Raw genomic sequence first — 57,671 nt, 5'->3', positions numbered from 1 at the left:
GTCGAAGTTCTCCGCCATGCGGTCCGCCCGCACGGACTTGGGGATGGTGACGATGTCGCGCTGGATGAGCCAGCGGAGCACGACCTGGGCGACGGATTTGCCGTGCGCCGCACCGATGCCGCTCAGGACCGGGTGCGTGAAGAGGTTGTTCTTGCCCTCGGCGAATCCGCCCCAGGACTGGATCTGGACACCGTGCTCGCGCATGACGTCCTGGTCGGCGGCGCGCTGGAAGAAGGGGTGGGTCTCGATCTGGTTGACCGCGGGCGTGACCTCGTTGTTGCTGAGGAGGTCGACGAGCCGGTCGGGGTAGAAGTTGGCGACGCCGATCGCCTTGACGCTGCCCTCGTGGTGCAGCCTTTCCATGGCCCGCCACTGTCCGTACGCGTCACCGAAGGGCTGGTGCATGAGATACAGGTCGAGGTAGTCGAGGCCCAGCTTGCGCAGCGACGTACCGAAGGCACGCTCGGTGTTCTTCTCGGCGGGCGCGTCCTGGATCCACAGCTTGGTGGTCACGAACAGTTCCTCGCGCGGGATGCCGCTGCTCTTGATGGCGCGGCCGACGGCTTCCTCGTTGCCGTACGCGGCGGCGGTGTCGAGCAGCCGGTAGCCGGCGGCGAGCGCGTCGGTGACGGTTCGCTCGGTGTCCTCCGGCGGGATCTGGAAGACCCCGAAGCCGAGGATCGGCATCGTGACGCCGTTGTTCAGGGTGACGGTCTGCACGGGTGTCTCCTACGTGTGGTGCGGTGTGTACGTGTGGTGCGGTGTGAGCCGGTCGGCCCCGGGGGTTGTCACGGGTCAGAAGGTGATGAGGGCCTTGAGGACGCGGCGGTCGGCCATGGCCCGGTAGGCGTCGGGGACCTCGTCCAGGGAGATGGACCGGTCGAAGACGCGGCCCGGCCGGATGGTGCCGTCGAGGACGTCGGGCATCAGTTCCTCGATGTAGGCGCGGGCCGGGGAGACACCGCCGGTGAGGGTGATGTTCCGCATGATCATCTCGGGGCCGACGGGGCCTTCCTCGTACTGCGGCACTCCCGCCCAGCCGGACGGTCCGCCCGCACCTGAAGCTGCTCCTGGAGACGATGCGGCCCAACCCCGCCTACATCGTCAGCCGCAGCATGGACCTCCTCGCCTGGAATCCGGCCGGCCTCGCCCTCCACGCAGGTCTCGCCGACTGGCCGGCCAAGCAGCGCAACCTCGCCCGCTACCTCTTCCTCCACCCCACCGCACACGAGCTGTTCCCGGACTGGGACACCCAGGTCCGCACCTGCGTAGCCCGGCTGCGCGCCGAGGCCGGTACCCACCCGGACGCCCCGGACCTCACCAGCATGGTCGGAGAGCTGCTGCTCAAGAGCCCCGACTTCGCCAGGCTCTGGGAGCGTTACGAGGTCATCGGACGCAAGAAGATCCAGAAGACCTTCCACCACCCGCAGGTCGGCGTCCTGACCCTCAGCGGACAGAGCATGAACCTCGAAGGCACGCCCGGCCAGCGCCTCGGCGCCTACACCGCTGAGCCAGGCACCCCCGATCACGACGCCATGCTCCTGCTCGACATGACCGCCCCGCAGCCCACCAGGCCCCCGGGCACGAAAGCGGCCCCGTCACGGCCCATCCAGTCCTGACAGCCTGACCCGACATCAGCTGTTCAGCCGGCGCCCGGAATTCCGAGCCCGCACGCGTTCGCTCCGTCGATGCTGAGATGGCGGACGAGCATGCGTGAGGGTGTGGGCGGTGGCCGCCCCTAGCCGCGCGGAGAGCCGGACGCAGTCGGTGGGGCGGCGGAGGCGCTGGCCAGGCTGAGCACCATGGTGAGGCCGCCGCCGGGGGTGTCCTCGGCGGTGAGCGTCGCGCCGATGACCTCGGTGAAGCCGCGCGCGACCGCCAGGCCGAGGCCGACCCCGTCACCGCGCGGGGCGTCCCCGAGCCGCTGGAACGGCTCAAACATCTGTTCCTTCGCCCCGTCCGTGACGCCGGGGCCCCGGTCGACGACGCGGAGTTCCACCCGGTCGCGGAGGCTGCTCGCGGAGACGAGGACGGGTTGGCCCACCGGGCTGTACTTCACGGCGTTCTCGACGATGTTGGCCACGACCCGTTCCAGCAGACCGCGGTCGACCGCGACCATCGGCAGGGTTTCCGGGATGTCGAGCTCCACTCTGCCCTCGGGAACCCCGCCGAGCGCCATGGGGACGACTTCGTCCAGGTCCGTCTCGCGGATCAGCGGCACCACGGTGCCTGTGGTGAGGCGGGACATGTCCAGGAGGTTGCCGATCAGTGCGGAGAGCCGGTCGGCCCCCTGCTCGATGCCTTCGAGGAAGGCCGTACGGTCGGTCTCGGACCAGTCGACGTCGTTCGCACGCAGCGAGGTGACCGACGCCTTGATGGCGGCCAGGGGCGTGCGCAGGTCGTGGCTGACCGCGGCCAGCAGAGCGGTACGGAAGCGGTCGCTCTCGGCGAGCTTGCGGGCCGCCTCCGCCTCACCGACCAGCCGCTGCCGGTCGAGCACCACGGCCGCCTGCGCGGCGAAGGCGCCGAGGACGCGACGGTCCTCGGCGGGCAGTGCGCGGCCGGTCAGCACCAGGGCGAGGTTCTCGTCGACCGGTATGTCGACGTCGGCGTCCTCGGGTCGGCTGACGGGATGCCCGCCGACCGCTGCCGCGCAGGACCAGGCGTCGGCTTCGTCCGCACGTTCCAGCAGCGCGACGGATTCCACGGCGAACGTCTCCCGGAGCCGCTCCAGCAGGGCGTCGAGGGAGTCCTCGCCCCGCAGGATGCTGCCGGCGAGGAAGGAGAGGATCTCCGACTCGGCGCGCAGCCGCGCCGCCTGGTGGGTGCGACGGGCAGCGAGGTCGACGACCGAGGCGACGGAAACGGCAACGCCGACAAAAATGACGATCGCGACGATGTTCCTGGGGTCGGAGACCGTCAGCCGGTGCAGCGGCGGTGTGAAGAAGTAGTTCAGCAGGAGGGACCCGACGGCCGCGGACGCGAGAGCGGGCGACAGGCCGCCGAGCAGCGCCGCCGCCACCGTGGCGGTGAGGAACAGCAGCATGTCGTTGGCGAGCCCGAGGTCGGGGACGACGTTGTCGAGCAGCAGGGTGAGCAGGACGGGGCCGGCGATGCCGGCCAGCCAGCCCCAGAGGATGCGGGTCCGGCCCAGGCGCGCACCGCGGGCGATCGGCAGTCCGCGGCCCTTGGCCGCGGCGTCGTGGGTGACGATGTGGACATCGAGGTCGGGACCGGACTCCCGGGCCACGGTGGCGCCGACGCCAGGCCCGTAGATGTACTGCCAGGCCTTGCGGCGGCTGGATCCCAGGACGATCTGGGTGGCGTTGACGCCGCGGGCGAATTCGAGGAGGGCCGAGGGGATGTCGTCGCCGATGACGTGGTGGAAGGTGCCTCCGAGGTCTTCGACGAGGGTGCGCTGGACGGCCAGTTCCTTGGGGGACGCGCTCTTGAGGCCGTCGCTGGCGGAGATGTAGACGGCGAGGACCTCGCCACCGGCCCCCTTTTCCGCGAGCCGTACGGCACGGCGGATGAGGGTGCGCCCTTCGGGCCCCCCGGTCAGTCCGACGACGATGCGTTCGCGGGCCTGCCAGGTGGTGCGGATGTTGTGTTCGCCCCGGTACTGCTGGAGGTATTCGTCGACGCGGTCGGCGACCCAGAGCAGTGCCAGTTCGCGCAGCGCGGTGAGATTTCCGGGCCGGAAGTAGTTGGCCAGGGCGGCATCGAGCTTGTCCGGTTTGTAGATGTTCCCGTGGGCCATCCGGCGGCGCAGTGCCTGGGGCGACATGTCGACGAGCTCGATCTGATCGGCCCGGCGGACCACTTCGTCGGGTACGGTCTCGCGCTGCCGGACGCCGGTGATCGACTCGACGACGTCGCCCAGGGACTCCAGGTGCTGGATGTTGACGGTCGACGTGACGTCGATGCCCGCCGCGAGCAGTTCCTCGACGTCCTGCCACCGCTTGGCGTTGCGGGAGCCGGGTACGTTGGTGTGGGCCAGCTCGTCCACGAGGGCGACCTCCGGTCGCCGGGCGAGCAGCGCGTCCAGGTCCATCTCGGTGAACGTCGTTCCCCTGTAATCCCGTTCGCACCGGGGGACGGTTTCCAGACCGTGCATCATCACCTCGGTACGGGGCCGGTCGTGGTGCTCCACGATCCCGACGACCGCGTCGGTGCCCCGCTCGATCCTCCGGTGCGCCTCGGAGAGCATCGCGTACGTCTTGCCGACTCCCGGTGCCGCGCCGAGGTAGATCCGCAGCTTTCCGCGTCCCATGATGGCGTCTTCTCGTTCTTCCGTGGTGGATGTGACTCAGGTTCGAAGCAGCCCGTGCCCCGCGATCACCGGGGCACGGGAAGCTGCGTCGTTCGTCGGTGGTGGACGGGTGGGGAGCCGGTGGGGCAGGGTCCCACCGGCTCCGGTACTCCGGCTCGGCGGTGTCAGCCCTGGAGCAGGTTCCTGAGCGCGGTGTTCAGTTCGAGGACGTTCACCCGGGGCTCGCCCATGAAGCCGAGGAGCCGGCCCGTGGTGTGATCGGCGACGAGCTTCTCGACCTCCTCGACCCCGAGTCCGTTCCTCTCGGCGACCCGGTGGACCTGGAGTTCGGCGTACGCGGGCGAGATGTCGGGGTCCAGGCCGGACCCGGACGAGGTGACGGCGTCGGCGGGGACGTCCGCGGGCTTCACCTTGTAGGAGGCGGTGGAGTTGTCCGCGACCACGGCCTTCTTCGCCTCGGTGACCCAGTCGATCAGCTCCTCGTTGTCTCCGGCACGGTTGGTCGCGCCGGAGAGGATCAGGGAGTACCGCGTGTTGACGCTGTTGCTGCCGAGGCCGTTCGAAGGGCGCGGCTGGAACCACTTCGGATCCGGTCGCGCGGCCTCCTCGGCGTCGTCGGGGTTCCGCTTGGGCAGGTCGTACGTCTGGCCGATGAGGGAGGAGCCGACCACCTGGCCGCCCTCGTCCTTGATCTCGGAACCGTTCGCCTTGCCGCTGAACAGGGCCTGGGCGACACCGGTGACGGCGAGCGGGTAGATGACGCCGCACACCAGCGTGAGGACGAGCAGGGCGCGCAGCCCGGCTCCGAACACGCGCAGGGCGCTGCTGACGGAGTTGTTCATGACGGATCAGCCGATTCCGGGGATGAGGGAGATGAGCAGGTCGATGATCTTGATGCCGATGAACGGGGCGACCAGGCCGCCGAGTCCGTAGATCCCGAGGTTGCGCCGCAGCATCCTGTCCGCGCTCTGCGGCCGGTAGCGGACGCCCCTCAGGGCGAGCGGTACGAGCGCCACGATGATCAGTGCGTTGAAGATGACGGCCGACAGGATCGCGGACTCGGGCGAGGACAGGCCCATGACGTTGAGCTTGTCCAGGCCCGGGTGGACCACGGCGAACATCGCGGGGATGATCGCGAAGTACTTCGCGACGTCGTTGGCGATCGAGAACGTCGTCAGGGCGCCCCGGGTGATGAGCAGTTGCTTGCCGATGCCGACGATCTCGATGAGTTTCGTCGGGTCGGAGTCCAGGTCCACCATGTTCCCGGCCTCCTTGGCGGCCGAGGTGCCGGTGTTCATCGCGACGCCGACATCCGCCTGGGCGAGCGCGGGGGCGTCGTTGGTGCCGTCGCCGGTCATCGCGACGAGTTTGCCGCCGGCCTGCTCCCGCTTGATGAGGGCCATCTTGTCCTCGGGCGTCGCCTCGGCCAGGAAGTCGTCGACTCCCGCCTCTTCGGCGATGGCCTTGGCGGTCAGCGGGTTGTCGCCCGTGATCATGACCGTACGGATGCCCATGCGGCGCAGTTCGTCGAACCGCTCCCGCATGCCCTCCTTCACGACGTCCTTGAGGTGGACGACCCCGAGGACCCGTGCGCCTCCGCCGTCCTCCACCGCCACCAGCAGGGGGGTGCCGCCGGCCTGGGAGATCCGGTCGGTGAGTTCCCGCGCGTCCTCGGAGACGCGCCCGCCCCGCTCCTTCACCCATGCGAGGACGGATCCGGTCGCGCCCTTGCGGACCTTCCGCTTGTCCAGGTCCACTCCCGACATCCGGGTCTGGGCCGTGAACGCGACCCATGTGGCCTGGGCCAGTTCGCCCTGGTGCCGTTCGCGCAGTCCGTACCGTTCCTTGGCGAGGACGACGATCGAGCGGCCCTCCGGGGTCTCGTCGGCGAGCGAGGAGAGTTGTGCCGCGTCGGCGAGTTCGGCCGCGGTCGTGCCCTTCACGGGGACGAACTCGGACGCCTGCCGGTTGCCCAGGGTGATGGTGCCGGTCTTGTCGAGCAGCAGGGTCGACACGTCCCCGGCGGCCTCCACGGCGCGCCCCGACATGGCCAGCACGTTGCGCTGTACGAGGCGGTCCATGCCCGCGATCCCGATGGCGGACAGCAGGGCCCCGATCGTCGTCGGGATGAGGCACACGAGCAGAGCGGCGAGCACGATCATGGACTGCTCGGCGCCCGCGTAGACGGCGAACGGCTGCAGGGTGACCACGGCCAGCAGGAAGACGACGGTGAGGGACGCCAGCAGGATGTTGAGCGCGATCTCGTTGGGGGTCTTCTGCCGGGCGGCACCCTCGACCAGGCTGATCATCCGGTCGATGAACGTTTCGCCGGGCGTGGTGGTGATCTTGATGACGATGCGGTCGGAGAGCACCTTCGTGCCGCCGGTGACGGCGCTGCGGTCGCCGCCCGACTCCCGGATGACGGGCGCCGACTCGCCGGTGATCGCGGACTCGTCGACGGACGCGACGCCCTCGACGACATCACCGTCGCCGGGGACGATGTCACCGGCCTCGCAGACCACGAGGTCACCGATGCGCAGATCGGTGCCCGGCACCCGCTCCTCGTTCGTGCCGATGACCCGGCGGGCGACGCTGTCGGTCTTGGCCTTGCGCAGGGTTTCGGCCTGGGCCTTGCCGCGTCCTTCGGCCACGGCTTCCGCGAGATTGGCGAAGATCGTGGTGAGCCAGAGCCAGGCGGCGATCGCCCAGCCGAACCAGTCCCCCGGGTCGGCGCAGGCGAGGACGGTCGTGACGACCGAGCCGACCAGGACCACGAACATGACGGGCGACTTGATCATCACGCGCGGGTCGAGTTTGCGCACGGCGTCCGGGAAGGATTTCAGCAGCTGCCGGGGGTCGAACAGGCCGCTGCCGACGCGGCCCGGAGCCGGCCGGTGGCCCGAGGGGCTGTCTCCGTGCGGAGCCCGGGTGGGGGTGACGGTGCTCATGAGGCGAGCCCTTCGGCGAGCGGCCCCAGTGCCAGGGCGGGGAAGTAGGTCAGACCGGCGACGACGAGGACGGTGCCGACGAGCAGTCCCGCATAGAGGGGCTTGTCGGTACGCAGGGTTCCGGAGGTCTCGGGTACGGGCGTCTGGGCGGCGAGAGAGCCGGCGAGCGCCAGGACGAACACCATCGGCAGGAAACGTCCGAGGAGCATGGCGATGCCGATGGTGGTGTTGAACCACTGGGTGTCGGCGTTCAGTCCGGCGAAGGCGGAGCCGTTGTTGTTGGCGCCGGAGGTGTAGGCGTACAGGATCTCGGAGAATCCGTGCGCACCTGAGTTGGTCATCGAGTCGGCGGGGGTGGGCAGTGCCATCGCCACGGCGGTGAAGCCGAGCACCAGTGCCGGGGTGATCAGGATGTAGCAGGCGGCGAACTTGATCTCGCGCGTGCCGATCTTCTTGCCCAGGTACTCGGGTGTGCGGCCGACCATCAGTCCGGCGATGAACACCGCGATGACCGCCATGATCAGCATGCCGTAGAGGCCGGAGCCGACACCGCCGGGCGCGATCTCGCCCAGTTGCATGCCGAGCATCGTGATGCCCCCGCCGAATCCCGTGTACGAGGAGTGGAAGGAGTTGACGGCGCCGGTGGAGGTCAGGGTGGTGGCCACGGCGAAGATCGACGAGCCGCCGATCCCGAACCGGGTCTCCTTGCCTTCCATCGCCCCGCCCGCGATGTCGAACGCGGGCCCGTGGTGGGCGAATTCGGTCCACATCATCAGCGCGGTGAACCCGATCCAGATGGTGGCCATCGCCGCCAGGATCGCGTATCCCTGCTTGACCGAGCCGACCATCTTTCCGAAGGTGCGGGTCATCGCGAACGGGATGAGGAGAATCAGGAAGATCTCGAAGAGGTTAGAGAGCGGATTCGGGTTCTCGAAGGGGTGGGAGGAGTTCGCGTTGAAGTATCCACCGCCGTTGGTTCCCAGTTCCTTGATGGCTTCCTGGGAGGCGACAGCACCGCCGTTCCATTCCTGCGTACCACCCATGAACTGGCCGACCTCGTGAATGCCGGAGAAATTCTGGATGGCACCGCAGGCGACCAGGACGATGGCACCGATCACCGAGATCGGGAGCAGAATACGGACGGTTCCGCGCACCAGGTCGGTCCAGAAATTCCCCAGCTCACCGGTACGGGAACGGGCGAAGCCCCGTACGAGCGCCACGGCGACAGCCATGCCGACGGCGGCGGAGACGAAGTTCTGCACCGCGAGGCCGCCGGTCTGCACGACGTGGCCCATGGCCTGTTCGCCGTAGTACGACTGCCAGTTCGTGTTCGCCACGAACGAGGCCGCGGTGTTGAAGGCCTGGTCCGGATCGATCGAGGTGAAGCCCAGGGACCCGGGCAGGCTGCCCTGCAACCGCTGCAGGGCGTAGAGGAAGAGGACGCTCACGGCCGAGAAGGCGAGCACCGCCCGCAGGTAGGCGGGCCAGCGCATCTCGGCGGACGGATTGGCGCCGACGGCCTTGTATATCCACTTCTCCGGCCTGTAGTGCTTCTCGGAGGAGTAGACCCCGGCCATGTAGTCACCCAGCGGGCGATAGGCCAGGGCAAGGGCTGCGATCAGGGCGAGCAGCTGGAGCACGCCCGCAGTCTGGGAACTCATGTCGGCGTTCAGAACCTCTCCGGGTAAAGGAGGGCGAGAACGAGATACCCGAGCAGTGCGACGGCCACGACGAGGCCGACAGTGTTCTCGACGGTCACAGCTTGGTCACCCCTCGGGAAATAAGAGCCACCAGCGCGAACACCGCGACCGTGGTGACGACGAAGGCCAGGTCGGCCATCGTGAGCTCCTGGATGAAGTAAGGAATGGAATCAGCCGTTCGGCCGATACGAGCAAACCTCGCCGGGAGCCGGAAATAGGACTTCTTGACGCCGCCCATACGGATAGTGGCAGACCCTTTACGGCAATCTAACGCGAAGGACGGCCACCACCGGTGAAGGAGCACCACGAGGCACGGTCCCGCCCGGTTCGCCCCGGCCGCCCGCCCCGCCCGTGGCACCCGGATCCTCGAACGCGAGACCCGTGTACCAACTTGCGTCGTTGTGGTGCACACGAGCCTCGGCCCAGGTCACACGGTGCAGCAGGGCGACGACGTCGGTATTGCGGGGGCTCCCATGGGTTTCGACGAGGAGTGGGACCGGCTGCGCACGCGGGCCGCGGAGCAGCGCTGTTCACCCATGCGGCTGAACAGCGCGGACGAGGGTCCTCTGCCCGGTCTCGGCGGGCAGACGGACATGGCGTCCGGTCCGGTGCCAGAAGAAGGCCGCCGACTGGGCGGACGAGTCCTCCGCCACGGCCGTCAAGGAGTTCGGCGGCTGGGACACCGCCGCGGGCCTGAAGAAGGTGACAGAGACCTGGGACGAGCAGGTCAAGGTGCTGATGGGGCGGCTCTCCACGGAGCACTCACGGCCGAGGGTGCCGGACGTCTCGCCGCCGTGCCGGAGGACGCCACCGTGCCTCGCTGACGGCCGGGCCGACGGTGTTCGCCCGGGTCATGGGGACGCTCGACGGGATCGCGGCGCACACGGCGGGCACCTGGGCGGATCTGAAGGACGTACCCGAGGCCGAACGGGAGCCGACGCTGCGGAGTTGCCGAAGCGGCGCCCGGACCACGTCGCAACGGGCGCTCAAGGACCTCGGCGGCTGGATCCCGGGCCCGTACGGCTTCCCCCGGCGGCTACCCGGCCCGGTGACTACCTGGCCCGGCGGCGGTGCATCACGTAGCCGCCGCAGAGCAGACCGGCCACGAACACCCCCAGCAGCGCCGCCCAGAGCGGCATGGTGACCTTCGGGATGATCACGCGGATGGTGACCTCGGCGGTGTTGACGCAGATGAAGACGATCGAGAGGACCGCCAGGAGGGTGACGGCGATCCGGGCGGGGCTGAAGGGGCTCGTGGAACCGCTGGATACGTGCTTGGGGCTCATGTGCGGCCCTTTCCGCTGGGTCCTGGTTCCTGGACCAGGAACGACCGTCCCCGGACCCCAGGATCTCTCCGTCCGGGGCCCGGGGGCAGTGGAGTGCGGCCGTTCGGGTGATGGTCAGCCGACGACGGGGAGCTCCAGAACGCCGGTGTCCTGCGGGGCGCTGACGACCGTGACGGGCTTGACGCCCCGGTTGCCGAAGTACGCCGTGTCGCTCGCCGCGACCACGAACCGCAGCCGGTGCCCCACCTCGTACCGGTGCACGATGCCCGGCAGCTCCACGGTGAAGGGACGGGTGACGTCGGGGACGCGTACCGGGGCGACCAGGCGGTTCACCAGGTGCTGCGTCCCGTCGGGGGCCACGTCGTACACCTTCGCGAACAGGACCAGCTTGTCCGCGGCGTCGCCGCTGTCCTGGACCCGCCCCGCGGCGGGCGACTTCACCTTCAGGGTCGCCTCGGGTGCGCCGACGACGTCCATCGGCGCGGTCAGCGGTGCGCTGGTCCAGCCGAGGTGGGTGCCCTTGGTGTCGTACGGTTCCGGGTCCGTGAGGCCGATGAGGCCGGCCAGGGAGCTCTCGGAGTGGCTGGTCGGCAGGAGCCAGTTGGTGTACCGGCGGCTGCCGGGGGTGACTTGCGCGCGGCTGTCCACCAGGGTGCCGTCGCCGGAGAGGTACATCGTCCGGGAGGGGCCGGGCACGGCCGCCGCGGTGCCGTAGCCGCTCGTCCAGTCGCGGTAGTACGCGAACTCGGGCCCGGTGTCGGCGTCCTCCTCGTGCTGGAGGTAGCGGTCGAACCAGGCGAGGATCCGCTGCCCGACGTAGCTGGTCTCCAGGTTGCCCGTGCCGAGGTCGAGTTCGCCGGGCGCCTGGCCGCCGCTGTGGCCCCAGGCCTGCCAGATCATCTTCGTGGTGGTGCCCTGCGCCCGGAGCGTGCGGTAGGTGGCGGTGGCCTCGTTGAGGTTGAACAGGCTGTCGGCCTGCCCCTGGACGAGCAGGGTGGGTGCGGTGACCCCGGACAGGTAGGCCACGGGGGAGACGCCGCGGGCGTACGCCAGCATCGCGGCCGTCCGGTCGGCGGGATAGCTGCCGGAGTTCAGGAGGCGGATGGTGTCGCAGGCCTTCGGCGCGAAGTGCAGGCAGGTGAGGCTGCCGAACCGGGACGGGTCGAGGGCGGGGACGATGAGCGGCTGCCCCTCGCCCATCAGGTAGAACCCGTTGGTCCACTGCCACTTGAAGACACCGGGCGTGTCGGAGGAGACGCCCCGGGCCGCTCCGGTCGTGTTGGGCGACAGCGCGTACGCCAGGTCGTTCCAGGTGACAAGCGGGACGAGGGCGTCGACCCGCTTGTCCACGGATGCGGTGGCCAGCTGGACGGCGCCGCCGTAGGAGCCGCCGATCATGCCGACGCGCGGGTCGCCCGGGCCGTCGCCCGTGACGAAGTCCGCTTTCGTGCCGTCGTCGGCGGCGCGAGTCCCGGCCAGGAAGTCGACGAGTGCGGAGGCCGCCCTGCCGTCGATCGCGGGGTCGTCGAGCGTGATGAGGCAGCCGGACCCGCCGAAACCCAGGCCGGAGTAGACGAGGCCTACGTAGCCCCGGGCGGCGAAGGCCTTGCCGATGGCATCGGTGGTGCCGTCGGACTTGCTGCCGCCGAAGCCGTTGGTGGCGAGGACCGCGGGGGCGGGGTGCCGCGCGTCGACGCCGGCGGGCCGGTAGAGGTCGGCGTCCACGGTGCACGTACGGTCGCCCGCCCGCACCGTGAACTCCAGTGGGGTGACGGTGAATTCGGCGGCGGCCGACGCGGGCCCCGCGCCGAGCAGCATGAGCGGGGCGATGAGTGCCGCCCCGGCGAGGAAGGTGAGTGGACTGCGGAACCTGGGGACAGCACGCGACACATGGACCTCCACACCGAGGACACCTTACCGACTGGTAAGTACCGAGCCGGGCCCATGCTGTGACACACGTCATACCGCTGTCAACGCACAGGGGCGGAGTTTCTCCGGCGGTTGTTCACTTCCCGGGCGCCGTCCGGGCTTTCGGGACGGATTCAGCGAAGCGCCGGCACGTCCACGGTGAGCGTGCAACGGCCGCCGTCCGCCGGGGCGTCCAGCACCGCGGGCACACCGAGCGGGACGGTGAGCGCCGTGGGGCCGTGGCCGAAGCCCAGCTCCTCGACGACCGGTATCCCGAGGCCGCCGAGCCGGTCGGCGAGCACGGCGCGTACCCGCTCGTACGGTCCGCAGTCCTGCCACGAGCCGCACGCCACCCCCGCGATGCCGTCGAGGGCGCCGATGCGCAGCAGCCGGGTGAGGATGCCGTCGAGCCGGTAGGGGTCCTCGGTGATGTCCTCGATCACCAGCAGCCCGCCCCGGGCGGAGGCCCGGGCGTGCGGGGTCCCCGCGTCGGCGGCGAGCAGGCTCACGCATCCGCCGTAGGTGATCCCCCGGGCCGTGCCGGGCACCAGTGGCGCCGCCGCGTCCAAGCCGAGGGTGCGCACCGAGTCGGGCTCGAACAGGGTGGAGCGCAGCGCTTCCCGGGTGGCCGCGTCCTTGAGGAAGACCTCGGTGGCGACCATCGGCCCGTGCAGCGTCGAGAATCCGGCCCGCAGCGCGAACGCCTCGTGCAGCACGGTGATGTCGCTGTAGCCGACGAACACCTTGGGTCCGGCGGCCCGCAGCCCGGTCCAGTCCAGGAGGTCGACCATGCGGTGCGCGCCGTACCCTCCCCGGGCGCAGAGCACGGCGTCCACGGACGGGTCGCACCAGGCTTCCTGGAGATCCCGGGCGCGGTGCTCGTCGGTACCGGCGAGATGGTCCAGCTCAGGGTGCGTGTCGAGGACGTGGGGGGCGACCACGGGCTCCAGGTCCCAGCCGCGCAGCAGGTCGAGACCCCTTTCGAGGCGGTCGGCGGGTACGGGGCCGCTGGGTGCGACGACCGCGACCCGGGCGCCGGGGCGCAGCCGGGCCGCCCGGGCGAGGGGCTGCAGGGTTCCCCGGGTCACTTCTTCAGCTCCAGGCGCGGTACGTCGGTGCGGTCGATGCCGAACGTCTGTGCGTAGAGGGAAAGTTCGGCCTCCAGAGCGCGGATCACGGTCTCCGCGCGGCGGAATCCGTGGCTCTCCCCCTCGAAGGCGAGGTAGGCGTGCGGTACGCCGCTGCCCTCGATCGCGTCGAGGAACCGCTCGCACTGGGCCGGTGGGCAGATCGGGTCGTCGAGGCCCTGGAACAGCACGAACGGCGCCGTGAGCCGGTCGGTGCGGTTGATGGGGGAGCGCTCCCGGTAGCGTTCGGGCACCTCCGCGAACGGGCCCACGAGCGATTCCAGGTACTGCGACTCGAAGTCGTGCGTCTCCCCGGTGGCCCATCCCTCCAGGTCGAGGATGGGGTAGCTGATGGCTCCGCAGGCGTACACGTCCGTGCCGGTGAGGGAGGCGGCGGCGGTCCAGCCGCCCGCGCTGCCGCCCCGGACGGCCAGCCGGTCGCGGTCGGCGGAGCCTTCCTCCGCCAGCCCGAGGGCGACGGCGGCGCAGTCCTCCACGTCGACGACCCCCCACTGTCCGCGGAGCCGTTCGCGGTAGAGCCTGCCGTAGCCGGTGGAGCCGCCGTAGTCGACCTCGACGACGCCGATGCCGCGGGAGGTGAAGTAGGCGATCTCCAGGTCGAGTACGACCGGGTCGCGGCCGGTGGGTCCGCCGTGCGCCCAGATCGCGTAGGGCGGCAGTTCACCGTCGGGGCCGGTGCGGTCGGGGTGGTGCGGCGGGTAGACGTGGGCGTGGATCTCGCGGCCACCGGGTCCGGTGAAGGTGCGGATCCGCGGCTCCGGGTAGTACGCGGGGTCGACGGCGTCCTGGTGGGGCGAGCCGATGGTCCGGGTGTGTCCGGTCGCGGTGTCGAGCTCCACCACCTCGTACGACGTGTGCGGGCTCGCGGCGATGCCGATGATCCTGGTGTCCTGCACGGCGAGGGTCTCGGCCCACGCGGTCCAGGCGCCGACGGCGTCGACGAGTTCGCCGGTCTCCGGGTCGAGCACGCCGAGCCGGTTGGTGCCCCGGCCGTGGATGACGGCGATCAGCCCGTTGTCCAGCAGCCGGAACCAGCGCAGGCCGATCTTCCACAGCGGCCCGCCGAACTCCTCGCCCCGGCCGGAGCAGAGCCGGCTGCTGGGCACGACGGAGCCCGCGACGGCGTCCGGCCGGATCCGCTGGAGCTCCCACCAGTCGCCGATGTCCGACACGAAGACCAGCGAGCCGTCCCGGTCCCACTCGACCTGGACGACCGATTCGTCGGTGTCGCCGACGAGGGGCCGTACGCCGGTGAAGGCGCCCTCCGCGGTGATGTCGGCGATCATGACGACGGTGCCGTCCCACGGCATCCGCGGGTGGTCCCAGGCGATCCAGGCGGCTCGGCGGCCGTCGTAGGAGACCCTGGGGCCGGTGACGAACCGGTGCCGGTCGTCGCTGAGTTCGCGGACGGCGGTGCGGTCTGCGGCGGCCGAGCCGTCGAGCGGCACGGCGGCGATCACCCGGCGGACGTCGGTGGGCGAATCGCCGGTGAACTCCTCCAGGACGCACCAGACCTCGCCGCTCGCGCCGCGTTCGAGGTGCAGCTCCGGGTCCACCCAGCGCAGCCCGCCGCCGATGTCCGACACGGGGGTGAGCGGCCAGGGTTCGCCGGACCTGTCCGGTTCGTACGCGTAGAGCCGCTGGTCGGGGAAGTGGACGAAGACGACCAAGGGTCCGCCCGCCCCGCGGGCCTGGCCGGCCCAGGGCGCCCCGCCGTACTCGATGACGCGGCTGCGGGGGTTCCACGGCTCGGGGAGCACCGACACGGTGGTGCCGTCGGCCCGGCAGCGCACCAGGGCGCGGCGGCCCCCTTCGGCCGGGCGTGGTTCCGTCCACCACACCTCGTCGCCGACGCTTCCGACGAACTCCGGCCGGCCGTCGTGCGAGGCGGCCGTCGCCGCGTCGATCGGTGACGGCCATGTGCCGTACGCCGCTGTGGACACCATGGGCGGTTCCCCCGTAGTCGGTCAGGCGGTGCGCAGGAAGTGGTCCAGGACCCGGACGCCGAAGTGCAGGGCGTCGACGGGGACACGCTCGTCGACGCCGTGGAAGAGCGCCTGGTAGTCGAAGCCGACGGGCAGCTTCAGCGGTGAGAAGCCGTAGCCGGTGATGCCGAGCCGCGAGAACTGCTTGGCGTCCGTGCCGCCCGACATGCAGTAGGGGACGGCGTGCGAGCCCGGGTCGAACAGCTCGACGGCGGCGCGCATCTTCGCGTACGTCGGTGAGTCGACCGGTGCTTCGAGGGGGACCTCGCGGTGGTCGAACTCCCACGCGACGCCGGGCCCGGTCAGCCGGTCCATGGTCTCGATGAACTCGTCCTCGGCGCCCGGCAGCATACGGCCGTCGATGTGGGCGGTGGCCCGGCCGGGGATGACGTTGACCTTGTATCCGGCGTCCAGCATGGTCGGGTTGCTGCTGTTGCGTACGGTCGCCTCGACCAGCGCGGCGGCCGGGCCGAGCTTGCCGAGCAGCTCGTCCACGTCGAATCCGGGCGTGTCGAGGTCGACCCGGATGTGGTGGAGCGCGGCGATCTCGGTGAGGGCGGCCCGTACGGTCGGGGTCAGCCGCACCGGCCACTCGTGCTCCCCGATCCGGGCGACGGCGGCGGCGAGCGTGCTGACGGCGTTGGCCCGGTTGACCTTGGAGCCGTGTCCCGCCTTGCCCTCGGCGGTGAGCTTCAGCCAGCCGGTGCCCCGTTCACCTGCCGCGATGGGGTAGAGGGACATTCCGGGACCGGCGTGGAAGGTGAAGGCCCCGGACTCGCTGATGCCCTCCGTGCAGCCCTCGAAGAGCTCCGGGTGCCGGTCGGCGAGGAAGCCCGAGCCGTCGTCGGCGCTGGCCTCCTCGTCGGCCGTGTAGGCGATGACGATGTCACGGCGGGGGCGGACCCCTGCGCGCGCCCAGGCCCGGACGACGGCGAGGACCATCGCGTCCATGTTCTTCATGTCGACGGCGCCACGTCCCCACACGACGCCGTCGCGGACCTCGCCGGAGAAGGGGTGCACGCTCCAGTCGGCCGCTTCGGCGGGCACCACGTCGAGGTGGCCGTGGACGAGCAGGGCGTCGGCCGACGGGTCGGTGCCCTCGATCCGGGCCACCACGTTCGTCCGTCCGGGCGTGCGCTCCAGCAGCGCGGGCTCCAGCCCGGCGGCGGCCAGCCGTTCGGCGACGTACTCGGCGGCCGGGCGTTCCCGGCAGCTGCCGTCGCCGCTGTTGGTGGTGTCGATCCGGATCAGCTCGGAGGTGAAGGTCACCGATTCGTCGAGCGCCAGGTCGTCGGCACCGGGCGGGGTGGTCGTCTCAGCCATACTGTTCCTCCACGGCGGACGACACGATCGTCGTCACCGCCTTGAACGTGCGAATACCTTCGTACATCGTCCCGCTGGTATAGGCGACGCGCCGCTCGCCACTGGGCGCCACGCCGGGTACCACGGTCGCGGCAGCGGCCAGATGCTCGGCGTCGAACTCCAGCTCCACCGTGTATGTCCCGTCCGTCACGGGTGTGTGGCGCACCGCGAGTGCGGTCGCGTCCTTGGCCGCCGCCCTGATGTCGGCGGCGGTACGGGCCGGGGTGCGGCACACGGCGGCGTACCGCGACACATGGTCCTTCACTGCGACCTTGCGTGCGGCGGGGGCGTAGAGATCTGCGTCCTTGCAGGTCAGGTCGTCGCCGGTGACGAGGATGACGGGGACACCGTACTCCGCGGCGACATGGGCGTTCAGCAGCCCCTCGCTCGCGCGGACACCGTTCAGCCAGACCCCGGTGATGGAGTTGGCGAGGTAGGTGTGGGCGAGGACGCCCTCCGTACCCGCGCCGGTGTGGTAGCCGACGAACGCGATGGCGTCGACGTCCCCGTGCTGGATCCCCTCGACCATGGAAAGGGACTTGTGCCTGCCGGTGAGCATCTGGACGCGGTCGTCGAGCCGCTCCAGGAGGAGGTTGCGCATCGACCAGTGGGCCTCGTTGACGAGGACCTCGTCGGCTCCCCCGTCGTAGAAGCCGAGGGCCGCGGCGTTCACGTCGGAGGTGAACAGCGAGCGGCACCTCTCCCACTGCGGGGTGCCGGGCAGCACGTCGGCCGGCCACGTCACACCGGTCGCGCCCTCCATGTCGGCACTGACGAGGATCTTCACGGTGCGCGGTCCTGTCGCTCGTCGGTCGGTTACGGTGCGTACGGCCACCGCGCCTGTCGTGCGACATCGGTACCCGTACGGCTGACGGATATCCCCCGCCCGTCTCCGGGAAGAAGATCTTCGTGCCGCATCACGGTACGCGCCGGGACGGCACGGGACCAGAGCCGCCGTGATCTGTCACTGGTCCAGTCCGGTGACGTGGGGGGGCGGGAACTCACCGGTGGGCGGTGGTGGCACACTGGCCGCCGATCGTGCGAAGGAGTCCGCAGTGCCGATGATCCGCAATCTCCGCCGGGCGGTCCGCCGCGCCTACCGCGGCACGGTGGACCTGAGCCATCCGGCCCGCTCGCCGCTCGGCAGCGCGGTGGTCAACTGCGTGCTGTACGAGGACGGGCTGCGCCACCCGTCCGACTGCCCGGCGGACGAGGCCCTGCGCCGGGTCCGGTCCTCCGGGCGGGGTTTCGTCTGGCTCGGTCTGCACGAGCCGTCCGCGGCCGAACTCGCCGGTGTGGCCGAGCTGTTCGCGCTGCATCCGCTGGCCGTCGAGGACTCCGTGCACGCCCGTCAGCAGCCCAAGGTGGAGCGGTACGACGGGACGCTGTTCGCCGTCTTCAAGACGTGCCGCTACGTCGAGCACGAGGAGCTCACCGCGACCAGCGAGGTGGTCGACACCGGGGAGATCATGGTCTTCACCGGTGCCGACTTCGTGATCACCGTCCGGCACGGCAGCCACGGCTCGCTCGGACCGCTGCGCGAGGGCCTGGAGGCCACGCCCGAGCGGCTGGCCCAGGGGCCGGCGGCCGTGCTGCACGCGATAGCCGACCGGGTGGTCGACGACTACCTCGTCGTGGCCGACGCCATGCAGCACGACATCGACGCCGTGGAGACCGCGGTGTTCAGCGAGCACGCGGGCCGGGGCGACGCGGGCCGCATCTACCAGCTGAAGCGTGAACTCCTGGAGTTCAAGCGGGCGGTGTCCCCGCTGGACCGGCCGCTGCAGGCGCTGGCGAGCCAGGTCATGGAGCCGGTGGGTCCCCGCTTCCAGCCGTACTTCCGTGACGTGGCCGGGCATCTGGCCCGCACGGCCGAGCAGATCGCGTCGTTCGACGCACTGCTCGACTCCGTGCTGCAGGCCCACCTCGCGCAGGTGACCGTCGCCCAGAACGAGGACATGCGCAAGATCACGGCATGGGCGGCGATCGTCGCCGTACCCACCATGGTGTGCGGGGTGTACGGCATGAACTTCGACCACATGCCGGAACTGCGGTGGACGTACGGGTATCCCACGGTCCTCGGTGTGATGGCCATGGCGTGCTTCGTCATCCACCGCGGGTTCCGGCGCAACGGCTGGCTCTGACCCACGGGACGGCGGCGGTCGCCGGCCGGCCCGCGGCGACGCGCCTTGTCCGGACCGCCGTGAACGGTCGATCAGCTGCGGATGGGATCCGGAGTCCAGGCGTTCGTCGCCGAAGGCCCGGAACCGGCCCCGGCCCGCTGCCGGAGGTGACCACGGCCGGTCCGCAGGACGGCGCATGGCACCGCACGCTCCGGAACCGGAAGCCCTCTGACGAGGCCTGACGCCCGGAAGCCGTCAGGGGCGGGCCGTTCCCTTGAGGAGTTCGTCGATGCGGGTGAGCTCCTCCTCGCCGAACTCCAGGTTGCGGACCGCGTCCACGCTGTTCTCCAGCTGGGCGACACTGCTCGCGCCGACGACGGCGGAGGTGACCCGGCCGCCGCGCAGAACCCAGGCCAGCGCCAGCTGGGCCAGGGACTGCCCGCGCTCCCGCGCCAGCTCGTTCAGCGCGCCGAGTCGGCCCACCAGCTCGGGGGTGACGGAGTCGGCCGACAGGAACGGGCTGGCGCCCGCGGCGCGCGAGCCCTCCGGGATGCCACGCAGATAGCGGTCGGAGAGGATGCCCTGCTCCAGCGGCGAGTAGGCGACGGAGCCGGTGCCGAGCTCGTCCAGGGTGTCCAGCAGCCCGTCCTCCACCCAGCGGTCCAGCATCGAGTAGCGGGGCTGGTGGATGAGGAGCGGGGTGCCCAGCTCGTTCAGGATCCGGGCGGCCTCGCGGGTCTGTTCGGCGGAGTAGTTGGAGATGCCGGCGTACAGCGCCTTGCCCTGGCGGACCGCGGTGTCGAGCGCCCGCATGGTCTCCTCGAGCGGGGTGTCGGGGTCGAAGCGGTGCGAGTAGAAGATGTCGACGTAGTCGATGCCGAGCCGGGTCAGGCTCTGGTCCAGCGAGGAGCGCAGGTACTTGGCGGACCCCCACTCGCCGTACGGGCCGTCCCACATGTGGTAGCCGGCCTTGGTCGAGATGACGATCTCGTCCCGGAGGCGGGCGAAGTCGGTCTTCAGGGCGCGGCCCATCGATACCTCGGCGGAGCCGGGCGGGGGCCCGTAGTTGTTGGCGAGGTCGAAGTGGGTGATGCCCAGGTCGAACGCACGGCGCAGGATCGCGCCCTGGCTCTCCGGGGTCCGGTCGCCTCCGAAGTTGTGCCACAGCCCGAGCGACAGCGCGGGGAGCAGCAGGCCGCTGCGTCCGGTGCGCCGGTAGGGCATGGCGGTGTAGCGGTCGGCGGACGGAAGGTACATGCGAGCACTCCGCGGGAGAGGTCCGGGCGAGCGCGCCAGGTCTGGTGCGCGGGTCCAGACTGGCGGAGATCGATCCAGCGGTCCAACAGGAGATTCCGCTGGGATTCATCGATTAGATTGCTCAATCATGGAACTGCGTCAGCTGGAGCACTTCGTCGCCGTCGCCGAGGAGCAGCACTTCACCCGCGCGGCGGAACGCCTCGCCGTGTCCCAGTCCGGGCTCTCCTCGTCGGTCCGGGCGCTGGAGCAGGAGCTGAAGACCCCGCTGTTCAGCCGCACGACCCGCACGGTGCGGCTCACCGAGGCGGGGCAGGCACTGCTCGTGGAGGCGGAGCGCACGCTCGCGGGGGCCAGGGCCGCGAGGGACGCCGTCGACGCCGTACGGGGGCTGCTGCGCGGCACGCTGACGCTGGGGGTCGAACAGTGTGTGGCAGGTGTCAGTCCGGCCCGGTTGCTCGCCGCCTTCCACCGGGAGCATCCGCACATGGAGATCCGGCTCCGGCAGGAGGGCACCTCCAGCCTGCTGGAGGGGGTGGCCGGCGGGCGTCTGGACCTGGCGTTCGCCGCCACCGTCAGCCCGCTGGAATGGCGGGGTGAGCTCCTGCCGCTGGCGCGCGAGCCCATGGTCGTCCTGTGCGCCCCCGGTCATCGTCTCGGGGCGGTGTCCCGGGTGGCGTGGACCGGGCTGCACGGTGAGCCGTTCATCGACTTCCACCCGGACTGGGGGCCGCGCCGCGCGGCGGACGAGGCGTTCGCCGCGGCGGGGGTGCGCCGCACGGTGGCGCTGGAGGTCAACGACGTGCACAGCCTGCTGGAGCTGGTCCACGAGGGCCTCGGCATCGCGGTGGTGCCGCACCACTTCTCCCGTAAGCAGGAGGCGCGGGGGCTCGTGGTGGTGGAGCTCGACGGCCCGCACCGGCCGGTCTACGAGAGCGTGGTGCTGCTCCCGCCGTCCCGGGCCATGAGCCCGGGGGCGCGGGCGCTGATGACGCTGGTCCGGGAGGACCCCCTGCGCTGAGGCAGCCCGCCCGGTCGCTCAGCCGCCGGGTCGCCCGGCCGTCTGCAGCTCAGCTCCTCAGCCGCTCAGGGCTTCGGCGAACGCGCCCGCTTCCTGCTCGACCCCGCTGCAGGTGTCGTCGGCCTCGGTGACGTCCTCGCCGTCGGTGCACGGCCGGTCGCGGAAGGCCGACCACGTGGAGAGCGCGCCGACCCCCTTCTCGGTGGCGAAGCGGCGCAGGGACGCGGCGTCGGCGAGTGTGAAGGTCTCCCCCGCCACGTCGTTGACCCCGATCATCACGGTGAGGTGCAGTGCCTTCCAGGCCGCGCCCCGTGACAGGCCGAGCACGTCGACGAGCTGGTCGTGGGCCGCTTCGGCGGCCTGTTCCGCGTAGTCGCCCATGTCGCCGTCGTGGGACGTGCTGTAGTTCATGGCCATGATGTTGACCGCCGAGACGTCGACGCCCCGGTCCACCGCGTCCTGGACGATGGCGAGCCCCGTGTCCTCGAGCCCTTCGGGCATCACGGGCAGCGTGTAGGTGACGTCGAGGTCGCGCTCCTTCTGGAGCAGGGCCAGCGCCTCGTCGCGCCGGGTCACGGACGCGGGGTCGGTGAGCGCGTCGCCCTCGATGTCGAAGTCGGCCTTCGTGGCGCCGACCGCGTCGAGCACCTCGGCGTAGGCGTCGGCCAGTTCCTCCGCGCTGTCGCAGGCCAGTGCCGCCTCGGTACCCGCGGCCCCGCCGAAGGAGACCCGGACGTCGGCGCCGTCGGCGGTGAGCGCGGCGACACGGGCGACGACCGCGTCACCGGTCACCGCCGTGGTGCCGCCCCAGAGAGGGGTGCACCCCGACGTGTCGGAGGTGACGAAGGCCAGGTTGTACGTGTCGGGGGAACCCGCGTCGTCGGTGTCGGAGGCGGTGGTCGCGCTCACGTACGGGGTGTACGCGGTCTGCGCGGCCACCGGCGGAGGCGGCGCGGACCCCTTCGCCTGATCGGCGACGCCGCCCGTCGAGCAGGCCGAGCAGGCCAGACCGAGCGCGATCAGCCCCGTGACGGCTGAGGACATGCGTGTGCGCCTTTGCATGACGTATGTACACCTGCTTCCGGAGAGTCGCCCGGACCAGCGGCCGGTGCTGCCGGGGCACCATGAACCTCTCACACCACGAGCCTGCGCGAAGCCACAGGAAACTCGTGGGAAAGGACCGGCGGGGGTCACCGAGAACGGCCAACTCCCCTTGTCGGGGCGGGTGCGGGCGACCTGGAGCAGGTGCGCGGCACCCGGTGCGCTCTCAGCGGCCCGACAGGTTCGGGCCGCTTTCACAGCGTGCGGCCAGGAATGCTCCAGACTTCGCACAACAAGCTTCGCCACCATGCGCACATGCAATCCGACCCCGTCATCGAGAAAGACCTGGCGCCGCGCGGCCGGCGCCGGGCACACGCAGGCCCGGCCCGCTCGGCCGGCCGCCGCCGCGCGGCGGAACAGCCCCGGGAAGGGCCCGTCTTCGTGGACAGCTCCGGCCGCCGGGCCAAGCTGCTGCGCCGCGCCGGAATGCTGCTGGGCGCCGTCTGCGTCGGGTACGCCGCCGTGCTGGGGCTCGCCTTCATGGGCGGCATCTCCCTGACCCCGTCCCAGCTGCTCCCCTTTAACGGCGGTCCCGGCGCGGAGGCCGGCCCGGGCGGGACGCGGCCCGGCTACGGCATGCCGCCGGGCGGCACCGCACCCCCGAGCGACGCGCCGACGCCTCCGGTGTCCGGCGGGGCGAAACCGTCCGGCCGGGCCACGGCGACAGTGACGGCATCGGCATCGGCATCGGGCGAGGCGAACTGATGGCCGCTGCACGCCGCCGGCACGCCACACCGGGCAGGATCGGCCGGGTGGGGCGCCAGGCCGTCCCCCGGCCCCGCGTGATCATGGCGCTGCTGCTGTTGCTGGGGCTGGTCTGCACGATGCTGCTGGACGGCTATCTGCGCGCCGAGGTCGGGAACGACCAGCGGGTGCGCTCCGAAGCCTCCGCGGACACGGTCCCCAGCGATGTGCTGGAGGGCGGTCCCATCCTGAGCTTCACCGACGGCACCGCCCGTACGCAGTCCGTGCCGGACAAGACCATCGTGCTGACCTTCGACGACGGCCCCGATCCGGAGTGGAGCGAGAAGGTGATGGACATCCTGGACGAGAACGACGTGCCGGGCACCTTCTTCCTCGTCGGCTCGATGATCTCCCGCTATCCGGACGTCGTCCGCAGGATGGTCGACGGGGGCAACGAGGTGGGCGTCCACACCTTCACCCACGTCGACCTCTCCTATCAGAGCGAGGCCCGCGTGAAGCGGGAGATCGCCCAGACGCAGCTCGCCCTGGCGGGCGCCGCCGGGATCACGACGACGCTGTTCCGCGCCCCGTACTCCTCGAAGAACGAGGCGATCGACGACTACAGCTGGCCCGTCTACCAGCGTCTCGGCGCGATGGGCTACACCAGTGTGTTCATCGACACCGACAGCGAGGACTGGCAGCAGCCGGGCGTCTCCGAGATCGTCAAGTGGGCGACTCCGGAGGACGGCGAGGGTGCCTCGGTGCTCTTCCACGACGCGGGCGGCGACCGTTCCGAGACGCTGGCCGCACTGCCGAAGTACATCAAGAAGATGAAGGCGAAGGGCTACACCTTCACCACGGTCAGCGGCGCGCAGCAGCAGGACACCGCCGCCGGTGAGGACGGCGCCCCGACGGCCGGTGGGGCACAGCCCGGACCCGCGCGGGCCGGCACCCCGCAGGGCAACGCGGACCAGGCCGCCCACCGGAATGCCGACACCGCCAGCCTGTGGGAGGGCCGTGCGCTGCTCGCCGCCGTCGCCGTGGCGGAGTGGACCGTGCCGGGGCTGGCCGCCGTGCTGGCGGTCGTCGGGGTCGCGGTCCTGGGCCGCTTCGGCATGATGCTCCTCCTCGCCCGGCGCCACTACCGGCAGCGCAACCGGCGCCGGTTCTCGTGGGGGCCGGAGGTGACCGGGCCGGTGACCGTGATCGTTCCGGCGTACAACGAGAAGGAGTGCATCGCGAGCACCCTCAACTCCCTGACGGCGAGCACCCATCCGATCGAGATCCTGGTCGTCGACGACGGTTCGACCGACGGCACGGCCGAGATCGCCGAGTCGCTCGGCCTGCCCAACGTCCGGGTCGTCCGGCAGGAGAACGCGGGCAAGTCCGCGGCCCTCAACAACGGTGTGCGGCACGCACGTCACGACATCGTCGTGATGATGGACGGGGACACCGTCTTCGAGCCCGGCACGGTGCACCAGCTCGTCCAGCCGTTCGCCGACCCCGGGATCGGTGCCGTCGCGGGCAACGCGAAGGTCGGCAACCGCTCCACGATGATCGGCGCCTGGCAGCACATCGAGTACGTGATGGGCTTCAACCTGGACCGCAGGATGTACGACCTGCTGCGCTGCATGCCCACCATCCCCGGCGCCATCGGGGCGTTCCGCCGTGAGGCCGTGCTGGAGGTCGGCGGGATGAGCGAGGACACACTCGCCGAGGACACCGACATCACGATCGCCCTGCACCGTGCGGGCCGGCGCGTCGTGTACGCCGAACACGCCCGTGCCTGGACCGAGGCACCCGCGTCGCTGGGCCAGTTGTGGCGGCAGCGCTACCGCTGGAGCTACGGCACGATGCAGGCGCTCTGGAAGCACCGCGGGTCCGTGACCGACCGGGGGCCGTCCGGACGCTTCGGCCGGGTCGGTATGCCGCTGGTCGTCCTCTTCCAGATCGTCACGCCGGTGTTCGCCCCGCTCATCGACGTGTTCACGCTCTACGCCATGGTCTTCGTGGACTTCCGGGCCTCGCTGCTCGCCTGGCTCGCGGTGCTGGGCGTCCAACTGTTCTGTGCCGCCTACGCGTTCCGCCTCGACCGGGAGAAGTACCGGTATCTGCTGATGCTGCCGCTCCAGCAGCTCGCGTACCGGCAGCTGATGTACCTCGTGCTGATCCACTCGTGCGTGACCGCCGCGACGGGCGGCCGGCTGCGCTGGCAGAAGCTGAAACGGACCGGCGAGGTGGGTACGCCCGCCCCAGGTGCGGGGGCGGGGTGATGACGGGTGCGCACCGCAGGACGGCGCCCGCGCCGGCCACGGGCCGCGACCGCTCCTTCGACGTGCTGCGGGCCTTCGCGCTCGTACGGGTGGTGACCTACCACACCTTCGAATGGCCCTGGCTGGGGTTCCTCTTCCCCTCGATGGGGGTGATGTTCGCGCTGGCCGGTTCGCTCATGGCCCGTTCGCTGGCCCGGCCGGCCCTGGGAGTGATCCGCAGCCGGCTGCGGAGGCTGCTGATCCCGGTGTGGGTCTTCGGTCTCGTCCTCGGGGTGGCGATGCTGCTGCACGGCTGGGTGCCGGGGCCGGACGTCCTGTACTGGGTACTGCCGCTCGGTGATCCGCCGGGCGACGAGTGGGGCGAGCAGGCCTGGGCGGTGCTCTGGTACCTGCGGACCTATCTGTGGTTCGTGCTGCTGTCGCCGGTGCTGCTGCGCGTCTTCCGTACCGCTCCCCTCGCGGTGCTCGCGCTGTCGCTCGTGCCCGTCGCGGTCCTGGAGACGGTGGTGGCCGTGCCGGACGGGCGCCTGGGCAGCGCTGTCAGCGACCTGTCCGTGTTCCTGTTCTGCTGGCTGCTGGGCTTCGCCCACCGCGAGGGTGTGCTCGACCGGCTCCGCGGGGCGGGGGCGGCCGCCGCCGCACTGCCGCTGATGGCTGCCGGTGCCTGGTGGGCGCTACGGCATCCGGTGGACGGCCTGGTCGACCTGGACGACATCCCGCTCGCCCAGGCGCTGTGGTCGGCGGGCTTCGTGCTGCTCCTGCTGCGCTTCCGGCCCCGGTCCGACGGGCTCGCGCGCCGTCCGGTGGCCGACCGGATCGTCACCGTGTTCAACGCGCGCGCCGTGACCGTCTATCTCTGGCACGAGGTGGCGCTGATGGCCGCCGTACCGCTGATCGATCTGATGTGGGGGGTTCCGGCGCTGGAGCGGCATCTTCCGCTGGAGAGCCTGTGGGTTCAGTTCGGTGTCGCCTGGGTGCTGATCGCGGTCGCGGTGCTGTGTCTGGGGTGGGTCGAGGACGTCGCGGCGAAACGGGGGCCGCGCCTGCTGCCGTGAGAAGAGGGCGGTGGCCCCTTCAGGCCCGGCCCGTGCCGGCCAGGACGAACCACCGGGCCGGCAGGGCTATACGGGTGCCGTCCGGCAGGTATTCGGTCTGGGCCAGCGCGGTGTCCCCGCAGACCAGCACGGTCAGGCCTGCGGCGCGCAGGAGTTCGGGCACCTCCTCCTCCGTGGCGCTCGCGGGCTTCAGCCGGTGGTCGAGGACCCGGCGCAGCTTCGGGGGCGGCCCCTCCGGGCTCTCCGCGGCCCGCCGGATCACGTCCTTGGCCGCCGGGGTCAGTTCGGCGACGAAGGCCCGCCCCTTCTCCCCCACCAGCTCCGCGACGGCGGCGGCGACGGCGGGCCTGGCCTCGGGCTCGCTCTGGTGGATCACCGCCCGCATGTACACGTTGGTGTCGCCGGTCCGCTCGTGCAGCGCCCGTACCGCCTCCCCGTCGACGAGGTCGAGCCGGGCGAACTCGGCGACCCCTTCGGTGTCCGCCCGGCGCGCGAGCGCGACCGCCGCGTGCGAGAGGTCCACGCCGATCGCCCGCGCGAAGCGGGTGGCGAGGAAGCGGGTCTGGGTCCCGTTGCCGCAGCCGACGTCGACGACGGGCAACGAGGCATCGGCGTACGGGAGGAGGAGCTCGCTGTGCGGCTGGGCGGCCAGGGACGGGTCGGCGTCCCAGATGGCCTCGCCCGGCGCGTCCGAGGTGGCCGCCCAGAAGTCTTCCCACGCCTCGCGGTATCCCGATGACACGTTCATGCGTACTCCCCGTCGTCGTACGGCTGTTCAGTCCCTGCGCGTCCGCGCGAGAACCATACTCAGTCCGCGTGCCCCAGCTGGAGGTCGCGTTCGGTCCGGCCGCCACCGGGGACCTGGAGCACGGTGGCGACCGGCGGGTAGCCGGCGGCGATCACGGTGTACTCACCGGTCGACAGGTCCACGAAGCGGAACGCCCCGTCGGGTCCGGTGGTGAGCGTGTCGACGACGTTGCCCGCCGCGTCCAGCAGGGTGACCCTGGCGTCCTCGACGGCCCGCCCGCCCGCGGCCCGTACGACCCCGCGCAGCACGGCCCCGCCGGCCAGTTCGATGTCCTGCCTGGTCTCCCGGGCCGCCTGCACGCTGACCGGCAGGGCTGCGGGGCGGAAGGCCGGGGCGCTGGCCGCCAGGGTGTATTCGCCGGCCACCAGCTCGCCGATCACATAACCGCCCTCCCGCCCCGTGCGGGTGGTCGCGACGACCTCGCCGCGCACATCGGTGAGGGTCACCGCCGCGTCGCGGACCGGGGCCCCGTCCGGGGTGACGACCGCGCCCGCGAGCCGTCCCGCACCACCGAGCACCACGTCGAGTTCCACGGGCCGCTCGCCGACGGTGACGCTGACGGCCTGCGGCTGGTGCCCGCCGGCCGCCGCGATCAGGACGTACGAGCCGGCGCCGGGCGCGCTCAGCGCGTACCGCCCGTCGTCGCCGCTCGCACCCCGTCCGATCTGCTGCCCCTGGACGTCGATGAGGGTGAGCGCGGCCCGCCCCACCTTCGTCCCGTCGGGGTGCTGGACGCTGCCGCAGACCGGGACGCCCGAGAGCCGTCCGGGCTGCGGGGGGCCGGGCTCGATGCGGGCCGAGGGAATCGTGGAGTGCGTCGCGGTCGGGTCGGCGGCCGTGCCGGGGGTGTGGTGGGACACCAGGGGTTTCTCCTTGAGGAAGAAGGCGAGGAACAGGCCGAGCAGGAGCACCGGCACGAGGTAAAGAAAGATCCGGGGCATCGCGTCGGCGTACGCCTGGATGTAGGCGTCGCGCAGCGCGGGCTCCATGGCGTGGACCAGCTGCGGGGTGATCGACTCCGGGTCGGGCAGGTCCGCCCCGGACGGGAGCCGCACCTCGAGCGCGTCCGCGAGCCGTCCCGCGAACAGGGTCCCGAAGATGGCGGCGCCGACGCTGCCGCCGATCTGCCGGAAGTAGTTGTGCGCACTGGTGGCGGTGCCGAGGTCGGAAGGGCGGACGGAGTTCTGCACGGCCAGCACCAGGATGGACATGACGAGGCCGATCCCGACGCCCAGGACGGCCTGCCAGATCCCGTACTCCAGCGCCGAGGTGCCGGTGTCCAGGAGGGAGAGCAGCCACATGCCGACGACCGACACGGCTCCGCCGGCCAACGGGAAGACGCGGTAGCGGCCGGTGCGTGAGACGAGCTGGCCCGAGACGACTGAGGCGATGACGATGCCGCCCATCATGGGGAGCATCAGCAGCCCGGACTCGGTGGCGGACACGCCCTCGACCATCTGGAGGTAGGTCGGCAGATAGCTGGCGGCCCCGAAGAGCGCGACGCCGACGACCGCGCCCACCAGCGAGGTGACGTTGAAGACCGAGTCGCGGAACAGGCGGGGCGGAATGATGGGTTCGGCGGCCCGGCGCTCGACGACGAGGAAGATCAGGGTCGTTCCGGCAGCTCCGGCGGCGAGCCCGAGAACGGTGCGCGAGCCCCAGGCGTATTCGGTGCCGCCCCAGCTGGTGAGCAGCACCAGGCAGGTCGAGGCGACGGCGAGCAGCAGCGCGCCGAGTACGTCGAGGCGGGGGCGGACGGACGGCTTGGGGAGTTTCAGTACGACGGCGATGACGGCGAGCGTGACCAGTCCGAACGGCACGTTGATGTAGAAGCACCAGCGCCAGGAGGCGTGGTCGGTGAAGAAGCCGCCGAGCAGCGGTCCGGCGACGGAGGCGAGGCCGAAGACGGCCCCGATGAGCCCCATGTAGCGGCCGCGTTCCCTGGCCGGGACGATGTCGGCGATGATCGCCTGGACACCGATCATGAGCCCGCCGCCGCCGATGCCCTGGACGGCCCGGAAGGCGATGAGTTCGTCCATGGTGCGTGACCAGCCGGCCAGCGCCGAGCCGATGATGAAGACGACGATCGCGAACTGGAAGACGCCCTTGCGGCCGAAGAGGTCGCCGAGCTTCCCGTAGACCGGCAGGCCGATGGTGGAGGCGAGCAGATAGGCGGTGACCGCCCAGGACATCTTGTCCAGGCCGTGCAGTTCACCGACGATCTTCGGCAGGGCGGTGGCGACGATCATCTGGTCGAGCGCCGCGAGGAGCAGCGTGAGCATCAGCCCGAGGAACACCAGGCGGATCCGGCGGGGGCTGATCTCCTCGGCCGAGAGGGCCGGGACCGGGGCGGGCGGTGGGGGCGGGGCAGGCGCAGCACCTCCCGCGCCACTCGGCCCGTCCTTCACCAAAGTGATCCCACCCACCACGTGACGCTCCCCTCGTCGCTGCTGCGCCGCCCATTTCTCGCACCAGGCGGTAAGGCGGGGCAAACGCGACCGGGCGCGCGAACGGCGCACACAAAGGGCTTATGCGCCGGTGGGAGGCGCTACGGCGCACAACCGGCCGTCCCGGAAAACCACCCGTTCCGGTGAGGCCGGTTGCGGAGCCGGTGAAGTCAGCGCACGGGCTACTTCTCGACCTCGGTGGCGAGGTTCTGCAGCAACTCGTCGTAGATCCGGCCGAGTCCCTTGGGGGCGAAGGTCCTCTCGAAGAACCCGCCGATGCCGCCGGCGCCGTCCCAGACGGTCGTGACGACGGCCTTGGACTTGCCCTCCCCGGCCGGTGTGACGATCCAGGTGGTGACCATCGAGGAGTTGCGGTCCTTCTCGACCAGCTGGCCGTCGGTCGGCTCCGTGACCTCGAGCAGGCAGTCGCGGACCCGCTTGCTGGTGGCCTGGAGCTTCCAGTGCACGAGGGTGCCTTCGCCGTCCCCGCCCTCACGCACCTCGTACTCGCTGAAGTGCCCGGTCAGCACCTTGCCCCGGACCTCCTTGTAGTCGGCCAGCGCATCGAACACCGTCTCTGCGTCCGCCGCGATGATTCGCTCTGTCGTGGCCTCGACCTGCGCCATGCCTGTTCCTCCAGCACTCGGATGTTCGGGGTGCTGCTGAGCCAACCACCTCCGGTACGGCCCCTCAAAATCGGGTCCCGCGTTCCTGCCGCGCACGATCAAGGGAACAAGTGTTCTATTCTCTGCGCAGTGCTACCAAGGAGGCGTCCATGCGCTGGGACAATCTGGCCGAGAACACCGCAAAGGCGGGTAACGGCGCGCTCTTCGCTGCGGATGCGGTGACCACGCGCACCTTCGACACACCCGAATTCCGGGGGATCACCTTCCACGAGATCCGGGCCCGCTCGATCGTGAACCGGGTGCCCGGCGCGTCCCGCATGCCGTTCGAATGGACGGTGAACCCCTACCGGGGCTGCTCCCACGCCTGTGTGTACTGCTTCGCCCGCAAGACCCACAGCTATCTGGACCTGGACACCGGCCTCGGTTTCGACTCCCAGATCGTCGTCAAGATCAACGCCGGCGAACTGCTGAACCGTCATCTCGCCTCGCGGCAGTGGCACGGGGCGCACATCGCGATGGGCACGAACGTCGACTGCTACCAGCGGGCCGAGGGCCGGTACCGGCTGATGCCCGGCATCATCGAGGCGCTGCGCGACCACGCGAACCCCTTCTCCATCCTGACGAAGGGCACCCTGATCCTGCGCGACCTGGAGCTGCTGCGGCAGGCGGCGGAGGTCACCGAGGTCGGCATCTCCGTCTCCGTCGGGTTCACCGACGGCGAGCTCTGGCGCACGGTCGAGCCGGGCACCCCGTCCCCCGAGCGCCGTCTGGACGTCGTCCGCACCCTCGCCGGCAACGGCATCGGCTGCGGGGTCCTGATGGCGCCGGTCATCCCCTTCCTCGGCGACCATCCCGACCAGCTGCGCGCCACCGTCCGCGCCATCGCCGCCGCCGGGGCGACCTCGGTGACGCCGCTCGTCCTGCACCTGCGGCCCGGCGCCCGCGAGTGGTTCATGCGCTGGCTCGGACAGCACCATCCGCACCTGGTTCCGAGGTACGAACGGATGTACGCGGGCGAGGCGTACGCACCCACCTGGTACCAGCGCGGCATCACCCGCCGGGTGCACGAGCTGGCGGCCGAGTTCGGCATCGGCCCCGCGCACCGGGGCGAGGCCCGCCGGATCTCCGTACCCGAGGCGCCCGTTCCGCTGCCGGACGGCCCGGGTCCCACGCAGCTGACCCTGCTCTGACCGCACCCGCGCACCCGCTCGAACGGGTCAACTCTCGATGGAATCTGTCCTGCCGTGCCCGGATTCGGGGAGCATCCGGCGGGGGCTGTGCCGTTCACAGGCGCGTTCCCTCCACCACGGGAGGCCATATGACAACACGTGCAGGAATTCTGGTCGCGGTCGGCGCCACGGTCGCGGGTCTGGTGACCGCGGTCCCGTCCGCGGCCTCACCCACCACGTCCACCGGGACCTCCGGGACGCGTGCCACCGCGCCGGAGACGCCGAAGCCGAAGTGGACGGCCTGCGGGACGAAGACGTATCCACGGCTGCAGTGTTCGACGGTCCGTGCCCCGCTGGACCATGACCACCCGTCGGGCCGGCAGGTCACCCTCGCCCTGTCGCGGATCCCGCACACGGCGAAGACCTCCCAGGGTCCGCTGCTGGTCAACCCCGGCGGTCCCGGCGGCAGCGGGCTCTCGATGGCCGGTTTCGTGGCGGCCTCGCTGCCCGCGGAACTCGCCGCCCAGTACGACGTGATCGGCTTCGACCCGCGCGGGGTAGGAAAAAGCACCCCCGCCCTGGACTGCGTGCCGAAGTACTTCGACCCGGTGCGCCCCGATTCCGTGCCGGACTCCTACGAGGCGGAGAAGACCAGCCGGGACCGGGCCGCGTCCTTCGCCGCCGCGTGCGGGGAGAAGCACGGCGACCTGCTGCCCTTCATGGACACAGTCAGCGCGGCGAAGGACCTCGACGTGATCCGCCGGGCCCTCGGCGCCCCGCGGATCAACTACTTCGGCTACTCCTACGGCACCTACCTCGGGGCGGTGTACGCCAAGCTGTTCCCCGAGCGGGTGCGGCGCCTGGTGCTCGACTCGGTCGTCGACCCGGACGGCGTCTGGTACGAGGACAACCTCGGCCAGGACCACGCCTTCGACGCCCGCCACAAGGCGTTCGCCGCCTGGGTCGCGAAGAACGACGCCACCTACGGCCTGGGCACCGACCCTGCGCAGGTCGAGGCCGCCTGGTACCGGATGCGCGCCGCGGTGAAGGTGCACCCCGCGGCCGGCACGGTGGGCCCGGCCGAGCTGGAGGACACCTTCCTGCCGGGCGGATACTACGACGGCTACTGGCCCTACCTGGCCGAGGCGTTCGCGGCGTACGTCAACGACCGGGACGAGGACGCTCTCGCCACCGCCTACGAGAACTTCGCGGCCGGCGACTCGAGCGGCGACAACGGTTACTCCGTCTACGCGGCCGTGCAGTGCCGGGACGCCGCCTGGCCCCGGACCTGGAGCACCTGGCGCAACGACACCTGGAAGGCGCACCGCAAGTCGCCCTTCATGGCATGGAACAACACCTGGTACAACGCCCCCTGCGCCACCTGGCCGGTAGAGCCGCTGAACCCGGTGCGGGTCAGCAACGACGCGATCCCGCCGGCGCTGCTCCTCCAGGCCACGGACGACGCGGCCACCCCGTACGAGGGCGGTGTCACCCTGCACCGCAAGCTCAAGGGTTCCGCCCTCGTCGTCGAGCAGGGCGGCGGCAACCACGGCATCAGCCTGAGCGGCAACGACTGCCTGGACGCGTACCTGGTGGACTACCTCACCGACGGCACCGTCCCGCAGGCCGGCGGCAGCGGTGCCGACGCGGTCTGCGACGCGCTGCCCGAGCCGAAGCCCGCCGCGGCCGCGAAGGCGGGCGCGAACACGAAGGGCAGGACGCTGCACGGCCTGCTCGGCTTCCGCGGCTGAACCCGGCACGGCCTCCCGCCGGGGGCGTACGCCAGGGTGGACCGTATGACCACACGGCCCACTCCCGCGTACGCCCCCGGCGTGCGTGTACGCGACATGGTGCTCGGCGACTGCGCGGCCGTGGCGGAGATCCGGGTGCGCGGTTGGCAGCGGGCGTACGCCGGAATGGTCCCGCAGGCGTATCTGGACGCGATGGACGTGGCGCGGGACGCCGTGCTGCGTCGTCACCACCTGGCAGCGGGTGGCGCACAGGTGCACGTCGTGGCCCTGGCCCCGGACTCCGCGGTGACCGGCTGGGCCTGCTACGGGCCCTGCCGTGACGCGGGCGCACCACCCGGCCGCGGTGAGCTGTACGCGCTCTACGCACATCCGGACCGGATCGGCACGGGAACGGGCCGCGCGCTCCTGACGGAGCTGACCTCCCGTGCCGCGGCGGCCGGGTTCCGCGAGACCGCGCTGTGGGTGCTCAGGGACAACGCGCGGGCCCGCCGTTTCTACGAGCGGGCCGGTTTCCTGCCGGACGGCGCCGAGGAGTCCTTCGAGGCGGGCGGCGCCATGGTGCCGGAGGTCAGGTACGTACGCACGCTCAGCGGGCGGGCAGCCGGCTGAGCGCCTCGGCCGCCGCCGTACCGAGGCGCGGGTGCGGCAGTGCCGCCCGCAGGACCGGGCGGGCCTCGGCGTCACCCAGACTTCCCAGACCCTCCACGCACGCGAGCGCGACGCGCCAGTGCGGCTCCCCGGGCGCCAGCAGTCGGCGCAGGGTGCCGACCAGGGCGGGCACGGACTCGGGGGCGCGCAGCGCGGTCAGTAACCGCACCGGGTACAGGGCGTAGGCGGTGCGCAGGGTGTTGCCGGCAAGTGCGGCGGCCGCTCTGGGGGTTCGCGGGTCACCCAGGAGCAGCAGGGCGTGTACGGCCGAGACGCAGCGCTCGGGGTCGCGGTGGTTGAGGAGGAGGACCAGTGCTTCGAAGGCCCGGGGGTCGCCACGGCAGCCCAGCCGGAACGCCGCGATCTCACGGGCCCACAGCGGGCGTTCGCGTTCGACGAGGACTCCGGCCAGCTCCTCGTCGTCCTCCGTACCGAGGAGCCGGTGGAAGGCCGCCGAATCCCCCGACTCGCTCCGCAGCCGGTCGGTCAGTGAGCGGAACTCCTCATCCATGACAGTCAGTTTATCGGTGCACACGGAACGTGGTGGGCGAAAGTGTGGGCCAGTGCACAACAGCCCAGGACTGGCGCGCTCGTTACTCGCCGGTTAATCTCATGTGAGCGGGACACACACCCGCCGGCTCGGGTGGCCTGGTGACGCAGCCACCCGGAGTGCTTGTCGGTTCGGCAGCAGCTCTGTGAGACGCGACTCGGGACGGAGTCCGTCACCCTTCCCCGGTCCCGGCGTGCTCCACGCACGCGGGACCCGTGCACAACGACACGCAACTTCCGCACGCCGGCCGCCTGTTCGTTCTCGAACCCGCGCGCCGCCGTGCTCCTCACAGTCGTCACTCACCCTGGAGTCCCGTGATGGACACCCCGCTCAGCACCATTGCCGTCGTCGGCCTCGGCACCATGGGCACCGGCATAGCCGAGGTCCTGGCCCGTGCGGGCCGCGAGGTCATCGGCATCGACATCAGTGAAGCCGCCGCCCGTCAGGCCGTCGCCTCACTGGAGGCCTCCACCGCACGCGCCGTGGGGCGCGAGCGGATCACGGAGCAGGAGCGGCGCGACATCCTCGCCCGGTTCCGCACGTTCACCGATCTGCAGGCCGCGGCGGACGCGGAGCTGGTCATCGAGGTCGTCCCGGAGACGTACGAGATCAAGCAGCAGGTCTTCCGGGAGCTCGACGCCGTCGTCTCCCCCACCGCGATCCTCGCGACGGGCACCAACGCCCTGTCCGTGACCCGGCTGGCCGCCGAGTCACGGCACCCCGAGCGTGTCCTTGGCCTGCACTTCTTCAACCCGGCGCCCGCGATGAAGCTCGTCGAGGTGGTCTCCTCCGTGCTGACCGCCCCGCCGGCCGTGGAGAGCGTGACCCGGCTGGCCCGCGAGCTGGGCAAGGAGCCGGTCGCGGTCGGCGACCGGCCGGGGTTCGTCGCGGACGGGCTGCTCTTCGGCTACCTCAACCAGGCCGCCGCGATGTACGAGGCGAACTACGCCTCCCGTGAGGACATCGACGCGGCGATGAAGCTGGGCTGCGGGCTGCCGATGGGCCCCCTCGCCCTGCTCGACCTGATCGGCATCGACACCGCGCGCACGGTCCTGGAGGCCATGTACTCGGCGTCGCACGACCGGCTGCACGCCCCGGCCCCGGTCCTGGGACAGCTCACCGAGGCGGGCCTGACCGGCCGCAAGACGGGGCGCGGCTTCTACACGTACGACGCCCCGGGCGGCCAGAGCGTGGTGCCGGACGCCCTGACCCCGAAGGAGAGCACGGACCGGGCGGCCGGGCGTGCGGTGTCGTCGGTGGGTGTCGCGGGCTCCGGGACGATGGCCTCGGGCATCGCGGAGGTCTTCGCGAAGGCCGGGTACTCCGTGGTGCTCGCCGCGCGCAGCCAGGAGAAGGCGGACACGGCCAGGGCCCGGATCGGGAAGTCGCTGGAGCGGTCGGTCACCAAGGGGCGGCTGACGGCCGGGGCGCGGGACGAGACACTCGCCCGGATCACGGCGGCCGGCTCCCTGGACGCCTTCGCCGACGTCGACCTCGCGGTCGAAGCGGTCGCCGAGGACCTGGACGTCAAGCAGCAGCTGTTCGCGACGCTGGACAAGGTCTGCAAGTCGGGCGCGGTGCTGGCCACCACGACCTCCTCGCTGCCCGTCGTCGCGATCGCGAAGGTCACCACGCGTCCCCAGGACGTCATCGGGATGCACTTCTTCAACCCGGCGCCGGCCATGAAGCTCGTCGAGGTGGTCCGCACGGTGCTGACCGCCGACGACGTGCACGCCACGGTCCGCGAGGTCTGCGTGAAGGTGCGCAAGCACCCGGTGGACTGCGGTGACCGGGCGGGCTTCATCGTGAACGCGCTGCTGTTCCCCTACCTCAACAACGCGATCAAGATGGTCGAGGAGCACTACGCGACCCTCGACGACATCGACGCGGCGATGAAGCTGGGCGGCGGCTACCCGATGGGACCGTTCGAGCTCCTGGACGTCGTCGGGCTCGACGTGTCGCTCGCCATCGAGAAGGTCCTGCACAACGAGTTCCGCGACCCGGGCCTGGCCCCGGCACCGCTGCTCGAACATCTGGTTGCCGCCGGCTGCCTCGGCCGCAAGACGGGGCGCGGCTTCCGCGAATATGCCCGCCGCTGAGAGAGTCCGGCAGCGGGCAGCGGTGGTGAAGGAGCGGGGCTGGGGTGCGTGCATCGCAAGGCGGAGGACAGAGGCATGGCGAACAGGGCCTCCCCTGCCCGGGCGCAGCCGGGAGCTCGGGGCACATGGTGATTGACGACAACGCCGCGAGGCGCGTGCCCCAGCCCGGCCACGCCGCGAGGCCCGCTGCCGGCCCCTCTCCGAGGGGGGCCGGGTGGGGCGGGCTGCTGGGGCCCCTGGACGGCCCGCCCCCACAGGCGCACTCTCCCGCACGGATGAGTTACGTTCACACCATGTCCCAACCCGCCAGGTCCCCCCGTTCCGCCGCCGCGCCCGACGCCACGGAGAGTGCCGCAGGCACCCGCGCCGCTGCCCAACGGCTCAAAATGCGCCGTGAACTGGCCGCCGCGGCAATGGAGCTCTTCGCCACGAAGGGGTACGAGGCGACGACGGTCGACGAGATCGCGGGCGCTGCCGGGGTCGCCCGGCGTACGTTCTTCCGCCACTTCCGCTCCAAGGAAGAGGCCATCTTCCCGGACCACGACGACACCCTCGTCAGGGCCGAGGCCGTCCTCAACGCCGCTCCCGCGCACGAGCACCCGCTCGACACGGTGTGCCGCGGCATCAAGGAGGTCATGAAGATGTACGCGGCGAAGCCGGCTGTCTCCGTCGCGCGCTACAAGCTGACCCGCGAGGTCCCCACGCTCCGGCAGGCCGAGATCGCCTCGGTGGCCCGCTACGAGCGGCTGTTCACCCGCTATCTGCTGGGCCACTTCGACGAGCGCGACCACCATGTGGGCAATGACGACCCACTGCTGGCCGAGGTGGCCGCGTCGGCCGTGGTGACCGCGCACAACCACGTGCTGCGGCGCTGGCTGCGGGCGGACGGTCACGGCGACGTGGAGTCGCAGCTCGACCACGCGTTCGCGATCGTGCGGGACACGTTCGGGACGGGGATCGGCGCCGGGCGGACCGCGGACAGCGAGCCCGTGAAGACCCCGGCCGCCTCGGTGTCCACGGAGGGCGAGGTGCTGGTCGCGGTGGCGCGGACCGACGCGCCCCTCGACGAGGTGATGCGCACGATCCAGCGGGCCCTCAAGGACCGCTGAGCGTCCGTCGCGGCAGCCGAAACCCGGTTGCCGGGACCGGACCCTCGTGTTCGGGTGTGCCGATGACACATGATCCGGCAGTACTGCTCGCCCTCTTCGACGACGAGATGCGTGAACACGCCCGCCCCGACGGCCCCGGTGTACGGGTCGAACGCACCGGGGACGTCGTACGGCAGACCGGCGGCGCCGACGACTGGAACGGCGTCGTCTGGACCGCTCCGGATCTCGGTCCCGTACAGGCGGACGCGGCGATCGCGGCACAGGTGGAGCACTACACCTCGCTCGGGCACGACGAGTTCGAATGGAAGCTGTACGCGCACGACAGCCCTGCCGATCTGGGCGGGCGCCTGGCCGCAGCCGGTTTCGAGGCCGAGCCGACGGAGACGCTGCTGGTCGCCGAGGTGGCGGAGCTGCCCACGTCCGTGGAACTCCCCGCAGGGGTCGAGCTGCGGACCGTGACCGACGCGGCCGGGGTGGAGCTGATGGTCCGGGCCCACGAGCTGGCCTTCGGCACCGACGGCTCACGACTGCGCCACCAGACCCTGGCCAGGCTCTCCGAGGCCCCTGACACCTTCCTGGCGGTCCTGGCCATGGCGGGCGGCGAGCCGGTGAGCTCGGCCCGTATGGAGCTGTACGAGGGCACCGGCTTCGCCGGCCTCTGGGGCGGCGGGACGGCGGCGCCCTGGCGGGGCAGGGGCATCTACCGGGCGCTGATCGCCCACCGGGCCCGTATCGCCGCCGAGCGCGGCTACCGCTATCTGCAGGTCGACGCGACCGACGCGTCGGCCCCGATCCTGCGCCGGCTCGGCTTCACTGCCCTGAGCACGACGACCCCGTACGTCTACCGCACCACGCCGTAGCCGCTCCACCTCCGGGAGCAATCCGGCAAAGCACCCATCATGTTGCTCATGCGTGCCGCACGGATGACAACTGAGAGAAATTGTTGGCACTCGGTGCCTTGCGACCTGTCACGGAGTGCCATACGTTGAAGGTGTCCGGGCGGCCGGCGTGCAGAGACCTCTCGTACGCCGGCTGTCCCCGCAAACCACGTGTCTGCGCGCCCGGGCGCCTGCGTCACAGGCAACCCTTCTGCTCCACCGAGCAGGCCGAAGCACCACCCGCCGAACCGACGGCACACCTCCACACCGCACCGCTCCCCTGTCCACAGGGGTCCTCCGGCGTTCCCTCGGCGCCGGAGACCCGATCTGCCGGAGGCATCACCGTGAAGGAAATCCTGGACGCGATCCAATCGCAGGACAGCACGGCCGCGGACTTCGCGGCCCTGTCCATCCCCGAGTCGTACCGCGCGGTGACCGTGCACAAGGACGAGGCGGAGATGTTCGCCGGGGTCGCCAGCCGCGACAAGGACCCGCGCAAGTCCCTCCATGTGGAGAACGTTCCGGTGCCCGAGCTGGGTCCGGGCGAGGCCCTGGTCGCGGTCATGGCCAGCTCGGTGAACTACAACTCCGTCTGGACCTCGATCTTCGAGCCGGTCTCGACCTTCGGCTTCCTGGAGCGCTACGGCAAGCTCAGCGACCTCAGCAAGCGCCACGACCTCCCGTACCACGTCATCGGCTCCGACCTCGCGGGCGTCGTGCTGCGCACCGGTCCCGGTGTCAACGCCTGGCAGCCGGGCGACGAGGTCGTCGCACACTGCCTGTCCGTCGAGCTGGAGTCCTCCGACGGCCACAACGACACGATGCTCGACCCCGAACAGCGCATCTGGGGCTTCGAGACGAACTTCGGCGGACTCGCCGAGATCGCCCTCGTCAAGTCGAACCAGCTGATGCCGAAGCCGCAGCACCTCAGCTGGGAGGAGGCCGCGTCCCCGGGCCTGGTCAACTCCACCGCGTACCGCCAGCTCGTCTCGCGCAACGGCGCCGGCATGAAGCAGGGCGACAACGTGCTGATCTGGGGTGCGAGCGGCGGACTCGGCTCGTACGCCACGCAGTTCGCACTGGCCGGCGGCGCCAACCCGATCTGCGTCGTCTCCAGCGACCAGAAGGCGGACATCTGCCGGAAGATGGGCGCGACCGCCATCATCGACCGCAACGCCGAGGGCTACAGGTTCTGGAAGGACGAGCACAACCAGGACCCGCGCGAGTGGAAGCGCTTCGGCAAGCGCATCCGTGAGCTGACCGGCGGCGAGGACGTGGACATCGTCTTCGAGCACCCGGGCCGCGAGACCTTCGGCGCGAGCGTGTACGTGACCCGCAAGGGCGGCACGATCGTCACCTGTGCCTCGACCTCGGGCTACAACCACGAGTACGACAACCGCTACCTGTGGATGTCCCTGAAGAAGATCGTGGGCTCGCACTTCGCCAACTACCGCGAGGCCTGGGAGGCCAACCGGCTGGTGGCCAAGGGCAAGATCCACCCGACCCTCTCCAAGGTCTACGCCCTGGAGGACACCGGCCAGGCCGCGTACGACGTGCACCGCAACCGCCACCAGGGCAAGGTCGGCGTCCTCGCGCTGGCGCCCCGCGAAGGCCTGGGCGTGCGCGACGAGGAGCTCCGCGAGCAGCACATCGACGCCATCAACCGCTTCCGCAACGTCTGAGGTTCATCGATGACCGAACGTCAGAAGGACCGCCCGTGGCTCATGCGGACGTACGCCGGTCACTCGACCGCCGAGGCGTCCAACGAGCTCTACCGGCGCAACCTCGCCAAGGGCCAGACGGGTCTGTCGGTCGCCTTCGATCTGCCGACGCAGACCGGGTACGACCCCGACCACATCCTCGCCCGCGGCGAGGTGGGCCGGGTGGGCGTGCCCGTCTCGCACCTCGGTGACATGCGGCGTCTGTTCCAGGACATCCCCCTGGAACAGATGAACACCTCCATGACGATCAACGCCACCGCGATGTGGCTGCTGGCGCTCTACCAGGTGGTCGCGGAGGAGCAGGGCGCCGACCCCGACAAGCTCCAGGGCACGACGCAGAACGACATCGTCAAGGAGTACCTCTCGCGCGGGACGCACGTCTTCCCGCCCGGTCCTTCGCTGCGGCTGACCACCGACATGATCACGTACACGGTCAACCGCATCCCCAAATGGAACCCGATCAACATCTGCAGCTACCACCTGCAGGAGGCGGGAGCCACCCCCGTCCAGGAGATCGCGTACGCCATGTCGACGGCGATCGCCGTCCTCGACGCCGTGCGCGACTCCGGACAGGTGCCCGAGGAGAAGTTCGGCGACGTGGTCGCGCGCATCTCCTTCTTCGTGAACGCGGGCGTCCGCTTCATCGAGGAGATGTGCAAGATGCGCGCCTTCGGCCGCATCTGGGACCGGATCACCCGCGAGCGGTACGGCATCGTGAACGCCAAGCAGCGCCGCTTCCGCTACGGCGTGCAGGTCAACTCCCTCGGGCTGACCGAGGCGCAGCCGGAGAACAACGTGCAGCGCATCGTCCTGGAGATGCTGGCCGTCACGCTCTCCAAGGACGCCCGCGCCCGCGCGGTGCAGCTGCCCGCCTGGAACGAGGCGCTGGGGCTGCCCCGCCCCTGGGACCAGCAGTGGTCGCTCCGCATCCAGCAGGTGCTCGCCCATGAGAGCGACCTGCTGGAGTACGAGGACATCTTCGCCGGGTCGCACGTCATCGAGGCCAAGGTGGACGAGCTGGTCACCGAGTCGCTCGCCGAGATCGACCGGATCCAGCAGATGGGCGGCGCGATGGCCGCCGTCGAGTCCGGCTACCTCAAGTCGGAGCTCGTCTCCTCGCACGCCGCGCGGCGGGCACGGATCGAGGGCGGCGAGGAGAAGATCGTCGGCGTCAACATCTACGGGACGACGGAGCCGAACCCGCTGACCGCCGACCTGGACGCGGCGATCATGACGGTGGACCCCGCCAACGAGGCCCGGGTGGTCGCGGCGCTGCACGAGTGGCGTGACAACCGCGACGAGGCCCGTGCCTCCGAAGCGCTCGCCGCGCTCAAGAAGGCCGCGGCCGGCACCGAGAACATGATGCAGGCGACCGTGGAGTGCGCCCGCGCGGGTGTCACCACCGGCGAGTGGTCCTGGGCGCTGCGGGACGTCTTCGGCGAGTTCCGGGCCCCGACGGGCGTCTCGTCGGCGCCGGTCGCCGTGACCGCCGAGGCGGGCACCCCGCTCGCCCTGGTCCGTGGGAAGGTCGCGCGCACCGCCGACGACCTGGGCGTGGGCCGGCTGCGTCTGCTGGTGGGCAAGCCGGGCCTGGACGGACACTCCAACGGCGCCGAGCAGATCGCCGTACGGGCCCGTGACGCGGGCTTCGAGGTGGTCTACCAGGGCATCCGGCTCACGCCGGAGCAGATCGTCTCGGCCGCCGTCGCGGAGGACGTGCACTGCGTCGGCCTGTCGATCCTGTCCGGCTCGCACGCCGAACTGGTGCCGGACGTACTGAACCGGCTGCGCCAGGCAGGCGCGACCGACATCCCGGTGATCGCGGGCGGCATCATTCCGCCCGCCGACGCCGCCGCACTGATCGGGGCCGGCGTCGCCGCCGTCTTCACCCCGAAGGACTTCGGTATCACGGAGATCATCGGCCGTATCGTCGACGAGATCCGGAAAGCGAACAAGCTCGACCCTCTGGAGGTCCCCGCATGACCACGCCCTCGTCCCCCGTGAACCGGCTGCGCCCGCGCCGCTCGTGCCTGGCCGTGCCCGGCTCGAACCCGCGGTTCCTGGAAAAGGCCCAGGGCCTTCCCGCCGACCAGGTCTTCCTGGACCTGGAGGACGCCTGCGCGCCGCTCGCCAAGGAAGGCGCACGTCACCACATCGTCGACGCGCTCAACAACGGCGACTGGACGGGCAAGACCCGGGTCGTGCGGGTCAACGACTGGACGACGCACTGGACGTACCGCGATGTCATCACGGTCGTCGAGGGCGCGGGCCCGAACCTCGACTGCATCATGCTGCCGAAGGTCCAGGACGCCCAGCAGGTCGTCGCGCTGGACCTGCTGCTGACCCAGATCGAGAAGACGATGGGCTTCGAGGTCGGGAAGATCGGCATCGAGGCGCAGATCGAGAACGCCAAGGGCCTGGTGAACATCGACGGCATCGCCGCCGCCTCGCCCCGGCTGGAGACCCTGATCTTCGGCCCGGCCGACTTCATGGCCTCGATCAACATGAAGACCCTGGTCGTCGGCCAGCAGCCGCCCGGCTACCCGGCAGACGCGTACCACTACATCCTGATGCGCATTCTGATGGCGGCGCGCACCCACGACCTCCAGGCGATCGACGGGCCGTTCCTGCAGATCCGCGACGTGGACGCGTACCGCGAGGTCGCGGGCCGTGCCGCGGCGCTGGGCTTCGACGGAAAGTGGGTGCTGCACCCCGGTCAGGTCGACGCGGCCAACGAGGTGTTCTCGCCCTCGCAGGAGGACTACGACCACGCCGAGCTCATCCTCGACGCGTACGACTGGTGCACCTCGGAGGAGGGCGGCAAGAAGGGCTCGGCGATGCTCGGCGACGAGATGATCGACGAGGCCAGCCGCAAGATGGCGCTGGTGATCGCGGGCAAGGGCCGTGCGGCCGGAATGCGGCGCACCTCCAAGTTCGAAGCCCCGGAGGCCTGATCATGCAGTTCGGACGGACCTATGAGGAGTTCGAGGTCGGTGCTGTCTACAAGCACTGGCCCGGAAAGACGGTCACGGAATACGACGACCACCTCTTCTGCCTGCTGACCATGAATCACCACCCGCTGCACATGGACAGCAACTACGCGGAGAAGACGACCGATTTCGGAAAGAACGTCGTCGTCGGCAACTACATCTACTCACTGCTGCTCGGCATGTCGGTGCCGGACGTCTCCGGCAAGGCGATCGCCAATCTGGAGGTGGAATCGCTGAAGCATGTCGCGCCCACCTTCCACGGCGACACGATCTACGGCGAGACGACCGTGCTCGACAAGACTCCGTCGAGGTCCAAGAGCGACCGCGGCATCGTCCATGTAGAGACAAAGGGATACAAGCAGGACGGCACGCTGGTCTGTGTGTTCCGCCGCAAGGTGATGGTCCCCACCGAGACGTACATCAAGGAGCGGGGCGGAGAGCAGCCCGGCCGCCCGGAGCCGATCCAGCCGCCGCAGAAGAACGTGGAGAAGTAACCATGAGCCGACTCGCGCAGACCGCCGGCCTGACGGATGTCCAGCAGGAAATCCTCTCCACGGTCAGGAATTTCGTCGACAAGGAGATCATTCCTGTCGCCACCCAGCTGGAACACCGCGACGAGTACCCGACGGAAATCGTCGAAGGCCTCAAGGAACTCGGCCTGTTCGGGCTGATGATTCCCGAGGAGTACGGCGGTCTGGGCGAGTCGCTCCTCACCTACGCCCTGTGCGTGGAGGAGATCGCCCGCGGCTGGATGAGCGTGTCGGGAATCATCAACACGCACTTCATCGTGGCGTACATGCTCAAGCAGCACGGCACGCAGGAGCAGAGGGACACGTTCCTGCCGCGGATGGCGCTGGGCGAGGTGCGGGGCGCGTTCTCGATGTCCGAGCCGGCCCTGGGTTCCGACGTGTCCGCGATCACGTCCAAGGGCGTCAGGGAGGGCGACGAGTACGTCCTGAACGGCCAGAAGATGTGGCTGACGAACGGCGGAACCTCCACGCTGGTCGCCGTCCTCTGCAAGAGTGACGAAGGACACCCCGAGGGCACGGCCCCGCACAAGTCGATGACGACCTTCCTGGTGGAGAAGGAGGCGGGATTCGGCGAGGTCCGTCCCGGTCTCACCATCCCCGGGAAGATCGACAAGATGGGCTACAAGGGCGTCGACACGACCGAACTCATCATGGACGGACTACGCATTCCGGCCAATCGCGTGCTGGGCGGCACGACCGGCCGAGGTTTTTACCAAATGATGGACGGTGTAGAGGTCGGCCGGGTAAATGTCGCCGCGCGTGGCTGCGGTGTCGCACAGCGTGCATTCGAACTGGGCGTTTCGTACGCGCAGCAGCGTCAGACCTTCGGAAAGCCGATCGCCCAGCACCAGGCGATCCAGTTCAAACTGGCCGAAATGGCCACCAAGGTCGAAGCCGCCCATGCGATGATGGTGAATGCGGCACGCAAAAAGGACTCCGGGGAACGAAACGACCTGGAGGCAGGGATGGCGAAGTACCTCGCCTCCGAGTACTGCAAGGAAGTCGTCGAGGACGCCTTCCGTATCCACGGCGGTTACGGCTTCTCCAAGGAGTACGAGATCGAGCGCCTCTACCGTGAGGCCCCGATGCTGCTGATCGGTGAAGGTACCGCCGAGATCCAGAAAATGATCATCGGTCGCCGGCTCCTCGAGGAGTACCGGCTCCAGGGCTGATTGTCCCTTTCGAGGTGATTTAGTGGCGAAGAACATCACACCGAGTCATCCTCGTCCGGAGCCTTTCAGCTGTCCGACTCGGCTGCTGGCTTGCCCAGTTGCCGCTCGCACCCGATAGCATCGCCGGAAAGCCGCCGTCCCCCCGTTGCCAGCGCGGCATCATCCGCTACGAAGGTCATCCATGCCCGACAGTCAGAACTCTGCACCACGCGGCGGGGTCCGCCTTGCCCGCGGAGCATCGCCGTGGCTCCTCCCGACCGTCGCCACCGCGGCACTCAGCCTCGTCCGGGCCCGCAGGTCCGGACGCTGGGCCGCCGTGGCCGTGCCCACCACCGCGCTCGCGGCGGGCATGCTGTGGTTCTTCCGCGACCCCGAGCGCGAGATCACCCAGGGTCGTGTCATCTCGCCGGCCGACGGCGTGGTGCAGAGCATCATGCCGTGGAAGGACGGGCGCACCCGCGTCGCGATCTTCATGAGCCCGCTGAATGTGCACGTCAACCGGGCGCCCCTGTCCGGCACCGTCACATCGGTCGAGCACGTCCCGGGCGGGTTCGTCCCGGCGTTCAACAAGGAGAGCGAGAACAACGAGCGCGTTGTCTGGCACTTCGACACCGAGCTCGGCGACATCGAGATGGTGCAGATCGCGGGAGCGGTCGCCCGTCGCATCGTCCCCTACATCCCGCAGGGTACGAAGGTGGAGCAGGGCGAACGCATCGGTCTGATCCGGTTCGGCTCGCGCGTCGACATCTACCTTCCGGAAGGTATCGATGTCGCGGTCGAGGTCGGCCAGGCCACCACCGCGGGGGTGACTCGAATTGACCGTGATTGATCCTGATACACAGGCCGGCTGGGTGCCGGAGGCCGTCGAGGACGAGGACTCCGACGGCACGGAGGACATGCCGCTCTCGATGCGGCTGTCGATAGCGGACACGCTCACCCTCGGTAACGCCACGTGCGGATTCATGGCGGTGTACTTCACCACCACGGGGATCCTCATCCCGCACCTCACGGGCAGCGACGAGACGGGCATGGCCCGGCACTCCGCGGCCACCGCGGTCATCCTCATGCTCATGGCCGCCGTGTTCGACCTCTTCGACGGGCTCGTGGCGCGCAAGCTGCGTTCCTCGCCGATGGGCGCGGAGCTGGACAACCTCTCCGACCTGATCAGCTTCGGCCTCGCCCCGGCGTACTTCGTGCTGGTGTACGGGATGGTCGCGGACGACGCGCACCAGAGGGTGTCGGCGCTCGCCGCGATCGTGGTGCTGCTGGCGGTGGTGCTCAGGCTTGCCAGATTCTCCTGCGTGACCCTGAAGGACGGCATGTTCCAGGGCATGCCGAGCCCCTTCGGAGCGCTCACGGTCGTCTCGATCGTGCTCCTGGAGCTGCCCTTCGTGCCGACGCTGCTCGCGATCGTCGGAGTGGCGTGGCTGATGGTCAGCCGGGTCGAGTACCCGAAGCCGCGGGGTGTCCTCGCGGTGGCGATGCTCAGCTGGATCGTGGCCGCGATGGGGCTCCTCGCCGCATGGGCGTTCGACGCACCCGGCGGTCAGCTGCTCCTGCAGACCGGCTGTGCGCTGCAGGTCGTGATGGGCGCGGTGATCCCGCTCTTCGCCACGGCGCGGCGGGTGAACACCTTCCGCGGCAACCGGCGTGAGGCGCGGGCGGCACAGCTCCCGTAGCCGTACGGAACAGACAGTCACGAGGGCCCGGATGCTCCCCAGCATCCGGGCCCTCGCGCGTGCGGGGTGATCGCGATGTCCCTGACCCGCAGTGGGCGTATTGTCCATATAAGTCGTTCCGGCAGGATGCGCGGACGAGCCGTCGTCACCGGATGCCCAGCCGCTCGTCACGGAGAAGGGTCGAGAGGGTGCAGGACCAATCCGCCTCCACCGCCGCAACGGGTTCCGGCACGGAGCTCCTGGACAGCGCCGTGACGCACCTCGTGCGGGAGGCCGGGGCGTCCGTCGCCCTGCTGTACCTGCTGCCGCGGAACGAGACCACCCTCCACCTGGCGGTGCTGTCGGGGGCGCCCTGGCAGCTGGCGACCCCATGGAACCGGGTCACGCTGTCCGCCCCGATACCGGTGGCCGACGCCGTGCGGCACCGGTGCCTGATCTGGCTGGGCAGCCAGGAGGAGCTGGCCCGGCGCTATCCGCGGCCCGCGCTCGTGATGCCGTACCACTTCGCGCTGTGCGCCGCCCCCATCCGTACGGGCGACATCGACCGGGGCGGGATCGTGCTCCTGTGGCCCGGCTCGCACGCGCCTCAGCTGACACCCCAGGAGCGCGACACCATGACCGCCGCCTGCCACGACATCGGGATGCTGCTCCAGCAGGCCGAGAGCAGCGGCTTCCCCGTGCTGCCGGGCATCCAGCCGCGGGTGCTCGCCCCGCCGGAGCCTCCCGTGCCCGAGCCGGCCGAGGCGGCTGCCGCCATGGAGTTCGTCCGGCGGCTGCCCGGGGGGAGCTGCGCGCTGGCCCTGGACGGGTCGATCACCTTCCTCAACGACGCCGCGGCGGACCTCCTGGGTATCCGGGCCGCGGACGTCCTGGGCACGCTCCCCTGGGTGTCGCTGCCGTGGATGGACGACCCGGCCGTCGAGGACCACTACCGGGCCGCGGTCATCGGCCGCGAGCAGACGTCCTTCACCGCTCTCCGGCCGCCGGACCGCTGGCTGTCCTTCCACCTCTTCCCGAACGCCTCGGGCATCAGCGTCCGGATCGCCCCCGCCGGTGAACCGGACCCCGGGACGTCCCCGGCACCGCGGCTGTACTCCTCACCGGCCGTGCCGAGCCGGGCGACCGCCCTGTACCACCTGATGCACCTGGCCGCGACGCTCACGGAGGCCGTCGGCACCCAGGACGTCATCGAGCTGGCGGGCGACCAGCTGATGCCCGCCTTCCGGATCCAGACCCTGATCCTGATGACCTCGGCGGAGGGCCGGCTGCGGATCGAGGGCCGGCGCGGCCTCCATCCCACGCTCATGGACCGCTTCGACGGCGCCCCGCTGAACGCGGACACCCCGGCGGCACACGTCCTGGTGACGGGGGTTCCCAGCTTCTACGCCGACTTCCCTGGGCTGGAGCGTGCCTATCCTGCCGCGGGCCTGCGCAGGGCCGTCGCCGCGAGCGCCTTCCTTCCCCTCATCGTCTCCGGGCGTCCCGTCGGTTCGCTGGTTCTCGCCTACGACCGGGACCATGTCTTCGAGCCCGAGGAACGTGCCCTGCTCACCTCGATCGCGGGACTGCTCGCCCAGGCCCTCGACCGGGCCCGCCTCTACGACACCAAGGACCGGCTCGCGCACAGCCTCCAGGCCCATCTCCTCCCCCACACGCTGCCGCGGGTCGAGGGCCTGGACGTCGCGGCCCGCTACCTCCCGGCCACCCGTGGCATGGGCATCGGCGGGGACTTCTACGACCTGATCCGCCTGGACGACAGCACGGCGGCGGTGGCCATCGGTGACGTACAGGGGCACAACGTGAACGCCGCGGCGCTCATGGGGCAGGTCCGCACCGCCGTGCACGCCTCGGCGGGCGCGCCGCCCGACGAGGTCCTCGCCCGCACCAACCGGCTGCTGACCGACCTCGACCCGGGCCTGTTCACCAGCTGCCTGTACGTCCATCTCGACCTCGCCGGGCACCGCGCCGTACTGGCCACGGCCGGCCATCCACCGCCCCTGGTGCGGCAGCCCGACGGGCAGACCGAGGTGCTCGGGCTGCCTCCTGGCCTGCTGCTCGGCATCGATCCGTCGTCGCGCTACCCGACGGCCGAGATCCCGCTGCCCCCGGGCGCGGCGCTCGCCCTCTACACCGACGGACTCGTGGAGGCGCCGGGTGTGGACTTCGACGACGCCGTCGCCGAACTGGCCGAGCACTTCGCCCTGGCGCTGGACCAGACCATGGACGAGGTCGCCGACACGCTCGTCCGGTACGCGAAGCGGTTCACCCCCGGCAGCGACGACATCGCGCTGCTCCTCGTCAACGCGCTGCGGACGGAGGACTGAGCGCCGTGAGACGCGGAATTGTCGCGCGTGAGTCACTAATTTGAGTTCTGAACACGAAATCTTGCGCAGCAGCGTGGACTTCCTTGCGTGGATGCTCCTAGCCTGTGGGGCGTCCGCAGAGCCCCCACGAGCCGCAAGGACGACCACACGTGACCCCACCAGAAGGACGACGCCTGCTCAGGCGCTCCCTTTCCGCCTCCCTCTCCCTGGCCCTCGTCGCCGCCGGTACCGCCGCGGCGGTCGTGCTGGCCGGAGCACCCCCCGCCCAGGCCGCCGCCGTGCCCGCACCGTCGCCCGTCGGGATACCCGGCCGGGGCGCCACCGTCCCGTTCACCGAACAGGAGGCCGAGTACGCCGCCACCAACGGCACACTCATCGGGCCGGACCGGCTGTACGGCTCGCTTCCGTCGGAGGCGTCGGGCCGGCAGGCCGTCACCCTCGACGCGGCGGGTGAGTACGTGGAGTTCACCCTCACCGCTCCGGCGGACGCGATGACCTTCCGCTACTCGCTGCCGGACAACTCCGCCGGGACGGGCCGGGACGCCTCGATCGACGTACGGGTGAACGGCTCCTCGCTCAAGAGCGTGCCGGTGACCTCGAAGTACGGCTGGTACTACGGGGGTTATCCCTTCAACAACAACCCGGGCGACACCGACCCGCACCACTTCTACGACGAGACCCGGACCATGTTCGGGTCCACTCTGGCCGCCGGTTCGAAGGTCCGGCTCCAGGTGACGTCCACCGCGGACTCCCCGTCGTTCACCATCGACCTGGCGGACTTCGAGCAGGTCGGCGCGCCGGTCGGCAAGCCCTCCGGGGCCCTGGACGTGGTGGGTGACTTCGGTGCCGACCCGACAGGTGCCGCCGACTCCACCGCGAAGATCCAGGCGGCGGTCGACGCGGGCCGCACCCAGGGCAAGGAGGTGTACATCCCGCAGGGCACCTTCCGGGTCACCGACCACGTCGTCGTCGACAAGGTGACACTGCGGGGCGCGGGCCCCTGGTACAGCGTGCTGACGGGGCGCCACGCCACGGACCGGAGCAAGGCCGTCGGGGTCTACGGGAAGTACGCGGCGCAGGGCGGCAGCAGCGATGTCGTCCTCAAGGACTTCGCCATCATCGGCGACATCCGTGAGCGGGTGGACAACGACCAGGTCAACGCCATCGGCGGGGCCATGTCCGACTCGGTCGTCGACAACGTCTGGATGCAGCACACCAAGTGCGGCGCCTGGATGGACGGCCCGATGGACAACTTCACCATCAGGAACAGCCGCATCCTGGACCAGACCGCCGACGGCGTGAACTTCCACTACGGCGTCACGAACTCCACGGTCACCAACACCTTCGTCCGCAACACCGGGGACGACGGCCTGGCCATGTGGGCCGAGAACATCCCGAACGTGAAGAACAAGTTCACGTTCAACACGGTGATCCTGCCGATCCTCGCCAACAACATCGTCACGTACGGCGGCAAGGACATCACGATCTCCGACAACGTCATGTCGGACACGATCACCAACGGCGGCGGCCTGCACATCGCGAACCGCTATCCAGGGGTCAACTCCGGTCAGGGAACGGCTGTTTCGGGCACGCACACAGCCGCCCGCAACACATTGATCCGGACCGGGAACAACGACTACAACTGGCGGTTCGGCGTCGGCGCGATCTGGTTCAGCGGGCTCAACGAACCGATCAGCAACGCCACGGTCAACATCACCGACAGCGAGATCCTGGACAGCTCCTACGCGGCGATCCACCTCATCGAGGGCGCCGCGAACGGTCTGCACTTCGACAACATCAGGATCGACGGCGCGGGCACGTACGCCCTGCAGGTCCAGGCCCCGGGCACGGCCTCGTTCAGCGGGGTGACGGCCACGAACATCGCGCAGTCCAACCCGATCCACAACTGCGTGGGCAGCGGCTTCCAGATCACCCGGGGTGCCGGTAACTCCGGCTGGTACGCCGACCCGCCCGCCTGCACCGGCACCTGGCCCGACCCGGTGTGGACCAACGGCGGGGTGCCGGGCGGCCCGACGGATCCCACCGACCCGACCGACCCTCCGGACCCGACCGATCCGCCCGGGGAGACGGGCAACCTCGCACAGGGCCGTACGGTCACCGAGACCAGCCACGCCGATGTGTACGGCGCCGGCAACGCGGTGGACGGCAACGCGAACAGCTACTGGGAGAGCCGGAACAACGCCTTCCCGCAGTCCGTCACCGTGGACCTCGGCGCCGCGAAGGCCGTCAAGCGGCTGGTGCTGAAGCTTCCCCCGGCCGCCGCCTGGGCGACCCGTACGCAGACCGTCGCCGTCTCGGGCAGCACCGACAACTCCACGTACAACTCGCTGAAGGCGTCCGCGGGTTACACCTTCGACCCGTCCAGCGGCAACACCGCCACCATCACCCTCCCCGGGACACCGGTCCGCCATGTGCGGCTGACGTTCACCGGGAACACGGGCTGGCCGGCGGCCCAGCTGTCCGAGCTGGAGGCCTACACCGGCTGACCGGGCACTCGGACGGGCCCGGCCACCTCGGCCGGGCCCGTCCTGGTGTGCGGCGGGGTCAGGACTTCGGTGTGAAGGACTCCGCTGCCGCGGCCACCTCGGCCGGGCGGACCACCTTGAGGCCGCCGGGGGTCTTGGCGTCCGGCTTCATGACGACGGTCTCCTTGGTGGAGGGGGCCGCCGGGTCGGTGAAGTCGTGCGAGATCCCGAAGTCGCTGCCGAATCCCTTGATGGACAGCAGGGCCTTGCCGACGCCCGCGCGGGTGAGGTCCTTGGACTCGCAGGCCTTCTTCAGCGCCTCGCCGAAGACGGACGCCGCGTTGTATCCGGCGATGACCCCGTTGTCGAGGCCGTCCTTCGGGTACTGGGCCGCGTACGCCTTGGCGAGCTTGGCCGGACCCTCGGCCGAGTCCCCGATGGGCAGGGTGGAGGCGCCGATGTAGTAGTCCTTCTGCAGGGCCGCGCCCGCCTGGGTCGCGAGGAGCTGCGGGGCGTAGGCCGAGTTGTTGCCCACGACGGGGACGTCGAAACCGGTGGCGGCGGCGACGCCGACCAGGGAGGCCGCCTGACGCGGTCCGGCACTGATGACGACCGCCTTGACGCCGGCCTGCTTGAGCGCGGAGACCTGGGCGGTCATGTCGTTGTCGGTCGGCTTGATCTTCTGCTCGACGACGGTGAGGCCCGCCTCCTTCGCCACGTGCTTGGAGCCGGCCAGGGCGTTCTCGCCGTAGTCGCCCTCGAAGTAGACGTGACCGATCTTGTCGCCCTTGGCGATGCGCTTCTCGGCCAGGAGGAAGTCGATCAGGTTGATCGTCTCGACGTCGTACGTGGCGCCGATGACCCGGACGTACTCGGAGCCCAGGAGGCTCGCGGACCAGGCCTGCGGCAGGACGATGCCCTTGTCCTGGCCGTCGATGCGCTGTTCGACGGCGGCGACGAACGGGGAGCCGATGAACTGGGCGAAGCCCAGCACGTCCGGTTCCAGCTCGGTGTAGGCGGCGATCGCCTTCTGCGGGTCGTAGCCGTGGTCGCGGACCGTCAGCTCGATCTGCCGGTCGCAGATGCCGCCCGCGGCGTTGGTCTCCTTCACCCACAGCTGCTGGGCCTGGGTGACGCTCTTGCCCAGCGAGGCGTACACACCGGTCATGTCGGTGAGGGCGCCGAGGGTGATCTTGGAGTCGGTGACCCCCTCACCGGTCTTCACGCCGGTCTTGTCCGTACCGGCCCCGTCGTCCGTGGTGGCCTTCCCGCTGCACCCGACGAGGGTGGTGAGGGTGAGGGCCGCGAGGACCGCTCCGTAGACACGCAGTTTCATTTCTTCTCCCCTGGATTCTTCAGACGCGTAAGGCCGCCGGGCAGGAACAGGACCACCGCGACCACCGCGGCGCCGTACAGATAGCGGGACGCCTCGCCCGGTGTCAGTCCGCCCGTTCCGGGGGCCGACACCAGGGGCAGGGAGTCGCTGTAGTGGGTGAGCACCTGCGGGAGCAGGGTGACGAACGCGGCGCCGACCACGGCTCCGGCGACGCTGCCGAGCCCGCCGATGACGATCATGGCGAGGTATTCGAGGGACAGGACCATGCCGAAGTACTCGGGCACGGTCCGCTGGAAGACCAGTGCGAGCAGGACGCCGGCGAGGCCCGCGTACATGGAGGACAGGACGAACACCCCGGCCCGGTACTTCGCCACGGGTACGCCCATCACCCCGGCCGCGATGCGGTGGTCCCGGATGGCGTTGAGCGCCCGGCCGGGCCTGCCACGCAGCACCCCGCGGGCGAAGACCGCGCTGAAGGCGAGTGCGGCCAGCGCCACGTACCAGAGCTTCTCCGAAGCCTGGAAGGGCACCGCGGCGACGATCACCTCGGTGTCGTCGAAGGTGAATCCGAACAGCGAGAGCGGGGGCACGGCACGGCCGTTGAAACCGCCGGTGAGCGAGCCCGCGTTGAACAGCACATGCTGTCCGATGAAGATCAGCGCGAGCGTGGCGATACCGAGGTACGCGCCGCGCAGCCGGCCCGCGATGGGGCTGAACAGTCCGCCCGCCGCGCCCGCCAGCAGGACGGCGAGGATCGCCGCGAGCCAGGTGGGGAGGCCGAGGCCGCTCAGTTCGTGGCCGTTCTCGGTGCTGCTTCCCCCCGCCAGGACGCAGTAGCCGTAGGCGCCGACGGCGAGGAAGAAGGCGTGGCCCATGGAGAGCTGGCCGGTGCTGCCGGTGAGCAGGTTGATCCCGATCGCCCCGATCGCGGCGGCCATCGCGAAGAGTCCGGCCTGGAGCCAGAAGCGGTCCAGGTAGAACGGGAGGAGGAGCAGCAGGACGGAACCGGCGAGCCAGAGGTAGGTGCGGACGCTCCGCAGCGGTCCGGTGAGCGAGCGCCGGTCGGCCGGGGCCGCCTTCGGGCCGGCGGCCGGTCCCACGGACGGTTCCCGCACGGCGTCGGGCATGGCGTCAGACACGGGCGAGCTCCTTCGTGCCGAAGAGTCCCGCGGGCCGGATGAGCAGGACGACCACCATCACGAGGTAGGGCGCGAGATCTCCGATGCCGCGTCCGAGGAAGGAGAGGTCGCTCTGGTATCCGGTGGCGAGTGATTCGGTGACCCCGACGACGAGTCCCCCGACCAGCGCTCCCGTCGTCGAGTCGAGGCCGCCGAGGATCGCGGCCGGGAAGGCCTTGAGCGCGGCGAAGGACGTGGCCCGTTCGAGGCCCGGGGTGGGGAAGACGGTGAGGAAGAGCGCGGCGACGGCGGCGAGTGCCCCGGCGACCGCCCAGGCCGAGAGTGAGACCCGTCCGAGCCGGATGCCCATGAGGGCGGCGGTCTGCGGGTTCTCCGCTGCGGCCCGCATCGACACACCCCAGGAGGTGTAGCGGAACGCGAGCAGGAACACGGTGATGAGGAGTGCCGCCGCGACGAACGCGGCGATGCGGGTCTCGGCCAGGGTGACCCCGCCGACGGTGACGACGTCGTCGCCCCAGGGGTCGCCGAGCGAGAGGACCTCGGTGCCCATCCGCCGGACGAGTTCCGTCGTGATGACGATGTCGACACCGATGGTGACGATGGCCAGGACACTGTGGTCGCTGCCCCGGTAGCGGCGCATCACGAGGAATTCGACGGCGGAGCCGACGACTGCGGCGCCCGCGATCCCGACGCCGAGGGCCGGCCAGAAGCCGATGTCGTCGTGGAGCACGGCGGTGACGTAGCCGCCTGCGAGCAGCAGGGAGGCGTGGGCGAAGTTGACGACCTCGGTGGCCTTGAAGATGACGACGAAGCCGAGCGCGATCAGTGCGTAGACCGAGCCGATGGAGAGTCCGCCGAGGAGGAGTTCGATGAAGGTGGTCATTCCTGTGTCCCCAAGTAGGCCTGGACGACGGCCGGATCGTTCTGGACCTCGGCGGGGGTGCCGCCCGCGATCCTGCGTCCGAAGTCGAGTACGGTCACCGCGTCGGCGAGCCGCATCACCACACCCATGTCGTGTTCGACCAGCACGATGGAGATGCCGAGGCTGTCGCGTACGTCCGCGACGACCGCCGCGACGCGGCGCCGCTCCTCGGCCGTCATGCCGGCGATGGGTTCGTCGAGCAGCAGTACCTGCGGCTCCATGCAGAGCGCGCGGCCGAGCTCCACGAGCTTCTGCTTCCCGTACGGGAGGATCCCGGCGGGCAGCTCCAACTCCTTTTCCAGGCCGATGAATTCGGCGATCTCCCGGACCCGGTCCCGGTGCAGCCGCGCCTCGCGGGCCGCCGAGGGCAGCCGCAGTCCGCTGGCGAGGAAGCCGGCGCGGGTGAGGCGGTGCCGGCCGAGCAGGAGGCTGTCGGCGACGGTGGCGTGCGGGGGCAGTGCCAGGTTCTGGAACGTGCGCGCGATGCCGAGGCCGGCGATCTTGTGCGGGGCGAGCCGGGTGAGGTCGGTGGATCCGAGGTGCACCGTGCCGGAGGTGGCGCGGTAGACGCCGGAGAGCACGTTGAACGTGGTGGACTTGCCGGCCCCGTTGGGCCCGATGACGGCGTGCACACTGCCTGGCTCGACGGTGAACGAGACCGCGTCGAGGGCGGTGAGCCCGGCGAAGCGCACGGTCACGTCGCGCACGGCGAGGGCGGCCGGGGCGGCGACGGGCGCCGTGGTGGCCGAAGCGGTGGTCATGCGGACCACCTGCTCAGCGTGCGCGAGGGGCCGGCGACCGCCTGCGTGGCGTCCTCGGCGGCCGTCTCGTCGACGACACCGAGGTAGCGGCGGCGCACCTCGTCGGAGGCGGCGAGTTCGTCGGCGGGGCCTTCGAGGGCGACCTCGCCGACGTCCAGGACGTACGCGGTGGAGGCGAGCCGCAGCGCGATGGCCGCGTTCTGCTCGACGAGCATGACGGAGGTCCCTGTCGCGTTGATCTCCTGGATCGTCTCGGCGATCCTGGCCGCCATCAGCGGTGCGAGGCCGAGGGACGGCTCGTCGAGCAGGAGCAGGCGGGGCCCGGCCATCAGGGCCCGGCCCATCGCCAGCATCTGCTGCTCCCCGCCGGACAGCAGTCCGGCCCGCTGGTGCGCCCGCTGGGCGAGTACCGGGAACAGTTCGTGGACGCGGTCGAGCGCGGCGGTGGTCGCCTTGCGTCCGCCACGTGCGCCGAGCGCGCCCGCCCGGAGGTTGTCGGCCACCGTCATACGGGCGAACACCTGCCGGCCCTCCGGTACCTGGATCACTCCCGCCGCCACCACCTGGGCGGGGCGCAGGCCGTCCAGGGGCTGTCCGTCGAAGCGGATGGTGCCCGTGCCCGTGCCGCGGTGGAAGCCGAGGGTCCGCGACACGGCCCGCAGCAGCGTGGTCTTGCCGGCGCCGTTGCCGCCGAGTACGGCGGTGATCGCGCCGGGCGGCACGTCGACGGAGACGTCGCGCAGTGCCCGTACCGGGCCGTAGCCCACGGACAGTTCGCGGATCTCGAGCGTTGCCATGCGTCCTCCTCCTTCCGACTGGTCGTTGTGGTGCCACAGACCAGCAGGGGGGCGCACCGTGCGTCCACGGTCCGTCGCGCACTCGCTGCGGGTGACCAGTGTGTGAACGGCCCCGTTGTGCACGCGCACAGAGGGGGGTGATCCGCTGTCGCCCCGTCGGGGCGGGTGGCATCGTCACCAGCCATGAACGGCCCGGGCGCGGAAGGGAGCGAACTCATGCAGCGGCGCAGTGACGAGCGGGGCGAGGTGCTGCTCGACGCCCTTCTGGACGGCCGGTCCGCACCAGGGCTCGCGGCGCGCGCCTCGGCGGTTCTCGGCGTTCCGGAACAGGGCCGCTACGCGGTGGTGGTGCTGCGGGGCGGGCCGGCGGGGCAGGTCATGGACGCGGACGGCCTGCGGTTGTTCCGGAGGACGCGGGCGGACGGCGAGCTTGTCGTCGTCGCCCTGGGTGACCGCGATCCGGCCGGGCTCGCCCCGCTGCTGGCGCGGTGGTGCCCGGGGCGTCCGGGCGGGATCGGCCCGGTGGCGGAGGGCCTGGCGGGGCTCGGGACGGCGCGCCGGCTGGCCGAGGTGGCGCTGCTGACCTGCGGACCGGGCGAGGAGGGGATCGTACGGCTGGAGGAGCGGCTGCCCGCGGCGCTGGTGGTGAGCCAGCCGGAGCTCTCGGCGCGGCTGGTCGCGGACGTCTTCGGTCCGCTGCTGGCCCTGGATCCGGCGGACCGGGCGCTGCTGGTGCGGACGCTGGACGCGTGGCTGGAGTGCGGGGGGTCCGCGGGGCGGGCGGCGGGGCGGCTGTACTGCCATCGCAACACCGTGCTCAACCGGTTGCGGCGGCTGGAGCGACTGACGTCGCGGTCGCTGTCACGGCCGCGCGAACTGATCGAGATGATGCTGGCGCTGGACGCGTTCAGGCTGTCGGTGTCGCCGCCGTGAGTCGGTGTCCCCGCCGTGAGTCGGTGTTCCCGCCGTGAGGATGCAGGGGCGGGGGTGTGCAGGGGCGGGGGTGTGCAGGGGCGGGGGTGTCCCGCCCCTGCACGGTGCCTCGGGTCAGACCAGGAAGTCGCGGGCGATCGACTCGGCCGCGCGCTCCAGCAGGGGCCCGGCCTGGGCCATGCAGACCGCCGGATCGGGTTCCAGTGCCGTCAGTGCGTAGGCCCGCCGGATCCCGGCCCTCTCCAGTGCCTCGGGCGGCAGGGCGAGGCGTCCGCAGACGGCGACGACCTCCACCCCGGCGGCCCGGGCCGCCGCGGCGACGCCCGCCGGTGCCTTGCCGTGGAGGGTCTGCTCGTCGAGCGAGCCCTCGCCGGTCACGACGAGGGTGGCGCGGGCGAGCGCCGGGGCGAAGCCCAGGACGTCGAGCATGACCTCGATGCCGGGGCAAAAGCGTGCTCCCAGGGCGACGAGCGCGCCGTATCCGATGCCTCCGGCGGCGCCCGCGCCGGGCAGCGCGGCGTGCTCGGGTCCGAGGACCGAGGCGTAGTGGGCGAGCGCCGCGTCGAGGACCGCGATGTCGTCCTCGGTGGCGCCCTTCTGCCGCCCGTACACCTCGGGGGCGCCCTTCGGGCCGGTCAGCGGGTTGTCCACGTCGCTGGCCAGGATCAGGTCGAT

46 protein-coding genes and 2 pseudogenes (2 of these 48 only partly in view) are annotated in these 57,671 nt (G+C 70.7%); 22 read left to right on the top strand and 26 right to left on the bottom strand.

The annotated features are described in order from the left end of the window. On the bottom strand, nucleotides 1–720 hold the 5' portion of the coding sequence (locus OG524_RS31195; RefSeq protein ID WP_405812096.1) for an aldo/keto reductase. Its footprint begins 132 nt before the window's first position; the window shows 720 of its 852 coding nt (coding positions 1–720); its start codon is at nucleotides 718–720; the stop codon falls past the left edge of the window. A 75-nt stretch (nucleotides 721–795) separates the two neighbouring features. Beyond that, nucleotides 796–1,035, bottom strand: a pseudogene (locus tag OG524_RS31190) (IMP dehydrogenase); the annotation flags it as partial. On the opposite strand from OG524_RS31190, the pseudogene OG524_RS31185 reads away from it, so the two are divergent. After that, nucleotides 1,035–1,619: pseudogene (locus OG524_RS31185) on the top strand (transcriptional regulator); the annotation flags it as partial. The pseudogenes OG524_RS31190 and OG524_RS31185 sit on opposite strands and share 1 nt — an antisense overlap. 119 nt (nucleotides 1,620–1,738) lie before the next feature. Here the strand turns inward: OG524_RS31185 and OG524_RS31180 are convergent. The 12 genes from OG524_RS31180 to OG524_RS31125 form a co-directional block, all read right to left on the bottom strand. Further along, on the bottom strand, nucleotides 1,739–4,273 hold the full coding sequence (locus tag OG524_RS31180; protein WP_405387303.1) for a DUF4118 domain-containing protein: 2,535 nt from the start codon (nucleotides 4,271–4,273) through the stop codon (nucleotides 1,739–1,741). A 164-nt stretch (nucleotides 4,274–4,437) separates the two neighbouring features. Continuing rightward, nucleotides 4,438–5,115 carry a potassium-transporting ATPase subunit C gene (locus OG524_RS31175; RefSeq protein WP_405812095.1) on the bottom strand — a complete coding sequence of 226 codons (678 nt, stop codon included), beginning with the start codon at nucleotides 5,113–5,115 and terminating at the stop codon, nucleotides 4,438–4,440. A 6-nt stretch (nucleotides 5,116–5,121) separates the two neighbouring features. Next, nucleotides 5,122–7,221, bottom strand: coding sequence for a potassium-transporting ATPase subunit KdpB (gene kdpB / locus OG524_RS31170; RefSeq protein WP_405812094.1), 2,100 nt, complete (start codon nucleotides 7,219–7,221; stop codon nucleotides 5,122–5,124). Further along, a complete protein-coding gene (gene kdpA / locus OG524_RS31165; protein ID WP_405812093.1) occupies nucleotides 7,218–8,882 on the bottom strand; it encodes a potassium-transporting ATPase subunit KdpA in 1,665 nt (554 codons plus the stop codon). The genes kdpB and kdpA overlap by 4 nt, the downstream gene beginning before the upstream one ends. Before the next feature lie 8 nt (nucleotides 8,883–8,890). Further along, complete coding sequence (kdpF, locus tag OG524_RS31160; protein WP_405387311.1) at nucleotides 8,891–8,980, bottom strand: K(+)-transporting ATPase subunit F; 90 nt, start codon at nucleotides 8,978–8,980, stop codon at nucleotides 8,891–8,893. Further along, nucleotides 8,977–9,159 (bottom strand): hypothetical protein, encoded by a 183-nt coding sequence (locus tag OG524_RS31155; RefSeq protein WP_405387313.1) that lies wholly within the window; start codon nucleotides 9,157–9,159, stop codon nucleotides 8,977–8,979. Before OG524_RS31155 ends, kdpF begins: the two co-directional genes overlap by 4 nt. Before the next feature lie 814 nt (nucleotides 9,160–9,973). After that, nucleotides 9,974–10,207, bottom strand: a complete 234-nt coding sequence (locus OG524_RS31150) for a DUF1049 domain-containing protein (protein ID WP_405387315.1) — start codon at nucleotides 10,205–10,207, stop codon at nucleotides 9,974–9,976. Between the two features lie 114 nt (nucleotides 10,208–10,321). Further along, nucleotides 10,322–12,025 carry a CocE/NonD family hydrolase gene (locus OG524_RS31145; RefSeq protein WP_405812522.1) on the bottom strand — a complete coding sequence of 568 codons (1,704 nt, stop codon included), beginning with the start codon at nucleotides 12,023–12,025 and terminating at the stop codon, nucleotides 10,322–10,324. Between the two features lie 224 nt (nucleotides 12,026–12,249). Continuing rightward, nucleotides 12,250–13,203 carry an LD-carboxypeptidase gene (locus OG524_RS31140; protein ID WP_405812092.1) on the bottom strand — a complete coding sequence of 318 codons (954 nt, stop codon included), beginning with the start codon at nucleotides 13,201–13,203 and terminating at the stop codon, nucleotides 12,250–12,252. Then, nucleotides 13,200–15,209 (bottom strand): S9 family peptidase, encoded by a 2,010-nt coding sequence (locus OG524_RS31135; protein ID WP_405812091.1) that lies wholly within the window; start codon nucleotides 15,207–15,209, stop codon nucleotides 13,200–13,202. The genes OG524_RS31140 and OG524_RS31135 overlap by 4 nt, the downstream gene beginning before the upstream one ends. A gap of 21 nt (nucleotides 15,210–15,230) precedes the next feature. Continuing rightward, a complete protein-coding gene (locus OG524_RS31130) occupies nucleotides 15,231–16,571 on the bottom strand; it encodes a M20/M25/M40 family metallo-hydrolase (protein ID WP_405387325.1) in 1,341 nt (446 codons plus the stop codon). Beyond that, nucleotides 16,564–17,397, bottom strand: coding sequence for a M55 family metallopeptidase (locus OG524_RS31125; protein WP_405387327.1), 834 nt, complete (start codon nucleotides 17,395–17,397; stop codon nucleotides 16,564–16,566). Before OG524_RS31125 ends, OG524_RS31130 begins: the two co-directional genes overlap by 8 nt. Before the next feature lie 274 nt (nucleotides 17,398–17,671). Here OG524_RS31125 and OG524_RS31120 point away from each other — a divergent pair, with 274 nt between their 5' ends. Then, on the top strand, nucleotides 17,672–18,754 hold the full coding sequence (locus tag OG524_RS31120; RefSeq protein ID WP_405387329.1) for a magnesium and cobalt transport protein CorA: 1,083 nt from the start codon (nucleotides 17,672–17,674) through the stop codon (nucleotides 18,752–18,754). Nucleotides 18,755–18,988: 234 nt separating this feature from the next. Here OG524_RS31120 and OG524_RS31115 read toward each other — a convergent pair whose 3' ends face one another. Then, nucleotides 18,989–19,990: an aldo/keto reductase gene (locus OG524_RS31115; protein WP_405387331.1), complete on the bottom strand. Its 1,002-nt coding sequence runs from the start codon at nucleotides 19,988–19,990 to the stop codon at nucleotides 18,989–18,991. Between the two features lie 127 nt (nucleotides 19,991–20,117). Here OG524_RS31115 and OG524_RS31110 point away from each other — a divergent pair, with 127 nt between their 5' ends. Next, nucleotides 20,118–21,008 (top strand): LysR family transcriptional regulator, encoded by an 891-nt coding sequence (locus OG524_RS31110; RefSeq protein WP_405387333.1) that lies wholly within the window; start codon nucleotides 20,118–20,120, stop codon nucleotides 21,006–21,008. Nucleotides 21,009–21,065: 57 nt separating this feature from the next. Here the strand turns inward: OG524_RS31110 and OG524_RS31105 are convergent, their stop codons facing one another. Further along, entirely contained in the window at nucleotides 21,066–22,070 is a 1,005-nt protein-coding gene (locus OG524_RS31105) for a chitinase (protein ID WP_405387335.1), read from the bottom strand. A gap of 294 nt (nucleotides 22,071–22,364) precedes the next feature. On the opposite strand from OG524_RS31105, the gene OG524_RS31100 reads away from it, so the two are divergent. Genes OG524_RS31100 through OG524_RS31090 form a run of 3 tightly spaced genes read left to right on the top strand, consistent with a single transcriptional unit; the run spans nucleotide 22,365 to nucleotide 26,121 of the window. Next, nucleotides 22,365–22,814, top strand: coding sequence for a hypothetical protein (locus tag OG524_RS31100; RefSeq protein ID WP_405812090.1), 450 nt, complete (start codon nucleotides 22,365–22,367; stop codon nucleotides 22,812–22,814). Then, nucleotides 22,814–25,066 carry a bifunctional polysaccharide deacetylase/glycosyltransferase family 2 protein gene (locus tag OG524_RS31095; RefSeq protein WP_405812089.1) on the top strand — a complete coding sequence of 751 codons (2,253 nt, stop codon included), beginning with the start codon at nucleotides 22,814–22,816 and terminating at the stop codon, nucleotides 25,064–25,066. Before OG524_RS31100 ends, OG524_RS31095 begins: the two co-directional genes overlap by 1 nt. Then, on the top strand, nucleotides 25,066–26,121 hold the full coding sequence (locus OG524_RS31090; protein WP_405812088.1) for an acyltransferase: 1,056 nt from the start codon (nucleotides 25,066–25,068) through the stop codon (nucleotides 26,119–26,121). Before OG524_RS31095 ends, OG524_RS31090 begins: the two co-directional genes overlap by 1 nt. A gap of 19 nt (nucleotides 26,122–26,140) precedes the next feature. On the opposite strand, the gene OG524_RS31085 is transcribed toward OG524_RS31090, so the two are convergent. The 3 genes from OG524_RS31085 to OG524_RS31075 all read right to left on the bottom strand — a co-directional run bounded on the left by OG524_RS31085 (nucleotide 26,141) and on the right by OG524_RS31075 (nucleotide 30,002). Next, nucleotides 26,141–26,869, bottom strand: a complete 729-nt coding sequence (locus tag OG524_RS31085; protein ID WP_405387342.1) for a class I SAM-dependent methyltransferase — start codon at nucleotides 26,867–26,869, stop codon at nucleotides 26,141–26,143. A 59-nt stretch (nucleotides 26,870–26,928) separates the two neighbouring features. Further along, nucleotides 26,929–29,358: an MFS transporter gene (locus OG524_RS31080; protein WP_405387344.1), complete on the bottom strand. Its 2,430-nt coding sequence runs from the start codon at nucleotides 29,356–29,358 to the stop codon at nucleotides 26,929–26,931. A gap of 200 nt (nucleotides 29,359–29,558) precedes the next feature. Beyond that, nucleotides 29,559–30,002 (bottom strand): SRPBCC family protein, encoded by a 444-nt coding sequence (locus OG524_RS31075; RefSeq protein ID WP_405812087.1) that lies wholly within the window; start codon nucleotides 30,000–30,002, stop codon nucleotides 29,559–29,561. 149 nt (nucleotides 30,003–30,151) lie between these two features. Here OG524_RS31075 and OG524_RS31070 point away from each other — a divergent pair, with 149 nt between their 5' ends. The 3 genes from OG524_RS31070 to OG524_RS31060 all read left to right on the top strand — a co-directional run bounded on the left by OG524_RS31070 (nucleotide 30,152) and on the right by OG524_RS31060 (nucleotide 33,531). Further along, nucleotides 30,152–31,192 (top strand): Rv2578c family radical SAM protein, encoded by a 1,041-nt coding sequence (locus tag OG524_RS31070; RefSeq protein WP_405812086.1) that lies wholly within the window; start codon nucleotides 30,152–30,154, stop codon nucleotides 31,190–31,192. Nucleotides 31,193–31,320: 128 nt separating this feature from the next. Continuing rightward, entirely contained in the window at nucleotides 31,321–32,922 is a 1,602-nt protein-coding gene (locus tag OG524_RS31065) for an alpha/beta hydrolase (protein WP_405812085.1), read from the top strand. 45 nt (nucleotides 32,923–32,967) lie between these two features. Then, a complete protein-coding gene (locus tag OG524_RS31060; protein ID WP_405812084.1) occupies nucleotides 32,968–33,531 on the top strand; it encodes a GNAT family N-acetyltransferase in 564 nt (187 codons plus the stop codon). On the opposite strand, the gene OG524_RS31055 is transcribed toward OG524_RS31060, so the two are convergent. Beyond that, nucleotides 33,509–34,081, bottom strand: coding sequence for an adenylosuccinate lyase (locus tag OG524_RS31055; RefSeq protein WP_405812083.1), 573 nt, complete (start codon nucleotides 34,079–34,081; stop codon nucleotides 33,509–33,511). The genes OG524_RS31060 and OG524_RS31055 overlap by 23 nt on opposite strands. A 356-nt stretch (nucleotides 34,082–34,437) precedes the next feature. Here OG524_RS31055 and OG524_RS31050 point away from each other — a divergent pair, with 356 nt between their 5' ends. The 12 genes from OG524_RS31050 to OG524_RS30995 all read left to right on the top strand — a co-directional run bounded on the left by OG524_RS31050 (nucleotide 34,438) and on the right by OG524_RS30995 (nucleotide 51,129). Next, on the top strand, nucleotides 34,438–36,219 hold the full coding sequence (locus OG524_RS31050; RefSeq protein ID WP_405387356.1) for a 3-hydroxyacyl-CoA dehydrogenase family protein: 1,782 nt from the start codon (nucleotides 34,438–34,440) through the stop codon (nucleotides 36,217–36,219). A gap of 293 nt (nucleotides 36,220–36,512) precedes the next feature. Further along, nucleotides 36,513–37,328: a TetR family transcriptional regulator gene (locus OG524_RS31045; RefSeq protein WP_405387358.1), complete on the top strand. Its 816-nt coding sequence runs from the start codon at nucleotides 36,513–36,515 to the stop codon at nucleotides 37,326–37,328. A gap of 62 nt (nucleotides 37,329–37,390) precedes the next feature. After that, a complete protein-coding gene (locus OG524_RS31040; protein ID WP_405387360.1) occupies nucleotides 37,391–38,188 on the top strand; it encodes a GNAT family N-acetyltransferase in 798 nt (265 codons plus the stop codon). A gap of 362 nt (nucleotides 38,189–38,550) precedes the next feature. Continuing rightward, a complete protein-coding gene (gene ccrA / locus OG524_RS31035; RefSeq protein WP_405387363.1) occupies nucleotides 38,551–39,888 on the top strand; it encodes a crotonyl-CoA carboxylase/reductase in 1,338 nt (445 codons plus the stop codon). A gap of 9 nt (nucleotides 39,889–39,897) precedes the next feature. After that, nucleotides 39,898–41,910, top strand: coding sequence for a protein meaA (locus OG524_RS31030; protein WP_405387365.1), 2,013 nt, complete (start codon nucleotides 39,898–39,900; stop codon nucleotides 41,908–41,910). Beyond that, a complete protein-coding gene (locus OG524_RS31025) occupies nucleotides 41,907–42,881 on the top strand; it encodes an HpcH/HpaI aldolase/citrate lyase family protein (protein WP_405812082.1) in 975 nt (324 codons plus the stop codon). Before OG524_RS31030 ends, OG524_RS31025 begins: the two co-directional genes overlap by 4 nt. A gap of 2 nt (nucleotides 42,882–42,883) precedes the next feature. After that, nucleotides 42,884–43,411, top strand: a complete 528-nt coding sequence (locus OG524_RS31020; RefSeq protein ID WP_405812081.1) for a MaoC family dehydratase — start codon at nucleotides 42,884–42,886, stop codon at nucleotides 43,409–43,411. 2 nt (nucleotides 43,412–43,413) lie between these two features. Next, nucleotides 43,414–44,619, top strand: coding sequence for an acyl-CoA dehydrogenase family protein (locus OG524_RS31015; protein WP_405387371.1), 1,206 nt, complete (start codon nucleotides 43,414–43,416; stop codon nucleotides 44,617–44,619). Nucleotides 44,620–44,800: 181 nt separating this feature from the next. Further along, the gene (locus OG524_RS31010) at nucleotides 44,801–45,448 is read left to right on the top strand and encodes a phosphatidylserine decarboxylase (RefSeq protein ID WP_405387374.1); all 648 of its coding nucleotides are present in this window, start codon (nucleotides 44,801–44,803) and stop codon (nucleotides 45,446–45,448) included. After that, entirely contained in the window at nucleotides 45,435–46,298 is an 864-nt protein-coding gene (gene pssA / locus OG524_RS31005; protein WP_384494888.1) for a CDP-diacylglycerol--serine O-phosphatidyltransferase, read from the top strand. The genes OG524_RS31010 and pssA overlap by 14 nt, the downstream gene beginning before the upstream one ends. Before the next feature lie 188 nt (nucleotides 46,299–46,486). After that, nucleotides 46,487–48,622, top strand: a complete 2,136-nt coding sequence (locus OG524_RS31000) for a SpoIIE family protein phosphatase (protein ID WP_405812080.1) — start codon at nucleotides 46,487–46,489, stop codon at nucleotides 48,620–48,622. A 149-nt stretch (nucleotides 48,623–48,771) separates the two neighbouring features. Next, nucleotides 48,772–51,129 (top strand): discoidin domain-containing protein, encoded by a 2,358-nt coding sequence (locus OG524_RS30995; protein WP_405812079.1) that lies wholly within the window; start codon nucleotides 48,772–48,774, stop codon nucleotides 51,127–51,129. A gap of 58 nt (nucleotides 51,130–51,187) precedes the next feature. Here OG524_RS30995 and OG524_RS30990 read toward each other — a convergent pair whose 3' ends face one another. Genes OG524_RS30990 through OG524_RS30970 form a run of 5 tightly spaced genes read right to left on the bottom strand, consistent with a single transcriptional unit; the run spans nucleotide 51,188 to nucleotide 56,063 of the window. Continuing rightward, nucleotides 51,188–52,444 (bottom strand): ABC transporter substrate-binding protein, encoded by a 1,257-nt coding sequence (locus OG524_RS30990; protein WP_405387381.1) that lies wholly within the window; start codon nucleotides 52,442–52,444, stop codon nucleotides 51,188–51,190. After that, nucleotides 52,441–53,571: a branched-chain amino acid ABC transporter permease gene (locus OG524_RS30985; protein WP_405393042.1), complete on the bottom strand. Its 1,131-nt coding sequence runs from the start codon at nucleotides 53,569–53,571 to the stop codon at nucleotides 52,441–52,443. The genes OG524_RS30990 and OG524_RS30985 overlap by 4 nt, the downstream gene beginning before the upstream one ends. A 4-nt stretch (nucleotides 53,572–53,575) precedes the next feature. After that, the gene (locus tag OG524_RS30980) at nucleotides 53,576–54,466 is read right to left on the bottom strand and encodes a branched-chain amino acid ABC transporter permease (RefSeq protein WP_124280647.1); all 891 of its coding nucleotides are present in this window, start codon (nucleotides 54,464–54,466) and stop codon (nucleotides 53,576–53,578) included. Beyond that, nucleotides 54,463–55,266: an ABC transporter ATP-binding protein gene (locus OG524_RS30975; RefSeq protein WP_405387384.1), complete on the bottom strand. Its 804-nt coding sequence runs from the start codon at nucleotides 55,264–55,266 to the stop codon at nucleotides 54,463–54,465. Before OG524_RS30975 ends, OG524_RS30980 begins: the two co-directional genes overlap by 4 nt. Then, nucleotides 55,263–56,063 carry an ABC transporter ATP-binding protein gene (locus OG524_RS30970; RefSeq protein WP_405387386.1) on the bottom strand — a complete coding sequence of 267 codons (801 nt, stop codon included), beginning with the start codon at nucleotides 56,061–56,063 and terminating at the stop codon, nucleotides 55,263–55,265. The genes OG524_RS30975 and OG524_RS30970 overlap by 4 nt, the downstream gene beginning before the upstream one ends. A 216-nt stretch (nucleotides 56,064–56,279) precedes the next feature. On the opposite strand from OG524_RS30970, the gene OG524_RS30965 reads away from it, so the two are divergent. Beyond that, the gene (locus OG524_RS30965) at nucleotides 56,280–56,996 is read left to right on the top strand and encodes a PucR family transcriptional regulator (RefSeq protein WP_405812078.1); all 717 of its coding nucleotides are present in this window, start codon (nucleotides 56,280–56,282) and stop codon (nucleotides 56,994–56,996) included. A gap of 114 nt (nucleotides 56,997–57,110) precedes the next feature. On the opposite strand, the gene OG524_RS30960 is transcribed toward OG524_RS30965, so the two are convergent. Next, nucleotides 57,111–57,671, bottom strand: the 3' portion of a protein-coding gene (locus OG524_RS30960) for a glycerate kinase (RefSeq protein ID WP_405812521.1). The gene runs 555 nt beyond the window's last position; 561 of the gene's 1,116 nt are visible here — the last part of the coding sequence; its start codon lies off the right edge, out of view; its stop codon occupies nucleotides 57,111–57,113.

It is taken from the genome of Streptomyces sp. NBC_01520 (assembly GCF_045040375.1).
Lineage (GTDB): Bacteria > Actinomycetota > Actinomycetes > Streptomycetales > Streptomycetaceae > Streptomyces.
The sequence above is the reverse complement of the archived record's forward strand: the minus strand, read 5'-3'. Positions and strand labels throughout refer to the sequence as shown.

Coding starts and splice junctions, on each gene's coding strand:
- OG524_RS30970 (WP_405387386.1), bottom strand. CDS start 56,063: ATGGCAACGCTCGAGATCCGCGAACTGTCCGTGGGCTACGGCCCGGTA.
- OG524_RS31045 (WP_405387358.1), top strand. CDS start 36,513: ATGTCCCAACCCGCCAGGTCCCCCCGTTCCGCCGCCGCGCCCGACGCC.
- OG524_RS31065 (WP_405812085.1), top strand. CDS start 31,321: ATGACAACACGTGCAGGAATTCTGGTCGCGGTCGGCGCCACGGTCGCG.
- OG524_RS31135 (WP_405812091.1), bottom strand. CDS start 15,209: ATGGTGTCCACAGCGGCGTACGGCACATGGCCGTCACCGATCGACGCG.
- OG524_RS31025 (WP_405812082.1), top strand. CDS start 41,907: ATGACCACGCCCTCGTCCCCCGTGAACCGGCTGCGCCCGCGCCGCTCG.
- OG524_RS30975 (WP_405387384.1), bottom strand. CDS start 55,266: ATGACCACCGCTTCGGCCACCACGGCGCCCGTCGCCGCCCCGGCCGCC.
- OG524_RS31070 (WP_405812086.1), top strand. CDS start 30,152: ATGCGCTGGGACAATCTGGCCGAGAACACCGCAAAGGCGGGTAACGGC.
- OG524_RS31105 (WP_405387335.1), bottom strand. CDS start 22,070: ATGCAAAGGCGCACACGCATGTCCTCAGCCGTCACGGGGCTGATCGCG.
- OG524_RS31115 (WP_405387331.1), bottom strand. CDS start 19,990: ATGTACCTTCCGTCCGCCGACCGCTACACCGCCATGCCCTACCGGCGC.
- OG524_RS31060 (WP_405812084.1), top strand. CDS start 32,968: ATGACCACACGGCCCACTCCCGCGTACGCCCCCGGCGTGCGTGTACGC.
- OG524_RS31155 (WP_405387313.1), bottom strand. CDS start 9,159: ATGGGCGGCGTCAAGAAGTCCTATTTCCGGCTCCCGGCGAGGTTTGCT.
- OG524_RS30990 (WP_405387381.1), bottom strand. CDS start 52,444: ATGAAACTGCGTGTCTACGGAGCGGTCCTCGCGGCCCTCACCCTCACC.
- OG524_RS31050 (WP_405387356.1), top strand. CDS start 34,438: ATGGACACCCCGCTCAGCACCATTGCCGTCGTCGGCCTCGGCACCATG.
- OG524_RS31055 (WP_405812083.1), bottom strand. CDS start 34,081: ATGGATGAGGAGTTCCGCTCACTGACCGACCGGCTGCGGAGCGAGTCG.
- OG524_RS31095 (WP_405812089.1), top strand. CDS start 22,814: ATGGCCGCTGCACGCCGCCGGCACGCCACACCGGGCAGGATCGGCCGG.
- OG524_RS31015 (WP_405387371.1), top strand. CDS start 43,414: ATGAGCCGACTCGCGCAGACCGCCGGCCTGACGGATGTCCAGCAGGAA.
- OG524_RS31100 (WP_405812090.1), top strand. CDS start 22,365: ATGCAATCCGACCCCGTCATCGAGAAAGACCTGGCGCCGCGCGGCCGG.
- OG524_RS31020 (WP_405812081.1), top strand. CDS start 42,884: ATGCAGTTCGGACGGACCTATGAGGAGTTCGAGGTCGGTGCTGTCTAC.
- kdpB (WP_405812094.1), bottom strand. CDS start 7,221: ATGAGCACCGTCACCCCCACCCGGGCTCCGCACGGAGACAGCCCCTCG.
- OG524_RS31180 (WP_405387303.1), bottom strand. CDS start 4,273: ATGGGACGCGGAAAGCTGCGGATCTACCTCGGCGCGGCACCGGGAGTC.
- OG524_RS31175 (WP_405812095.1), bottom strand. CDS start 5,115: ATGAACAACTCCGTCAGCAGCGCCCTGCGCGTGTTCGGAGCCGGGCTG.
- OG524_RS30980 (WP_124280647.1), bottom strand. CDS start 54,466: ATGACCACCTTCATCGAACTCCTCCTCGGCGGACTCTCCATCGGCTCG.
- OG524_RS31130 (WP_405387325.1), bottom strand. CDS start 16,571: ATGGCTGAGACGACCACCCCGCCCGGTGCCGACGACCTGGCGCTCGAC.
- OG524_RS31085 (WP_405387342.1), bottom strand. CDS start 26,869: ATGAACGTGTCATCGGGATACCGCGAGGCGTGGGAAGACTTCTGGGCG.
- kdpA (WP_405812093.1), bottom strand. CDS start 8,882: ATGAGTTCCCAGACTGCGGGCGTGCTCCAGCTGCTCGCCCTGATCGCA.
- OG524_RS31120 (WP_405387329.1), top strand. CDS start 17,672: ATGATCCGCAATCTCCGCCGGGCGGTCCGCCGCGCCTACCGCGGCACG.
- OG524_RS30985 (WP_405393042.1), bottom strand. CDS start 53,571: ATGCCCGACGCCGTGCGGGAACCGTCCGTGGGACCGGCCGCCGGCCCG.
- OG524_RS31030 (WP_405387365.1), top strand. CDS start 39,898: ATGACCGAACGTCAGAAGGACCGCCCGTGGCTCATGCGGACGTACGCC.
- OG524_RS31090 (WP_405812088.1), top strand. CDS start 25,066: ATGACGGGTGCGCACCGCAGGACGGCGCCCGCGCCGGCCACGGGCCGC.
- OG524_RS30965 (WP_405812078.1), top strand. CDS start 56,280: ATGCAGCGGCGCAGTGACGAGCGGGGCGAGGTGCTGCTCGACGCCCTT.
- OG524_RS31075 (WP_405812087.1), bottom strand. CDS start 30,002: ATGGCGCAGGTCGAGGCCACGACAGAGCGAATCATCGCGGCGGACGCA.
- OG524_RS31010 (WP_405387374.1), top strand. CDS start 44,801: ATGCCCGACAGTCAGAACTCTGCACCACGCGGCGGGGTCCGCCTTGCC.
- OG524_RS31040 (WP_405387360.1), top strand. CDS start 37,391: ATGACACATGATCCGGCAGTACTGCTCGCCCTCTTCGACGACGAGATG.
- OG524_RS31150 (WP_405387315.1), bottom strand. CDS start 10,207: ATGAGCCCCAAGCACGTATCCAGCGGTTCCACGAGCCCCTTCAGCCCC.
- OG524_RS31110 (WP_405387333.1), top strand. CDS start 20,118: ATGGAACTGCGTCAGCTGGAGCACTTCGTCGCCGTCGCCGAGGAGCAG.
- OG524_RS31145 (WP_405812522.1), bottom strand. CDS start 12,025: ATGCTGCTCGGCGCGGGGCCCGCGTCGGCCGCCGCCGAATTCACCGTC.